Source organism: Arthrobacter sp. 05T420 (genome assembly GCF_056396305.1).
On record NZ_JBFTLG010000015.1, the window covers coordinates 57,028 to 114,698 of the forward strand.

Here is a 57,671-nt window from a genome sequence, read left to right on the forward strand (position 1 = left end):
TCAAGGGCGGCTGCTACCAGAGGTTCCAATCCGGCACCATCCATTACGCCCCGGGCGTCGGAGCRTTCGCCACGTGGGGCGGTATCCGGGCCGCTTGGGGCAAAGTGGGCWACGAAAAAGGCAAACTCGGGTACCCGGTCAGCAAGGAAATCTGCGGGCTGGTCAAGGGCGGCTGCTACCAGGGCTTCCAGGGCGGCACTATCCATTACGCCCCGGGCGTCGGAGCGTTCGCCACGTGGGGCGGTATCCGGGCCGCTTGGGGCGCTCAAGGCTACGAACACGGACGGCTGGGCTACCCCACCACCAACGAATTCCCCATCGGCGGCGGCAGCGTCGCCCAGAACTATCAGGGAGGACGGATCTCCTGGTCACCGGTCACCGGCACCAGGATCACGTAATTCACAGGCACGGGGAACACCCATGCGTTGTCCCAGACCCCGGGCCCTAGCCGTGCCCGGCCGGGGCGCCGTCACGGGAAGCGTCACGCCGGCGGCCGAATCGGGATAACGTAAGGCGTTGCAGTGCAGCATCCGGGGACTGGCCACGCCGGCCTCACAACCGGTCTCGCACCCCTTGCTCATTACCCAAGCCTGAGAAGAAACGGCGGCACAACGCGCGTGGCGGACACCAGCATCGAATCCCTCTTTGCCCGGCTGAGAAGGTTCCCGGACGTCGAGGCCGCTAACCTGCAGGCCTGGGACGCCACCGACAAACTCCTGCTGGACACTGCCCTTGAGCTGCACGCGGCCGGCCTGCTGCCGCCTGGGCACCGGCTCACGGTTATGGGGGACCGGTACGGTGCCCTGACCCTGGGGGCTCTGAGCCTCGAAGCACTGACCGGGGCCGCGCCGGCCGGGGGAGCGCCCATCATCCGGGTCCACCAGGACCTCATCACCGGTGAACGGGCACTCCGGTCCAACGCCGCGGCGCTGGGGATCCAGGCCGGCTTCGAACACCTCCCGCTGGGCGCGGAGCTCCTGGCTGACGCCTCCCTGGTATTGCTCCAATTGCCCCGGTCCCTGGCGGAACTCGAGGAAATCGCCGACGCCGTAGCCCGCTACTCGGCGCCCGACGTCGTGCTGCTGGCGGGCGGGCGCGTCAAGCACATGAGCCTGGGCATGAACGCCGTGCTAGCGCGCTACTTCGGCGACGTCCAGCCCCAACTGGCCCGGCAGAAATCACGGCTGCTGCTGGCGCGGGGCCCCAAGCCGGTCCCGGCCGCGCTGCCCTTCCCGGTCACTGAGGTGAATGACGAACTGGGCATCACCGTCTGCGCACGCGGCGCCGTCTTTGCCGGCACCGGCCTGGACATCGGGACCAGGTTCCTGCTGGACTTCCTGTCCAAGATGCCGCACGCCGCCCACGCCGTCGACCTGGGCTGCGGCACCGGAATCCTCGCGGCGATGTACGCCCGCGCCAACCCCGGCGCCCGCGTCACCGCCACCGACCGGTCCGCGGCCGCCGTCGACTCTGCCCTCGCCACCGCCCGCGCGAACGGCCTGGACGGCCGGATCGACGTGCTCCAGGACGACGCCATGAGCTCCCTGCCCGACGCCAGCGCCGACCTCGTCATGCTCAACCCGCCGTTCCATCTGGAAGCGGCCGTTCACTCCGGCGCGGGGATCAAGCTGATCGAAGCGGCCGGCCGGGTGCTCGCTCCGGACGGGGAACTCTGGACCGTGTTCAACAGCCACCTGCACTACCGGCCGGCCCTCGAACGCCTGATCGGGCCCACCCGCGAGGTCGGCAGGAATCCGAAATTCACCGTGACGGCAAGCACCCGCCGGCCGTAGCGGGAGAAACATTGTGTCTGAAAAGCGCAAGTGTGGGCGCACGCCTGCACGTAACGTACGATTCTGACAACTGCTGTGCGTGGCCAAAGACGTTTAGAGGTAACAGTGACCGAGTTCCGGCAACCCTCTCCGAGGCGAGGGACCAACCTACCGAAGATGGGCGACTTCAACCTCACGGTCATCCTGGACGCCATCCGCCGCGCCCCGGGCGGCATGAGCCGGGTGGAGCTCGCCCAGATCGTCGGACTCTCGCCGCAGACCATCTCCAACATTTCCCGCCGCCTGCTGGATCAGCACCTGATCGTCGAGGCAGGCAAGGAAGGCACCGGACCGGGCAAACCCAGGACCATGCTCCGGCTCAATCCCGCCGGAATGTATGCGGTAGGCGTCCACCTGGACCCGGCCGTACTCACGTTCGTGGTGCTTGACCTGCTCGGCGCCGTCGTCAGGCACTCACGGATCAGCACCCCGCCCGGCACCGACCCCCGGGCCGTCATCGACACCATCTCGGACGAAATCAAGCGGCTCATCCGGGACTCCGGGGTGGACCCGGAACGGATCGCCGGGCTGGGGGTTGCCTCGCCGGGCCCCATCGACCTCAACGAGGGCGCCGTCGTTGACCCGCCGCTGCTGCCGGGCTGGGACCACGTGGGACTACGGGACGCCCTGGCCGAAGCCACGGGCCTGTCCACGCTGATGGACAAGGACGTGACCGCCGCCGCCGTGGCCGAAACCTGGGCCGGCGGCCCCAGCGGCGAGGGCAGCTTTCTCTTTATGTACATGGGGACCGGGATCGGCTGCGGGATCGTCCTCAACGACGAAGTGGTCCGCGGGACCTCGGGCAACGCCGGGGAAATCGGGCACATCATCGTGGATCCGGGCGGCGCCCTCTGCGACTGCGGACAGCACGGCTGCGTGAAGTCCTCCGCCATCCCGCAGGTGCTCGTGGCGCAGGCCGAGGCGGCCGGGGTGCTGGATGGCTCGCTCCAGGACAAGAGCGCGCCGGCGGTCCAGGAACGTTTCGCGGAATTGTGCGCGATCGCCGACGCCGGCAACGAAGAGGCCAGGGAAATCATCCGCCGGTCCGCCGTGCTCGTGGCCCGTGCCGTCTCGGCGCTCACCAACGCCCTGGACGTGGACCGCGTGGTGTTCGGGGGCCCGTTCTGGACGTGCCTGTCAGCGGCTTACTTGGAGCAGATCCCTGCCCTGGTTGACGCGAACAGCGCCACCCGGAAGATCCACGGGATCGAAGTGGTGGGCACGGGAGTGGGCGAGGACGTCGGCGCCGTCGGTGCCGCCTGCCTGGTGCTGGAACACACGCTGGCCCCGCGCTCCCAGCGGCTCCTGCTTGAGGGATGATCGGGCTCGAGGGATGGACGCGCTCGAAGGATAGGCGCCGCTGGTGGGCTGACCGGGCGTCAGTCGATGTCCTCAACCACCGTGCCATAGGGGATAGTGTCGTCCAGATGCGCCTGATGGCCGTGCGGAAGCACGAGAACCCGGACGCCGTGCGACTTTTCTGCCGCCGACTGCATGAGGACGGGCCGGACCGTGTTGATGAAGCTCTCGCTCTTGCCGGCGAGGTATTCCTTGTAGCTGGCTGGAAGCTGAATCATGGCAACAGGATAGTCCTGACCACGGGCGATGGGGAGAGCCGCAGGCGCCGGCCGGAAAGGGCCTCGGCGGCGAACATTATTCTGCCCGGCCCCGCAAACGGCCGTAAAGATGCGTCTTAATTCGGACGCCGACTTGAAGGGCCCCGCGGCCGGGCCTAGAGTTCTATACAAGTTACCTCAGTAACGTGTCAGCGATCCTCCGCTGAAGGCCGTCCCCAGGGCGGTCCAGGAGGGTGTGGGTGCCCCCATGTGGGCCTGACATTTGCTCACGGACAACTTCGTTTCAGGCGTACCAGTCGCGGCTGCGCCCTGCTGAAGTTCCCTCCGTGTTCCCCAAACTCCATTCACTGACGGCGGTTCCGTTTCCGGTCATCCGGGTTACCGGTCTTCTGTCGGCAGTGTTCACAGCCAAGGACGCAAATGTCACCACCAAGCCTGATCGATACCCATCCCAATCTTGCCGGCGCGGCCCCTGTCGCGCTGTCCTACGAGCTGTTCCCGCCGCGGTCGCCCGCGGCCGCCGAATCCCTCTGGACCACCATCGGCGAATTGGAAGCCACGGACCCGGACTACGTGTCCGTGACCTACGGGTCCAACGGGTCCAACCACGGCACCGCCCTGGACCTGATCAACCGGCTCGTGCAGGAAACCACGCTGCGGCCCCTGGCCCACCTGACCTGCGTCGGTAACTCCCCGCAGGAACTGGCGGAGATCATCGGCGACCTGCTCGACGTCGGCGTCCGCGGCATCCTCGCCCTGCGCGGTGACCGGCCCAAGGACGGCGCCACCCCGCCGCCGGGATCGCTCCGCTACGCCCAGGACCTGATCGAACTGATCCGCCGGGTGGAGCAGCGCCGCTCGGCGCTGCTGTGCGCCGGCAAGGTCGCGGTCGGCGTCGCCGCCTACCCGACCCGGCACCCGGAATCCCCAAGCGAGGCGCACGACGTCGAGGTGCTGCTGGCCAAGCAACGCTCCGGCGCCGACTTCGCCATCACCCAGGTCTTCTTCCACACCGAGCAGTACGCCGACCTCCTGACCCGGGCACGCCGGGCCGGGGTGACCATCCCGATCATTCCCGGGGTCATGCCGCTGACCAGCCTCCGGCGGCTCGCCCGGCTGGGCGAACTGACCGGCGTGGAACCGGCGCCCGAACTCATCGATCGCCTCGCGGCCGCCGACACCGATGCCGAGCGGACCCGGATCGGCGTCAGCGCCACGGTTGACCTCGCCAACGCGGCCCTGGCCGCTGGTGCCCCCGGCATCCACCTGTACACGTTCAATGAACACGCCGCGGCCCTGGACGTGCTGGACAAACTCGCCCTGCCCCGGCCGCACCGCGGGAACGGGCACGGCGCCGGCCGTGCCAATGCCTCCCGGCGTGCCGCCAGCGCCCAGCTCGCCAGCTGAGCACCCCACCTTCGTCATCTGTCAACGACAACTTCAAGGACTTCCCATGACTGACCTTCCCATCACGCCCTTCCCGTCCGCCTCGATCCTCGGCTACCCCCGCATCGGCCGCCGCCGCGAGCTCAAGAAAGCCGTCGAGGCCTACTGGGCCGGCAAGATCGACGCCGCAGCCCTGGACGCCGCCGCCAAGGAAATCCAGATCGGCACCGCCAAGCGCCTCCAGGGCCTGGGCCTGACCGAAGCCGCGGCCGTCCCCGGCACCTTCTCCTACTACGACCAGGTGCTCGACGCCGCCGCCCACCTCGGCGCCGTGCCGGCCCGCTTCGGGAACCTCCTCAACGCTGAGGGACAGCTCGGCATCGACGGCTACTTCACCCTGGCCCGCGGCAACAAGGAACAGCAGCCACTGGAAATGACCAAGTGGTTCGACACCAACTACCACTACCTCGTGCCGGAAATCGGCCCGGAGACCAACTTCGCGCTGACCTCCAACCGGATAGTCGAGGAATTCGAGTACGCCCTCGCCAACGGTGTGGAAACCCGCCCGTACATCGTCGGCCCGGTCACGTTCCTCCTGCTGAGCAAGGCCTCCGACGACGCCCCGGCCGGCTTCAGCCCGCTGTCCCGCCTCGAGGACATCCTCCCCGTCTACACCGCACTGCTTCAGAAGCTCGCCGCCGCCGGCGCCAGCTGGGTCCAGCTCGACGAGCCCGCCCTCGTGGTGGACCAGGACACCCCGGCCGTGGAAGTCCAGGCCGCCGTCGCCCGCTCCTACGAGGCCCTCGCCGCCGCGGCGCAGCGCCCGCAGCTGTTCGTCTCCACCCCGTACGGCGCGCTCAACGGCCAGCTCGGCACGCTCGCCGCCACCGGCATCGACGCCCTGCACGTGGACGTCTTCAAGGGCGAGGTCCCGTCCGCCGCGGCCCTCGCCGCGCTGGGCAACAAAACCCTCGTTGCCGGCGTCGTGGACGGCCACAACATCTGGCGCAACGATCTTGCCGGCTCCGCCAAGAAGATCGCCGAACTGAAGAAGTCGGTGGCTAAGCTGGCCGTCAGCACGTCCACTTCCACCCAGCACGTCCCGCACGACGTCGACGAGGAAGTCCAGCTGTCCGAGCAGCTGCGCAGCTGGCTGGCTTTCGCCGACCAGAAAGCCGTTGAAGTTGTCACCCTGGCCGGTCTGCTGACCGACGAGGCTGCCGTCCAGCCCGCCATCGACGAGGCCACCCGCGTCATCGCCTCCCGCGCCGAGGCCGAGGGCGTCCGCCGCGGCGACGTCCGGGCCCGCACCGCCGCCCTGACCGACGCCGACTTCAGCCGCTCCGCCTACGCCGTCCGCGAGGCAGCCCAGGAGAAGGCGCTGCACCTGCCGCCGCTGCCCACCACCACCATCGGCTCCTTCCCGCAGACCTCGGAAATCCGCACCGCCCGGGCCCGCGCCAACCGCGGCGACCTCACCACGGAGCAGTACGAGCAGCTGATGAAGGAAGAGATCAAGCGCGTCGTTGAGCTGCAGGAAGAGCTCGGCTTCGACGTCCTGGTCCACGGCGAGCCTGAGCGCAATGACATGGTCCAGTACTTCGCCGAGAACCTCGAAGGCTTCGACGTCACAGTGCACGGCTGGGTCCAGTCCTACGGCTCGCGCTGCACCCGCCCGTCCATCCTGTGGGGCGATGTCACCCGCAGCGCCCCGATCACGGTGGAATGGGCCAAGTACGCGCAGTCCCTGACCAACAAGCCGATGAAGGGCATGCTCACCGGCCCGGTCACCATCCTCGCCTGGTCCTTCGTCCGCGACGACCAGCCGCTCGGCGAGACCGCCAACCAGGTGGCCCTGGCCCTTCGCGACGAGATCGCCGACCTCGAAGCCGCCGGCATCAAGGTCATCCAGGTGGACGAGCCCGCCCTCCGCGAGCTCCTGCCGCTGCGCAAGGCCGACCAGGCCGCGTACCTGGACTGGTCCGTGAAGTCCTTCCGCCTGTCCACCGCGGGCGCCGCTGACGCCACCCAGGTCCACACCCACCTGTGCTACTCCGAGTTCGGCGCCATCATCGACGCGATCGACGGCCTCGACGCCGACGTCACCTCGATCGAGGCCGCCCGTTCCCGCATGGAGGTTGTGCACGACCTCGAGTCCCACGGCTTCGGCCGCGGCGTGGGCCCGGGCGTCTACGACATCCACTCGCCCCGCGTCCCGGGCGAGCAGGAAGTCACCGAGCTCCTGAGCACCGCGGTCAAGCACGTCCCGTCCCGCCAGCTCTGGGTCAACCCGGACTGCGGCCTGAAGACCCGCGGCTACGCCGAGACCGAAGAGTCCCTGCGCAACCTGGTCACGGCCACCAAGACGGTCCGCGCCGAACTGCTTCAATCCGCCAAGTAAGCAGTCGCCAAGTAACCCGCTTTACTCACAAGCGACGCCGGCCGGTCACCTCACAAGGTGGCCGGCCGGCGTCGTACGTTCTTCGTCAGCGATTGCTGAGTAGCCGCCGTTGTGAACGCTCAAAAGGGCGCCTGCGGAGCACTCGATTCAGGATTCCCGGGTCAGGATTCCCAGAGGATTTCGTCGTCGACGACGCCGTCCTCATCCGCGGAGGCGACGAGGACCTCGTCGGTGAAGTGCTGGCCCAGCGTGAAGTCCAGGACGAAGTAGCGTTCCGGCTGGCCGGGGTAGATGCCCACGTGGCCCAGCTTGAGCGCCTTGAGGAAGACCTCGTCGGTGAGCTGGCTCTTGTTCTCGACGCCGAAGACCTTTTTGAGGTGTTCGTCCTTGATCGCGTTGCAATGGAAGTGGCGGTACTCCTGCGGGCTGGTGCCTTCCTGGTCCAGTTCCTCGGCGATCATTTCGCGGACCTGGTCCACGAGTTCGGGTAGGAAGCGCAAGCGGTAGTCAACTTTATGCATGGCCGCTTCATCGAAATGGTCATGCGCGTTGACATTCAAGTCAAGTTCCACGGTCTGGCCCGCCAGCTCATGCGTGGCGGTGAGATTATGGTCCCTTCCGTGATTGAGCTCGACCTCGCCGAAGTGCTTGCTCGCTACCTTGTTCATATGTTCAACATAGTCCTGAAAACCGGACCATTCCAGCGTTGGATGGGTTTTATCCGGTACCGGACCGGCGGACATCCGTGTGACTGTACATTGATCGGATGCAGCATGTAACCTCGCCCGTCGTCCGCGCCCGGGCCGTGTTCGACGCCGGGACCACCCGTCCGCTCACGTGGCGGCTGGAGCAGCTCCGCCAGCTTCGGCGCCTGCTGGCGGAACGGCACAGGGACTTCGCCGAGGCCCTCGCCACGGACGTGGGCAAGCACCGCACGGAGGCGCAACTGGCGGAGATCGGGTTCGTCGACGCCGAGGCGGCACATCTGGAACGGCACCTCGAAGGCTGGCTGCGGCCCCGTCGCGTGCCGGTGCCGCTCGCAGTGCAGCCGGCCCGTGCCTGGACCGAACTCACGCCGCTGGGCGTGGTGCTGGTGATCGGGCCGTGGAATTACCCGGTGCAGCTGCTGCTCGGTCCGCTCGCCGGCGCCCTGGCCGCGGGGAACACCGTGGTGCTCAAGCCGAGCGAACACGCCCCGGCCACGTCGGCCGTGCTGGCCCGGTGGATGCCCGAATACCTGGCCGGCGCCGTCGAGGTGGTTGAGGGCGGCATCCCGGAAACCACGGTGCTGCTGGCCGAACGCTTCGACCACATCTTCTTCACCGGGGGAGAGGCTGCTGCCAAGGTGGTGATGCGCGCGGCGGCCGAGCGCCTGACCCCCGTGACGCTGGAGCTCGGTGGCAAGTCCCCGGCCTATGTCGATGCGTCCACGGACCTGGCCACGGCAGCCAAGCGGATCGCCTGGGGCCGGTTCATGAATGCCGGGCAGACGTGCGTCGCCCCGGACTACGTTCTGGCCCGGGAGGAAGTCCTGGAGCCGCTTCAGGCCGAGCTGATCAGGGCCGTTGCGGCGCTCTTCGGGACGGACACTTCGGCGAGCCCGTCCTAAGGCCGGATTGTCGATAACCGCCACTTTGCACGGCTCGCTGCCCTCGCCGACGCCAGCACCGTGGTGCACGGCGGACAGCGCGACGCCGCCAGCCGCTACTTTGCGCCCACCCTGCTGCGGCCGGCGCCCGGTGACGCCGTCATGGCGGAAGAAATCTTCGGACCGCTGCTGCCGCTGGTGCCCGTGCGCGGGCTGGACGGGGCTATCGAGGAGGTCAACGGCCGGCCCAATCCGCTGGCCCTCTACGTCTTCAGCAAGGATCCGGCCACCCGCCGCGCCTTCGCCGAGCGGACCTCGTCCGGGGCGCTGTGCTTCGACGTTCCGGCGGCCCACCTGTCCGTTCCCGGGCTGCCCTTCGGCGGGGTCGGCGGCAGCGGCATGGGGGCCTACCACGGGGAACATTCGGTGCGGACGTTCTCGCATGAGCGCTCCACCCTGGACAAGCCGCTGTGGCCGGACACGCTGGAACTCATCTACCCGCCGTACACCCGGACCAGGCACCGGATCATCGACGCGCTGGTGGCGCCGGTCGGAAAGCGGATCAGGTCCTAGCCGGCTTCCACGCCGTCCCATTCGACCTCGACCCAGCGCGTCCCCTCGTCGTCCCAGGACTCCGAGTGGCCCAGCAGGGCTATGTCATCGAAGCTCACCTCGATGCCATGGCGCTTCAGGGTGTCCCGGAGTTCCTCGGTGGCGGCGCGGACGGCCGCGGCGATTACTTCGGGGTTGTCGGAGGCGACAGGCCGGGAGGCTGAATAGCTTTTGTTCATGGACCCCATCCTTCTCGATCGGGCTCCGCAGCGAAACCCTCTTTAGGCCCTTCAGCGCAGGCCTCTAAGCTGAGCCCGTTCGGCTCAGTCCTGTCGTGCGGCGCCGAGCCGGTGCATCGTCTCGGCCAGCAGTTCCACGAACAACTGGACCTGGGCGGTCCGCTTCTCGTTGAGCAGCAGGGCGAAAACGTTCCGGGCCAGCCGGATCTCCGGGACATCGAGGACCACCACGCCGGTCGGCCGGTGCCGCAGGGCGAGTTCGGGGACCAGCGCGGCGCCGAGCCCGGCGGCCGCCATCTCCAGGCTGGCGTGGAAGTCATCGCTGTAGGCCACCACGCGGGGGTGCAGGTTGCAGCTCGCGAAGAGGCGTTCGATCACCGTGGCGTCGGACGTGCCCGGGTGGTGCATGATCCACGGCATGTCCGAGAGATGCGGCGCGGCCACCTTGGAATCCGTGCCGATGCCCCAGGCCGCCGGCAGCACCACCCGGAAGTCGTCGTCGCCGATCCACTGCCGGTCCACGGTGTGCGGCCAGGCGAGGCCGGACTGTCCCACCTGGTACACCAGGGCCACGTCGAGTTCGCCGCCGGTCCGCAGCCCCTGGATGGTCTGGGCCGGTTCCGCGACCGAGACCCGCAGATCGATGCCGAGCTTCTTCCAGGCCGGGTTCTGCAGGATCGGCGGCAGCACATAGGTGGCGAGGCTCGGGAAGATGCCCAGCCGCAGCTCCTGGCTGGGGCTCTCCTGCGCCCGGGAGGCGGCGGCCATGAGCGTCTCGATGTCCGTCAGCACCTTGGCAGCGTGCCGCGTCATCACGACGGCGGCCTCCGTCGGCTGGATGCTGCGGGCCCCCCGCTGGAACAAGGTGACGCCGGTGTCGCGTTCCAGCGCCGACATCTGCTGGGAGACGGCCGAGGCCGTGTAGCCGAGCCGGGCCGCGGCGGCCGCAAACGATCCCAGCCGGATCACTTCCACGAGGGTCCGCAGATGGACGGGGTTGATCAAGGGCTGCCCTTCGCCTGGTAGCGGTCCGCGGAGCCGGGACCGGAATTCCCGCTTCATTGTGGCATATCCGGCCGTCCCCGGGCCCCAGCCAGGCTTCGGATGCCGGCGCCACAGGCACCGCACTGAAAGCCGAACCGAAAAATGCGGAATTCATACTCATCCGGCCGCCCGGCAGCAACGAATTGCCCACAAGAGAGTTCGGGGTAGACAGCATCTCGCCCTAATCAACAGGCGCTAAACAACAGGAGCAGACCAGTGTCGCAAGCAGCAGGGATTCCGGCAGGCCGGCGCGTCGCCGTCATCGGCAGCGGAGTGGCGGGGCTGACCGCCGCGTACGTGCTGAACGGGCAGGACCGGGTAACCCTCTTCGAGGCGGACGACCGGCTCGGCGGCCACGCCCACACCCACGATGTGCCGCAGCAGGGCGGGCCCACTCTGGGCGTGGACACCGGCTTCATTGTCCACAACGAGCGGACCTACCCCACGCTCCTGCGTCTGTTCGCTGAGTTGGGTGTCGAAACACAGGACTCGGAAATGAGCATGTCCGTCCGCTGCGACGGCTGCGGCCTGGAATACGCCGGCGCACGGCCGAAGGGGAGCGGCATCATTCCCCGGCCGGCCACCTTGCTGCGCGGCCGCTACCTGCTGATGCTTCTGGAAGTCACCCGGTTCCACCGCCGGGCCCGCGCCCTGCTGGCGGAACCCGCCACAGGCGCCGGCATAGGCACCGGCACGGCAGCGGGAGACGAACTCACGCTGGGCGACTTCCTGGCCCGGGAGAAATTCAGCCGCTACTTCATCTCGCATTTCATGACCCCCGTGGTCAGCGCCGTCTGGTCCTGTGACCCCACCACCGCGCTGGCCTACCCGGCCCGCTACCTCTTCACCTTCCTGGGCCACCACGGCCTGCTCGGGGTCAAGGGCTCGCCGCAATGGCGGACAGTCACCGGCGGCTCGCGCAGCTACGTCGACAAGGTGGCCGAGACCCTGTCGGACATCCGGCTCGCCAGCCCCGTCACCACGGTGCACCGGCACGCCGACGGCGTGGACGTCACGTCCGCGCTGGGTGCCGGTACCGTGCGGGAGACCTTTGACGCCGTCGTCATCGCCACGCACCCGGCACAGGCCCTGCGCATGCTCACCGGCGCCTCGGCCGCCGAGCGGGCCGCCCTGGGCGGCATGCCGTACTCGGTGAACCAGACGGTCTTCCACCGCGACCAAGCCGTGCTGCCCGCCAGCCCCAACGCCCAGGCCTCCTGGAACTACCGGCTGCCGTCCTGCGACGCCCGGCCGGACAAGGTCCTGGTCAGCTACGACATGACCCGGCTGCAGCGGCTCGAGCCGGCGGACGGCGGCCGGTACATCGTCAGCCTCGGCGAGTCCGAACTGATCGACGACGCCGCGGTCCTGGACCGGATGGTGTACGAGCACCCGCAGTACACCCCGGAGTCGCTGCAGGCGCAGCAGCGGATCCTGGGGCTCGGCGACGAGCGCCTGGCCTTCGCCGGCGCGTACCACGGCTGGGGATTCCACGAGGACGGCGCCTTGTCCGGCCTCAAGGCCGCCGCCCGGCTGGGCCGTGCCTGGGAGCCGCTCCCGGTCACTGTTCAGCCGGCCACAGCGGAGGCACCATGAGCGCGCAGGGCTCCAAGGATCAGGCGGCCATCTACCGCACCGTCATCTCGCACGTGCGGCGCACCCCGCTGCGCAACGCCTTCACCTACCGCAGCTACAGCTGGTATGTCGACGTCGACCACCTCCCGCAGCTCCCGCGCCTGCTCCGGCCGCTGGCCGGCTTCCGGGTTGAGGACCACCTGGGTGTTCCGGACGGCACCCTGCGCGGCAACGTGGAACGCTACCTTGCCACTCAGGGGATCGGGCCCGCGCAGGGGAACGGGCTCGACGGCGGACGGATCACCATGCTCGCCAGCGCCCGGGTGCTCGGGCACGTCTTCAACCCGCTGAGCGTGTTCTGGTGCCATGACGCTGCCGGTGAGCTGCGCTGCGTCGTCGTCGAGGTCCACAACACCTATGGGGAGCGGCACTGCTACCTCCTCCAAACGGACGGCGCGGGCCGTGCGAGCGTCCCGAAGGCCTTTTACGTCTCGCCGTTCAACGACGTCGACGGCGAGTACCGCATGAAGCTCCCCGAACCCGGCGAACGGCTCGCCGTATCGATAGTCCTGGAACGGGAGGGCCAGCAGCCCTTCATCGCCACCATGGACGGTGTCCGCCACAAAGCCACCCTGCGGAACATCGCGTCCGCGGCGCTCGCGGTACCCCTGGCCCCGCTGCGTGTCGCGGCGCAGATCCGCTGGCAAGGCATCAGGCTGTGGGCGCGCCGCCTGCCCATCATCAAGAAACCACACCACCCTTCACAGGAGGCAGTTCAGTGACAATGACCGAAGCGACCGGATCCGGTACGGGTCGGGCAGAGGGCACCACGCGCAGCAGCGCGGCAAACGGCAGCGCCGCAAACGGCACGGCCGTAAACGGCGGCGCCGTAAACAGTAGGGTGCCTTACACAGTTCCCCAGCCGCCCGTCACCATCGACGCCGCCATCTGGCCCAGCATCGCGGCGGTGCCCTCAAGCCTCAAGGCCCGTGTGGCCGGACGCGCTGCGGACGCAATCTTCAAGGCTGCCGTGCGCAGGCTGCCGCTTGAAGTTCGGTACCCGGACGGGACAGTCTTGGGCAAAGCCCCCTCGGACCCGGCTCCCGCTCGCGCCGCCTACCCCGTCATGACCATCAACCGGCCGGAAGCCTTCGCCACCCGGCTCGGCGACGGCGGCCTGATCGGCCTGGGCGAGTCGTTCATGGCCGGTGACTGGGACGCCGATGACCTCACCGCCGTCATGGAGGTGTTCGCCTCCCGCGTCGGCACGTTGGTGCCCGAGCCGCTGCAGAAGCTGCGCGGCCTCTACCTGCCGCACCAGCCGCGCAGGGAGCGGAACACCGAGAAGAACACCCGCTCCAACATCTCGCGGCACTACGATCTCTCCAACGAGCTCTTCGCCTCGTTCCTGGACAGCACCATGACGTACTCCAGCGCCCTCTTCCCCGAAAGCGGCGACGCCCTGCGGAACGTGCCGTGGGACGGGCTGGCTGCCGCCCAGCAGGCCAAGATCGACCGTCTGCTGGACAAGGCCGGTGTGAAGGAAGGCACCCGCGTCCTGGAAATCGGGACCGGCTGGGGCGAGCTGGCCCTCCGCGCCGCCGCCCGCGGCGCCACGGTGTACTCCGTGACCCTCTCCAGCGAACAGCAGGAACTGGCCCGCCAGCGCGTGGCCGGGGCCGGCTACGCCGACGCCGTCACGATCGAACTCAAGGACTACCGCGCGGTGGAGGGCGAGTACGACGCCGTCGTCTCGGTCGAAATGATCGAGGCCGTCGGCTTCGAATACTGGGCCACGTACTTCCAGACCATCGAGCGGGTCCTGGCCCCCGGCGGCAAGGTGGCCATCCAGGCCATCACGATCGCCCACGACCGGCTCATGGCCACCCGCACCAGTTACACCTGGGTGCACAAGTACATCTTCCCCGGCGGGGTCATTCCGTCCGTCCGCGCCATCGAAGAGATCACCGAGAAGCAGACCGGACTGCGGGTCCGCGAACGCCTCGCCATGGGCGAACACTATGCCCAGACCCTGCGGCTCTGGGAGGAGCGGTTCATGGCCCGCGCGGACGAGGTCGGGGCCATGGGCTTCGACGCCGTCTTCCAGCGGATGTGGCTGTTCTACCTGTGCTACTCCCGGGCAGGTTTTGAAACGGGCTACCTTGACGTGCAGCAGATCGTGCTCGACCACGCTTCTACGAAGAGTGCCGCCACCAAGGGCGCTATCTGACCGCGGGGTGTTAGAACAATCACGATCCGTTTGAGGCGGGCACCAGGGTGCCCGCCTCTTTCGTGTGCCCGGACACCAGATGTAGTGTCCGGCGCCACCGTGGTGCCTACTGGCGGAGGGGCGCGACACGCCGTCTGCGGTGCGACACGCGGGGGTGATTAATGTGAATAACTACTGCACAGGGTGTGGATTTCGTCCGCCAAAATGGCTGAAATCCGGACATTTGGAGGGCCCCCTCCTGTGGATTAAAGGTGGGTTAAATGACATACTTGTAATACATCATCTTGGGGTCCGCATGAGGCTCTTGCACTACATGTAGTATCGACATACAGTTCCAGCAGAGCATCAGGGCGGGACAGCCGGAGCCGGGATAGCGCTCCACAGAAGACTTCAACAAAGGGGACAGGACCATGACCGTTACGGTTTACACGAAGCCGGCCTGCGTTCAGTGCAACGCGACCTACCGCGCGCTGGACAAGAAGGGCATCGCTTACCAGAGCGTCGACATCTCCCAGGATGCTGAGGCCCTTGAGCGCCTGAAATCCCTGGGCTACATGCAGGCCCCCGTCGTCGTCACCGACCAGGATCACTGGTCCGGTTTCCGTCCGGACAAGATCGAAGAACTGGCGCAGGCCGCCGCCGTCGCTGTAGCCTGAAACGCTCCGTAGCCTGAAATTCCCAATACTCTGAAACGCTCAGGGGCGCCGCTACCAGGCAAGAATTCACGGTAGATGAGGTGACCACCATGGTTGTAACAACAGATGATCGGGTGGCTGCCGCGGCTGACAGCGGGGAAGCGGTCAGCACAGCGGCTCCCGAGCTAACGCACTGCCGCCTCATCTACTTTTCCTCCACCTCCGAAAACACGGCACGCTTCGTTGCGAAGCTGGGCGTCGACGCCGCCAGGATCCCCCTCTACCTGCGGGACGCTCCACTGGTGGCCCGGGAGCCCTACGTGCTGGTGCTGCCGACCTACGGCGGCACCGGGGGAGAGGGATCTGTTCCAAAGCAGGTCATCAGGTTTTTGAACGACCCGGGCAACCGGAAGCTGATCCGCGGAGTGATCGGCGCAGGGAACACCAACTTCGGGGACAACTACTGCATGGCCGGCGACATCATCGCCGCCAAGTGCAAGGTCCCGCACCTATATCGCTTCGAACTCATGGGGACGCCGGAAGACGTCAACCGCGTACAACAAGGATTGGAAGAGTTTTGGACACGACTGTCGCAGACACAGCAGTAACTGAGGGCGCAGGCACCGCCGTCGAAAAGCAGGAAAAGCACGAGATGCCGGCCGCCTACAAGGGCCTGGGCTACCACGAGCTCAACGCCATGCTGAACCTCTACGGCCCCAACGGAGAGATCCAGTTCGAGGCCGACCGCGAGGCCGCGCACCAGTACTTCCTGCAGCACGTGAACAACAACACCGTGTTCTTCCACGACCTCGAGGAAAAGCTCGACTACCTCGTCAAGAACGAGTACTACGAGCGCGAAACCCTCGACCAGTACACGATGAACTTCATCCGCGAGCTCTACAACCGCGCGTACAAGAAGAAGTTCCGCTTCGAGACCTTCCTCGGCGCGTTCAAGTTCTACACCTCCTACACACTGAAGACGTTCGACGGAAAGCGCTTCCTGGAGCGCTACGAGGACCGCGTCTGCATGGTGGCCCTGCACCTAGCCCGCGGCGACGAGAAGCTCGCCACCCAGATGGTAGACGAGATCATCGAGGGCCGCTTCCAGCCGGCCACCCCGACGTTCCTGAACGCCGGCAAGAAGCAGCGCGGCGAGCTGGTCTCCTGCTTCCTGCTCCGCATCGAAGACAATATGGAGTCGATCGGCCGCTCCATCAACTCCGCGCTGCAGCTCTCCAAGCGCGGCGGCGGCGTGGCCTTCGCGCTGACCAACATCCGCGAGGTCGGCGCGCCGATCAAGCAGATCGAGAACCAGTCCTCCGGCGTCATCCCCGTGATGAAGCTCCTCGAGGACAGCTTCTCCTACGCCAACCAGCTCGGTGCCCGCCAAGGGGCCGGCGCGGTGTACCTGCATGCCCACCACCCGGACATCTACCGCTTCCTGGACACCAAGCGCGAGAACGCGGACGAGAAGATCCGCATCAAGACCCTCTCGCTCGGCGTCGTCATCCCGGACATCACCTTCGAGCTGGCCAAGCGGGACGAGGACATGTACCTGTTCTCCCCGTACGACGTCGAAAAGGTCTACGGCATGCCGTTTTCCGACGTCTCGGTCACCGAGAAGTACTACGAGATGGTGGACGATTCCCGGATCAAGAAGACCAAGATCAAGGCGCGCGAGTTCTTCCAGACCCTCGCCGAGATCCAGTTCGAATCCGGCTACCCGTACATCATGTTCGAGGACACCGTGAACCGGGAAAACCCGATCGACGGCAAGATCATCATGTCCAACCTGTGCTCCGAGATCCTCCAGGTCTCCCAGCCCACCACGTACCACGATGACCTGTCCTACGACCAGACCGGCAAGGACATCTCCTGCAACCTGGGCTCGCTGAACATCGCCAAGGCCATGGACTCACCGGACTTCGGCCTGACCATCGAGACGGCCATCCGGTCTCTCTCGGCCGTCTCGGACATGTCCAACATCACCTCGGTGCCCTCGATCGCCCGCGGCAACGACCAGAGCCACGCGATCGGCCTCGGCCAGATGAACCTGCACGGCTACCTGGCCCGCGAGCGGGTGCACTACGGCTCCGAAGAGGGCCTGGACTTCACCAACATCTACTTCTACTCGGTGGTGTTCCACGCGGTCCGTGCCTCCAACCTGTTGGCCATCCAGACCGGCCAGACCTTCGGTGGCTTCGAGAAGTCCAAGTATGCCTCGGGTGAGTTCTTCGACAAGTACACCAACCAGGAATGGGTCCCGCAGACCGAAAAGGTTGCCGAGCTGTTCAAGAACATCCACATCCCCACCCAGGATGACTGGCGCGAGCTGAAGGCCTCCGTCATGGAGCACGGCATCTACAACCAGAACCTGCAGGCTGTGCCGCCCACCGGCTCGATCTCCTACATCAACAACTCCACCTCCTCGATCCACCCGGTGGCGTCCAAGATCGAGATCCGTAAGGAAGGCAAGCTGGGCCGCGTCTACTACCCGGCGCCGTACCTGACGAACGACAACCTGGAGTACTACCAGGACGCGTACGAGATCGGCTACGAGAAGGTCATCGACACGTACGCCGCAGCCACGCAGCACGTGGACCAGGGCCTGTCCCTGACACTGTTCTTCAAGGACACCGCCACCACGCGCGATATCAACAAGGCCCAGATCTACGCCTGGAAAAAGGGCATCAAAACCATCTACTACATCCGTCTCCGCCAGCTCGCGCTGGAAGGGACCGAGGTGGAGGGGTGCGTGAGCTGCGCGCTATGACAACCAAAATCGGTTGATTTAGTGAGGGTTGAAATGATGGAAACGGCGACGACGGCGACGGGCGGCTTGGTCTACGGCATCCGGCTTAGGCGGGAGGCCGAGTACCGCTACGTCGGTATCACCACCAAGACGGCCAGTCGTCGTTTCCATCAGCACTTTCGCGTTGCCGCCGAGGGGCGCAAGACGCCCTTCTACGATTGGCTCCGGAAGCATGATCGCTCTGAGGTTATAGCCGATGAACTGGACTGGATCGAAGGGCTGCCAGAGCTGGGGCAGGCCGAGATCGAGTGGATCAGCTACCTGCGGCGCGAGGGGGATCGGCTCCTGAACCTGTCAGAGGGTGGATTGGGGCCGACTGGAGTGGTGTGGACGGAAGCCATGAGAGAAGCCGCACGTATTCGTTCTACGGGCCGCAAGATTGCCAGGGAGTCCGGCGCTGGGGCTTCTTTCTACGGCAAGAACCATAGCTTGGAGCAGCGGGAGAAGTGGTCGCGGGAACGCAAGGGGAGCTACTCGGGTCCGGAGAATCCCAACTTCGGAAAGTTCGGTCCTGAGCATCCAAGCTACGGGCACACCATGAGCGAGGAATCCCGCGCGGCGTTCTCCGGGTCAAGGAAGGGTGCCGGCAACCCGAACTTTGGGAAGAAAGCCAGCGCCGAAACCCGTGCGAAAATGTCAGCAGTACGGAAAGGCGTCCCCAAGCCATCCAGCCGACGCAGTGCCCACACCAGACATCACACCAACAAAGGCATCGAGAAAGCCGACTGCAGCTTCTGCATCGAGGACTCGGCCAAACCAAGTCTCTCTTCAGAAAGCGAGTCGGAGTCATGACAGAAAAAGTAAAGCTGCTGAGCCACGTCGAGGCGATCAACTGGAACCGCATCCAGGACGAGAAGGACGTCGACGTCTGGAACCGACTGGTCAACAACTTCTGGCTGCCGGAGAAGATCCCGCTGTCCAACGACGTGCAGTCGTGGGCGACGCTGACCCCGGACGAGCAGCAGCTCACCATGCGCGTGTTCACGGGCCTGACCCTGCTGGACACCATCCAGGGCACCGTCGGCGCCGTCTCGCTGATTCCGGACGCCCTCACCCCGCATGAAGAGGCCGTCTACACGAACATCGCGTTCATGGAGTCCGTGCACGCCAAGAGCTACTCCTCCATCTTCTCCACGCTGGCCTCCACCAAGGAGATCGACGAGGCGTTCCGCTGGTCCACCGAGAACGAAAACCTTCAGAAGAAGGCCCAGATCGTCATGGACTACTACCAGGGCGACGACCCCCTGAAGCGCAAGGTGGCCTCCACGCTGCTTGAGAGCTTCCTGTTCTACTCGGGCTTCTACCTGCCGATGTACTGGTCCTCCCGGGCCAAGCTGACGAACACGGCCGACCTGATCCGCCTCATCATCCGCGACGAGGCCGTGCACGGCTACTACATCGGCTACAAGTTCCAGAAGGGCCTCGAGGGCCTGTCCGACGAGCGCAAGCAGGAGATCAAGGACTACACGTTCGAGCTGCTCTTCGAGCTGTACGAGAACGAGGTCCAGTACACGCACGACCTCTACGACTCCGTCGGCCTGGCCGAGGACGTCAAGAAGTTCCTGCACTACAACGCCAACAAGGCCCTGATGAACCTGGGCTACGAGGCCATGTTCCCGGCCTCCGTCACCGACGTGAACCCGGCGATCCTCTCGGCCCTGTCGCCGAACGCTGACGAGAACCACGACTTCTTCTCTGGCTCGGGTTCCTCTTATGTGATTGGCAAGGCTGTCAATACTGAGGATGACGACTGGGATTTCTAGGTCTGTGTAGACAGACAGGCGACTTGGTCCTTTGGACAAACCAAAAGGTCCTTGGACAAACTAAACGGTCTTTTGGTCCTTTGTGTGAGTGTGAGATGTCGACCTAATTGGAAGAATGGCGCCCCACTTGGAAGAAACGCATCGCTTAGTTGGAAGTCTTCCAAGTAGATGCCGTTAAAGCGGCCCTGCACGGTAAATCATGCAGGGCCGCTTCGCGCGCTTGCATCACCCGGATAATCTCGCACGCCACCTGCAGTTCGCAGAATCCTGGACATTCGGCCTGGTCGGCCGGCAGTGCGCGCAATGAAATTTCGTTGAGGACGACATCGACCCCGCAGAGGGTACGTTGAGCTGCCTACCGGGTTATGCGCATCATCCTGCGTGATATTCGGACGCCACTTCGAGTGGAAGCCTTGTGTATATAGTCACACTCCACCGCATAGCCATTGTGGTTCTTGCCATGAGCCCGATGATCTACCTACCGTACTTCAGCGTCGACGCCGTCGCCCTCCAGCCGAGCCACCCGCGTGTCCAGTTCGCCCGAAGATTAACAATTCCGAGTCTAGATTTTCCGATTGTTAACAATTGTTAATTTGGAAGCAGTCGCACCCAAGCTTCCCCTGGGACCTGAGTAACTTCACTGCTTGGGACTGCCCCGGGTTTACTTGACTCCTGACTTGTGACGATTCGTTCCTCGCAGCAAGGATGTTCACATACAGAAGCCTTTCCCCTCGGGACTATTTCATTAACGGTATAGCCGCGGTTTCATTAGTAGTTTTCAGCAGCCGGGAATCGGTTGCTGGAAGTGATGGCGAAGGCGTTTAAAGCGGGCTTCCAACGCAGGGCCCATCGCGTCTTGCCGGCACCGGTCGGATCGAGGGATCTGGTGACCAGATGCAAGCACCTTAGCGCGGCCTGCTCGGCGGGGAAATGACCGCGGGCCTTGACGGCGCGCCGGTACCTGGTGTTGAGGAATTCGATGGCGTTGGTGGAGCAGATCGCGCGGCGGATTTCCACGTCGTAGTCCAGGAAGGGGATGAACTCTCCACGCGTTTTCCCAGAGCCGCACGATCGGCCCGTATTTCTTGCCCCAGCGCTCCGCGAGCTTCTCAAACGCTGCCCGCGCGGCCACGGCGTTCGGCGCCGTGTAAAGGGGCTTCACATCCCGTTTGAGGGCGTCCCAGTCCTTCTTCGAGGCCAGCCGGAAGGTGTTGCGGATCAGGTGAAATAATTCAGGTGCGGTTGGAGGCCGGAGTGGACGGACATTCCTGAGTTGGCGGACGCTGACGGCGAGTGACACAACTGCGTGGTGCCGATTCCCACGACATGGGACACGTTGGCTTTTTTGCACCGTACGGGCTTGGCCATCAGGATCCTTATCCACGCCCCGCCTTAGTGGTACAAATTTGAAGTGAGGGGCCTTATAAGGCAGTGTTCAGATCATGACCACACCACCTATCAGCCAGGAAATCGGAGCAGCTCTCGCTCGGTTCTTCTTTGGCGGAAGCGGCCCCTCGCATTCCAAGCTGACTCGCATATTCATGGCTGGTGGCTACGGTGACGATGATCCCTACGTTCCTCCCCTATACGGAAAACCGGGAACACCCAACAAGGAGCAACGAGTCCTTCAAGTATTTGCAACAGCGGTGCGCAAGCCAGTGGGTGCAAAGCGGTTGGTGGAGGCCATGCTGACTGATCTTCGAGTGTTTGGCTCATTCACATCGGATCACCCAAATTACAGTGCTGAGGCTGTGAAGTCTGCACAGCGAGCTTTCTCGCGCAGTGGTTGGCTTCTGGGAGATGACGGACTTTTAACGCCCATGGCCGGGATCGACGTGTCCACAGGCGGAAGGCATGCTCTCGACGAGCAGCTAGCACGGCTTCGTCGCAGTACGGAAGATCCCGGAGCCCTTCTGGGGACTTCTAAAGATCTTCTGGAGGCTGTTGCAAAGTTTGTACTCCAGGAGATGGGTCTACCGCTGTCTGGGAAGGAGACTTTCAACCATCTCTGGTACCTCTCGCGGGAGCGTCTAAACCTGCTCCCGCAAAATGTGGATGCGAACGTCCCTGGGCATGAGTCTGTGCGTGCTGTGCTCCAATCTGCTTGGGCTATTGCAGATCAGGTCAATGAGCTTCGTAAGATCCAGGGAGCAGGCCATGGACGAACCCTGCCGACAGGGGTTACCCGGGAGTTGGCCCTTCTCGTGGTTCGTGAGTCGTGCAGCGTTGCGGAGTTTATGCTCACTTCGCTTGACCGCCAGCTCGGGCGCCGAGCGGAATAGCAAGCAGCTGGACTAACCGCGCAATCGAGAGTCACCTCCAGCTAGGAGGACGCATGCTCTCTTCTGTGCGCTGGGGTTGTATGAGAGCTGCGGGACCAGCTCGGCCCCGCAGCTTTGCCTGCCGTAGTTACTACCAGGGACAGTAGGTGTACTCATTCATCTTCCATCATCCCTATCGCCTCTGTCGGGGCCGACGCTGCGCTTCTGACCCGGATCTCTCTGACCATCCGCCAGTACGTCCTGAAACTAGGCACTCGGTGGTGGCGTAGTAGCCGACCGGACTTCTAGAAAAACGCTACTAAGTCGGAACAACAACTTCCTCAAGTGATCGAGGATTTCCCGCGCTCGGAGTCAACTAAGCGGGGGGAAAGAGATCACAATCTTACAGCAAGGCGCTTAGGCCGGGCCAAGGATCGGCGACGGCCGTCGGGCTTCCCGAATTGGACGTTTTCTACGACCCAGAGCCCGGCGAGTTGTTCTTCTGGACCTGCAAGGTCCCCGCCAGAACTGGTCGGTTGCCGGAGTTACGTTGGCCGGCTCCGGTCAGGACGAAACCGTAGTGAGCACGCAATTGAAGCGTCCTCTCTGATCCCTGCGGCGACATCCGTACCGACGATGCAGCCAAGGAGATGTGCGTGTCCGTGGGAAAGGCCTTGATGGCCGAAATTAAGCGATACGGTTTTGCACATTGTCGCGTCCATCGCCGAGACCGCAGGACCAGCGGGAGGTGTGAGAACCGGGCAGGATGAGCGCGCAGGCGGCACGTCGGCCCTAGGGCGCGTTGCTAAAGCTGGCTCGAAGCCAGTTCAGGGCCGCGGCGAGCTGGATGGCGGCCATGTAGTTCCGTGCGGACTTGTCGGCCCGCTGGGAGATGCCGCGCCAGCGCTTGAGGTTGTTAAAGCACCGCTCGACCACGTTGCGTCCCTTGTGGATCTCGGAATCGAAACATGGGGGCCGGCCGCCGGAGGAACCCTTCTTCCGGCGGTTGGCCGCCTGGTCCGCTTTGTCCGGGATGGTGGCCTTGATTCCGTGTTCGGCCAGCCAGGCCCGGTTGGCCCGGGACGGGTAGCCCTTGTCCGCCAGCAGGCGGTCCGGTCGAGTCCGAGGCCGGCCGCGGCCGGTGCGGGGCACCCGGATCTCGTCCAGGGTGTCCGCCAGCATGGTGGTGTCGTTGACGTTCCCGGCAGTCAGGACCGCGGCGAGCATCCTGCCGTTGCCGTCGGAAACCAGGTGGATTTTGCTGGTCAGGCCGCCGCGGGAGCGACCGATCGCATGGTCAGGCGGTTCCGGACCGAGTTTCTTGTAATTCGACGGAGCCCCCTGTGTGGCGCGGAAGCGTCGCGCCGTGCTGGTGGACGCGCACGATGGTCGAGTCGATCGAGGCGACCCAGTCCAGGTCGCCCAGCTCGCTGGCCCGGGACTGAACCCGTTCGAGCACCTGCACCCAGGTGCCGTCCTTGGCCCACCGGTCGAAGTTCTTGAACACCGTGTTCCAGTTCCCGAACCGCTCGGGCAGGTCCCTCCACGGCGCGCCTGTGCGGAACTTCCACACCGTGCCCTCGACAACGAGCCGACGGTCGGCGACCGGACGCCCGTTCCCCTTCCAAACGGGAAAGACGGGACCGATCACCGACCACACCACGTCCGAAACCAGATCGCGATCAGCCATACCCAAAGCCAACCAAAAATAGGTCCCAACAGGGTTTAGCAACACACCCTAGGGAGGTAGGAGATCCACGCCCGGTCATTGAGCCAGTGCAGGCGCCTTCGACCGGAGGCGTTTGGCCGTACGTGTACCATCCGGAGAGCTGTTGCTTAGGATGCGCGCGGTACTGCCTTGCCCGCGGTCCCGATCGTCGCCGCGGCGTATCGATTGTCGTGGTGGACCGGATCGGGCCCTCCGGGCGGGAAGACATTGCGGCGGCGTTCGAGGGATTCGTGGAACCTAATTAGGACCCAGGCAAGCGAGAATGGAAGAGTGCCCCCAACGGGCACCTGTCGAATTTACAAGGAGGCACATTGTCCGCGCAGGATCCCCGCTTCTGCATCGAAGTCCATCCAACGCTCGCCTTCCGGAGTGCGTATAACTCGCCATTCGAGCGCAGCGCAGACTTCAGGGAGGGCTGGTGGGACAACGTCCCGCGTGCTTACGACAATGGAGATATGGAGTTCCTGTCGTTCCGGATAGCCGACAGTGAGGTAGCTCGGGCGCGGATCTCGCTCAACAAGCAGCCGGGTTCTGACTATGGTGTTCCGTGGCTTGCTTCTGGGTATGCCGAGCTGGAGCGCCTAGAGGTCGCCAGCAGATACCGACAACCGCGGACCGGGATCGGCACGCGCGCTATCCAGGCCGTCATTGATCGCCACCGGGACGTCGGCCTCCTCGCCTACTCCGAAGGAGCTGACGGATTTTGGGACACCCTCGGATGGCATAGGTTCGAGCACCCCGACGGCATGCCAAGCGGCCGCCCGCTTTATGTGCGGCCGCCGGAGAGCTGACGAGGAGAGCGGCCGGCGTTTTCTGCCGGCGTCTGGGTCTTCTTCACGGGCGACCTACCAGCTTGCTATGAGACGGTGGAGGTAGCGCTGCGTTCGGGCCCGCTGCATAAAGCCTCTCAAGTGTCTGCCGTTCCGCCTCACGTTGAAGCCGTGAACGAACGGATGGGGTTTACCACTCGTCCGATCTGAACATAGTTGTCAGGCATCAAACCTATGTCTTCGGGTTGGGTGGCTTCGTGGCATCCGTTCTGTCACTGCCGACCGACCCGTGCCACCACTCGCGTTGGCGTTTCGGCCCCGCACGGGCTCGCCGCGGGTCAGTAGAAGTCGTCTGCTGTAAGGCGTCTGCGGCTTCGGCTCAGCGGTGCGTCTCCGGGATAGGGCAGGCCGAGTACCTGACAAAAGAAGGCGGCCTTGAGGTCGGTATTGCGGAAGTGGCTGACGATCGCCTTGTGAGTCTCAGATCCGATTCTAGGATGCCGTTTCACGGCTTCTACCGCACCCTCCAAGTAGCTTTCAGCCCTGGTGAGCCTGTGCCTGTCCTCCGAATATGCTGCATGAAGGGCCGACCATGCATCCGTCGCCGTTCTGCCGTCCGCCAGTCCGTAGTTGGCCTGCGCCTTTCGGACGCGTTCGGTGACGGAGTTGATGTAGCCCGCCACTAGGGCGTCGTCGCCTCCGTGGCGCCGGTGCCCATCCAGGATGAGACGCTTAGCGTGCGAGCCGTCTGGACGGACTGTGGCGTCGTCGCCCAGAATGAACAGCGCGACGCCAGTCTCTCCCGCCTCGGCGATCGCAGCCCGCGTAAAGCCTGAAGTTGAGTAGAAGACGTGGTTCCCGAGATGGGGCCGTGCCCCCCGCAGTTGGCGGACCTGCGGGGAACCGACAGGAGTCGCTTGCATCTTCACCTGGGCCACCGCCTCGGGGTGCTCGACATCCACTCCGCGGTCCGACACCCCACCGGTGAGCCGGGAGCCGAAGAAGCCGAGCGGCCCCGACATGTGCCAGAGAGCCACGTCCTCCGCAGTGTGCCAATCACCGAGAAGTCGGCTGGTCGAAGCGGTCTCTGGGGACGGGCTCGGCCGCCCAGTCCCGAGCTCTGGCGGGAAGGGCGTTAGCGGGTTGTCAGGGAGCCTGAGGATGGACCTCCCGGCCCCTTCGTGGAACCGGTCGAATAATCCTCCCCTCTCGGTATACGCCGTCAAGTGCCGACCGCCGGACAGGGTGAAGCTGCTCTCTGCTACAGGGTTGCTCACGCTGCCCCCCATCGAGCAGTACCATTTAGTGTCCGAAGCGGGAATGGTCTCTGCCTCCGCCGCCAGCCCCTGAGACGGCAGGATCCAGAGGTCGAATGTCCGCGCGGCGAATCTGGTTTCCCGCGGCAGGGTGTTCTTGCTTCTTTGGGGGTAGCCCTTGTATACGGCTACTGCCCCGAATATTTCGACGTGGTCGCCGGGCGGGATTGCTGCGAGGACCTGCTGCGCGTCCTCACTGCTAACCGGCAGGGACAGCGGCCGATCTACATAATCGGCCCAGGCCCACATGGTGCGGGGGTCGCCGGAGAGAAGTTGGCCAGCGTCCTCGTACGCCTTACGGAAGGCCTGCACCCAACATGCGAGCTGGTCTTCCGTGAGCAACGCGGGCCGGGAGTCCTCGCGCGCCTGGGCAACCCGAGCCTCGTGCAGCTTTACGACGTCGGTATGGAAGCGTGCGAGGACGGCGCGGTGCCTGTCGCTTTGTTCGTCATTGAGCACACCACCCAGGACATCGTCGTTCGACGAATCTGCCTTCACGGACTGGTGCTGCGCCGCACTAAAGACAACGTCCTTACCCGGCTCGAGAATCGACCCAGAACCCATAAGACTGGCCCACTCGCGATCCCAGTCCTCCATAGCCGCATCGTGCTGTCGGCGTTTACCGACGCGGAGCTGTTCGGTCACAGCGCCTAACTGGGGGTTGACGGCAATCGCCGGAGTGGCTTTTGCCTGGCGATGGGCCAGGAGACGGTTGACCCCTGCGGCTGAGAGCTTGGTGAGGTGATGCAGGGCGGTGGCGATGAACTTGACCGTGTGCCAGTACAGCAGGCGGGGTAGGACGAAGAACAGATAGTCGATTATCTTCCCGACAGCGCGCTCACGCGCATGACTCCCGGCGTATCGCCGGTTCCTCAGGTCGCTGTGGGCTCTCATGTCTATTTTTGATTCCCTCCCCATGTGGGTGTCCGGCCACTCCCAGTGTGCCCGAGTCTTTTCAAGGCGTCTTGAGTATCCGGTACTTGGAACCGTCAACGCTGGCCACGTATGCAGATGCTCGGTATGCGCTTGGTTCCATTGCTGCGCGCCGAAATGAGCTTCCAAGCCTCCTGTACTTTTGAAGTTGGGATGTTGGCCGAAGGAACGGATTTCATAGTGGAAGCCTTAGTTGCGATGCCCGCACTGCGCTCCATCTTCTTGGAGATGCTCAACCGGGGGGACGGCATAGGGAAAGGCACAGGGTTTGTTGTTGTCCATGAAGGCGACCCCTACCTGATAACCAATCGCCACAATCTGGCTGGTCGTCGCTCAGACACTGACAAAATTCTCGATGACTACGACCGCGTCCCCACCCATGTATGCCTGACTCTTATGTCCAACTTCGCTCCCCTGGAGTGGAGGCGGCTCGTCGTTCCACTAAGGGACGACGCCAGCCACCCACTATGGTTCGAGCATCCATTCTTTGGTCGGCGCGTCGACGTTGTGGCGCTCTCGCTGCGCGGGGTCAAGAGCCTTTGGTACGACTACAGGTTGTTTCCGCACCAACTTACGGATGTGTTTGAACCTCGAAAACTGCGCACCATGCCCACCGATCCGGTTAGCATCATCGGTTTTCCATACGGGAAGTTCTCATATGGGTCCCTTCCAATCTGGAGCCGCGGCTATATTGCCTCCGAAATTTCGCTCGATTACGCCGGGCTGCCGAGGTTTCTGATTGACGCCCGGACAACATCCGGTCAGTCAGGTTCTCCCGTGATCGCTTATGCCCCCAAGGGGCCGGCAACGCTAGCTGACGGTTCCGTGATTAATTCCCCCGATGAGATCACGAACCTGCTTGGCGTCTACTCGGGACGCATTAGCCATGGCACCGACATTGGGATGGTGTGGCGGTTGCCTTTGATTCAGGAAATCATAGAGGGTCGGATGACCAACCCTGAGGGCTTGGAATGGCCGGCCCCGCAAAAGACCGTGAGAAAAGCAACGGAGTTCTCGGGCCCTCCGCTTTCCCCGCCAGTTGGTGCGACCACCAACGGGATTTGAACCTATCGGGCGCTTCCGTTTCGTCCATAGCGATCACGCTAACGGGGTGGAGGTGTATCAAAATAATGAACTTTTGACAACACAAAGCCAGAGCAGATTCGATAGCGCATCAACGCTCGATGTCGCCGTAACCCGCCGGGACAGCCAGAGAAACTTGGGATAGGGCCCAGGCAACGCGGGGTCTCATTCGGCGCGTGGTGCCGGCTGCCATGCCGGCCTCATGGGAGCCGGGAGCCACCCACGGGCGGGGCAGCGCGCCTCAGCTCGGCGATCCGCAGCCGCAGGAACGTGATGACCAGGACCAGGACGTACATGGCCAGGCCGGCCAGAATGGCCATCACGACGATGTAGAGCAACGGCCAGGATGCCGGCGGCTGGTGCGACGTTCACGAAATACTCCCAGTAGTTGTGTCCTGACGAGCCTACGCGAGCTCTTAGTACTCCTGCGGCGGGCTCTATCGAGTACAGGGGACCCGGGACCTCCAATGTTTGGACCAGCAGGACGGCGATCTGTCACGCATGTACTGCTAAGTCCGGTAATAGCCAGCACTGAGGGGATTCCCTTGATACGTTCATCAGCAGTGCCCGCAGCGGGCAAGGAACAAGGAGAGCAATGACAGCAGCATGGATGGTCCGGCAAGGCACAGGTGGGGCCTTCGCCGAGGAGATGATCGAGGCCGGTTACCTAGGAGTCGACTTCATTGGCGACCAAGACCTAACACCCCACCTTGGCGGAGGAGACAAGGCTTTCCGTCAGGCCGTCAACAGCATCTATCTCGGCATGTACCCGGACAAGAACCTCATCTCTGCCGGCCTGGCCTCGGGGAATCTGTGGAACGCCTGCGCAGGCATCGCCGAGGGGGACCTGGTGCTGGCCCCGAAACCCGACCGGACGTACCAGTACGGATGCGTCACGGGCGGCTACGAGTTCCACCCGGGGACGGACCTGATGCACCGTCGCCGCGTTGAATGGAAGGGTTCCTTCAGCAGGGATGACATGAGCGCCGCCCTGGCCTCATCGGCGAACGCCATCGGCACTGTCTCCCAGCTGACCCCCCACACGGCCGAGCTGGCCGTCCTGACCAAGGCGGCGGAACAGCTGCCATCGCCCGTTGCGGACATCACCGCCGAGGTCAGGGAGCAGCTGGCCTTCCAGATGGAGAAGCAGCTGGAGGATTTCCTGGTCCACAACTGGGCCAGCACTTCGCTGGGCCGCGAGTATGACATCTACACGGAGGACGGCCAGCCTGTGGGGCAGCAGTACCTCTCCGACACCGGACCGATGGACATCCTGGCGATCAGCAAGGACCGGACCCGGCTCCTGGTCGTTGAGCTCAAGCGCGGCCGAGCCAGCGATGTTGTGGTCGGCCAGATCCAGCGGTACATGGGCTTCGTCCATGGGGAGCTGCTCGAGGCCGGACAGAGCGTTGAAGGCGTCATCATCGCCCAGGAAGACGATCCGCGGATCCGGCGCGCGCTCTCCGTGGCGCCGAACATCCGGTTCATGAAATACAGGGTTGAATTCCACTTGGAGGAGTAGTGGAGGAACCGGCGGCGGCTGGCGAAGGGTTCGCGGTCTCAGGCGGCCACCCTCGTCGCCGGCTCCGCCCACCACGTTTTCGGGCACGATCTTGCGTTCAGACGGGTTCTCCAATTTGTCGCGTGTACCCTGGCTATCGCGACGGATGGAAGTCGTAGCACGATCTCAGCACAGCCTTCGCGCGGTAGGCGCAGCCCAGGCTACGTAGCACCGACCGGTGGCGAGTGTGACGACCATGAGACCCGCAGGCTCCTTGTAGTCGCCGTGGTTCCCAAAGGGAGCCATGCACAGTGTCCGTCGACCGGTCTGACGGTGCGGATCGCTACACTTGCGCCATGACTGAACCCTCGGCTTATGAGCTCAACGCATGGCGCAGCATCCTGCAGTACAAAGGGAGCCCCGCAACGCAGGTCATACAGAGCACCCTGGGCCACGCCTCGGGCTACTTAAGCAAGGCCAATGGCCGCGCCATTGAGTATCTGGAGAGCCGACCCCAGACCCAGGCGCTGGCCGCCCGGACACAGGAGTTGGTCGCCAAGACTGCCCAGATAGCCGGCGTCACGAAACAAAAGGTCGCCGAGGCGATCCCTGCTGCGGTGAACGCATGGCAGGGCACTGCAGTCGGTTCCGTGCAAAAAGCGGCAGGCAAATTCGCCCGCGTCGGGCTTTCACCCAAGCGCGTCGTAGCCAAGCACCAAGAGGTCGGGCACGAGATCAAGCATCTGTTCGAGCTGCGCGGCCTTGACCTTGAGCGGATCGATGCTGTCCGCGGCCAGGGATCGACCTGGGGGTATCCGCTCGGGGGCGCTGCTGTCGGTGCGTTCTCCAGCTTCCTTATCTCCGGAAGCACACTCACCACCGTGGTGTCAGCAGGGGCCGCGGCCGCACCCCGTGCTCATGGTCTAGACGGCGATTACGGCTTCCACCCTTTCCAGCGCTTAGGCCTTTGAGGCTTACCAAACCCCTCGAGTTCTGTCTGGGCGCCGAACTTCTTTCATCAACCTGACAGTTTGTCGGACTGACCGACCAGCACGTGCTCAGGATCGATGAGTTCCTTGCCCGCTAGTGCTCGGCGCCACCTACCATGATCGGCTCGATCCGAAGCGGATCCCCTGGCCACACGAGGACGGCATTCCCGGTGCGGGACCCGTCCATGTCCAGAACATCCACTCGAGTTTCGTCGCCATTCGGGTGCCAGATGAGTTCTGTCTTGCGGACGTGCCAATGGCCCGAGAAGACGTTAGGGGGCCGCAACGCCTCAACGGCCTGCTGCAAGAGGTCACGACTGACTTGGGCCCGGGCGATAGTGTCATCCGGAAGCGCCAAATCGCTCAGCATAGGCACTGCAGCGGGGACGTCATGGGTTAACAACAAGTCAATAGGGCCACCGGCGACCAGTCTGGCAATGTCGTGCGGCTCTACCTCTTCGATCCCGGGCCACCAACTGACACCGCGTTTGCGCCAGTTGTAGTCGACGGAGAATGCGCCACCCAATCCGCCTAACGTCATGCCGTGGACGACGGTCCGTCCGCCCCGCGGCAGGTATTTGATGCGGGGCCGCACACGCGCCAGCCCGTCGGCCTCAATAGTTAATGCGCGCAGATCCTGATGAGAATCGTGATTACCATCTATGAAGATCAGCTCCATGTCGAAGCCATCCAGGTAGCGGTCCAGCTTCGCGTCCCAGCGGCCCTTCCCTGCGCCCGGCCAGAGAACGCCGAGATCCCCGACCTGAAGGATTGTCTTGGCGCCGGCAGCGTGGGCCACGCGTATGACCTGTCGCGCCCACTGCAGGTCTCCATGCCAGTCCCCGGCAACGGCGACTGGCCCGGCGTTGTCCTCTTCACAGTCCACGCGACCGGCCTCCAAATCGATCCCCGCTCCGGATTCGACAGGTCGTCGGGGCCAGCATAAGTCTATTTCCTTACCTCCGGGCTGCCCCTCTGACGTGCAGGAACCGCTTGGAATCCACTCAGGGCATGGCCTCGATCCGCACCACAGGCGACGTCGTTCTGAGGGTCACGACGTGATCCGCTCTTACCTGAATCCAATAGCGCGCGGACGCACCCACAGCACAGGACTCCAGCATGAGCAGTTCGAGGGGTTCCCCGTCTCGGCGCAGCCGCGAGAATCCCGTGTCCAGATAATCAATCAGTGGCGCGGTGGCGGCCATTCGCCGACTCACAGTCCGGGCAGTCATGTCGAGCACGTATTGGCTGCCAGTGGCAGTTGTCACCAGGTAGCGGCCGACGTCGTCGTTCCGAAGCTCCCGCGTCATGGTGAGAGTCTAGCGGCGGCCTCTGACCCTATTCATGGATCCCGGGCAGGACGTTGGGAATCTGTCTTTGAGTCAGCGTTAGCCAATTTCCAGACATGCTTCAAGAGCGCTTCGGTTTGTCCGCGACCGACGCCGTGCGGACTAGGCTGGGCGCCATGGCGAACCTTCTTTATGCGGGGCAGACAATCCCGCTGCAGGAAACCGTGAATGTCGAGGAACTGGCGGACCTTCTCTTGGACGCGTATGCCAAAGGGGGCTATTCATGGCTATGGGCGGATCTGAAGGGTGCTTCCCCGGAACGCGTGCGGCTGATGATAGGCCCCGGTATCCCGATCGCCATCGTGGACGGCCGGCCACGCAGACAGTCAACAGGCGAAGAAGGCGGATGACGTTCCGGGAAATCCATCCAACCGGGGCTAGACCCTTACGCCTACCGTCCGGTCTGTGCAGGCCCGCTGGTTCCCGAGCAGAACACAACCAGGCGAAGGCGAATTCTTGAGTGCTGCAGGAGCATTCAGAACGGGTGTGACCCATCGAGGTCCACCACCGGATGAGTTGGATCGGAGATGTGCGGTAGACCCTAAAATGTGTGGCGTCGCGACAGCGGCACCGCGAATTCGGGCGGCCTCGTAGCAGCGGGCCGCTCACCCCGAGCTATGCTGCCTGGACGGTCGCTTTCACGTCAGAATACTTACCCGCGACCCCAAGCCAAATAAGTCTAATCGGCCTAGAATCGTGAGAAACAGCGGACTGTTGGTTATGGACGGGCCAGAACTTGTCGTCTGGACGCAGGTGACTTGTAGCCCGATTCGAATCGCCGGAGATCTTTGACGGGGGAGTGGTAATGGCTGGTCGGCACGCCTCCGGGGACGGAGGGCTCGAGAGTCATAGCCTCGCGTGCTTTCATGACATTTGTCCCTGCGGCCGGCGGGACCCTAGAACGCTGACACTCGATGAACTGGCCAAAAAACGCAGCGGGAACTAGACCATGAAAAGAGTCAAGACCGAAACCTCAAACGGGCTGGCGCGCGATTGCAAAAAGTCCTTGATGAACGGCTCGGCCGCCCTACTCCCGAAAGCGTCCTGCGCCTGGCGGTCGAACACGACCAATAGATTCCCCAGCCCCCGCCCCTTCGTATTGGGCGCCCTTACGATTGGCCTATGACTGACGAGCCGCTCCGCCCGGTTCGCTTCCTTACTATCGAACAGGTTGCCCAGGAACTGAACGTGGGTGAACCACTGATCAGAGCAATGCTGAAGTCCGGCGAACTGCGCGGAATCCAGATCGGTGGCCGAGGCGCCTGGCGGATAGGTAATGAGGATCTCGATGCCTACGTCGAGGCGGCTTATCGGCGGACCGCCGAGAGAATCACCCGTGGTGATGTTGCCGAGTACAGCTTCCCGGGGAATGAAGGGGCCTTCAACTAATTATGATTCCCTGCTGCCGTACAGAGCTATCTAACGTCGTCCAGTCTTTTTAACGGTGGAGCAAAGGGCGGAGGCCCTTGGGCCTTGAAAGGAACAGAGAACAGAAAGTGTTTGTTCTCTAGGGGGTCTTCGTGACCTGAGCCGATTGGAGTTCCGCCAGATAGTTTCTCAGTTGCTCGGAAAGCGCCAAGTGTCGCGCGATGGTGTCAACTATTGGCTCAACTCCGACCGGCTCGGGTATTGGCAGCGCCCGGTACTCCATCAGCGGGGGCACGATGGAGCCTAGCAGTCGGTCGGCGTCCGCTACGTCCTCGAGTCGCATTAACGCTTCGCCCCGAAGAACCTTTGCCATACGGTCATAGCTGACGTTAGCAAGCTCTGCGTAGCTGCGGATGTTCTGTCCGTTGTCTCGGAGCCTTGCCATGATCTTGACTGAAATGGCATGTTGCAGGCGGGCGGTGGCGATCCGTTTTTCTTCTAGATCCGTGCCGCCTTCGAGCCACGAGATCCTGACGACTTTGCCGAAGTGACGACGGTCTGACGGAGCCGCCATTAGTCTGGGCTGAAAGCGGGGGTCGCTCATGTTTTGATTTTAGTCGACATTCACCGCACCATTCGCGATTTCAGCCTTTTAGGGGGTTGATTTCTGTCTGAAAGGCGGAGTAATTTCGGTAGAAAGGCACATGAACGACACCGATTGCCGGGTCGTAGTGCCCTGACCTTCAGGAGCCAGTGCTGTGTCGGACGTCCGCGTCGCCGGGCGTCCGAAGGTGCTAACGGAGTGGCTCCGTTGAGTGGCGTGACGGATTGCATGGCTTGCCGGCCCGTTGGGACGGCCGACCGCGAAATCGTATTGTCGACTGACACAGGTACATCTGATGGTTGTCGAACAGATAGGCCGGAACCGGGCCAGGTCCTCGCATCCTTACAAGGGCGTCCGGATCAAGGACGGTTTCGAAGAGGTCCGGTGGCACTACCCGGAGTCCACCGGGGAGGGGGAAGTGCACGTTGTTGACGGTGCACCCTTTACAGGGGACATCTCTCGGGCTGTCCCGGCACGCACCGGTTACAAATATCCCGGAAGAATCAACCATGAAGGCCTCTACATCGTGGGGCAATCCCAGCAACAGGTTTGGTACGAATCGATGGCCGAATACACGGCTCTCATGCAGATTGAACACGCCATGTGTGTCTCAGCCGTGGCATCGCAGCCCTGCTGCTTCCTGCTCCGCGGCGGCATCGCCCATTATCCCGACTTTGCGATCCGGACGGCAGAGGGTCGCTCCATCATTGTTGATGTAAGGGACATGGAATTTACCGAATTGCGTGACATCGTCTCGTTCAACCGGACCGCTCATGTCTGTGAACAGCTCGGCTGGGGTTACATCATTATCGAGCCCCTGTACGGGTACGAGAAGCATAATCTGGAGTGGCTTGCCGGATACCGCCACCCAGTCGCGGCTCCAAGTGATGAACTTCGGGCCCGAATCCTGGACGCGGTCAGCGAACCGATCGGACTAATGAAACTGGCCCGCCGGCTCGACCCGCACCTTGAATGGCGGCACTTGCCGGCCATTTATCACCTGATGTTCACGCGCATCCTCGCCTATGACCCCGCATCACCGCTGGACGATGACACCACTGTCTGGAAAGCCGAAGACCATGAGCACGAACCCGCTTGAACGGGACTCAACGCAGCCGATCACCATGGACGGCATCGACTACCTCGTCGAGGGACGCAAAGGCTCCGAACTGGCTCTGTTCAACACGCTGACCGGAGAAACACTGACCATGACGTACGCGGCGGTCATGAGACGGGCCGAACTGCCCGACATCCCGTTGGAAAACGTTGCGGACATCCGCGCTGCGGCAACTGAGCTGTCCCCACTTCAGAAAAACCGAATGGACTTCCTGCTCCGCCATGTGGAAGAGGTTGCCTACGGGAAAGCACATGATGCGGCGGGATACCGGCCAGGCTATGACCCTGCGACGACGACGCAGGCGCAGCGCCTCGAGAGGAAGGCAACGGAATTGGCTTCCCTCAAGACCCGCGGACTGTCTCGCTCCAATCTCAAAAAGCTGGTCCTCAAGCTGAAGAGACAGGACTCGACCGGTCTCGTCGATGGCCGCTCCATCAGAGTCGTCGATCCCTTCGCCAACATCGACGAACGGCTACACAGAATGATGGTATCCCGCGTGAATGCGGCACGTGACGAGTCAACCCCCAATGTTCAGCAGCTTGTCACAGACGTACGGGGGGACTGGATGGCGAAGTACCCGGACGAGATCGAGGTGCTGCCTTCTGAAAAAACCCTCCGCCGGAAATTCGCCCTCCTCACCAGGGGCCGCTACACGACTGGGAGCGCAATCAACCGCAGATCCAACGAGAGCTCACCGAAGCGGTACATGGCGCATCGGCCGGCAAGCGCGCCGGGGGAGGAGGTTCAAGTCGACTGCACCGTACTCGACGATGAGGTCCGTGGCGACAATGGCGATCTGTTTCGTCCCACGCTGACGACGTTCATCGACAAAGCCACACACTGCATCCTCGCCATCATGGTCACCATAAGCGTCAAAGGTGTCGACCTTGCCTACCTGCTGGGGAAGGCTCTGTCCATCCCGGATCTGCGACCGGGACCGAACCTTCCTTTCAGCCTTAACGAGGTGCGGAGGCTGCCTTGGGCGGAAGCGCTGCTCGAGGCGGAACTCGACGGCAAGGACACCGGCCGGCCCATAATTATGCCCCGGCGCATCATGATGGATCTGGGGAAGGACTTCCAGTCCAACGCCTTTCTGGCGGCATGCAGGCTCTTCTGCATCGACGTCACCAATGCCGCACCTGGCACCGGCTCGGACAAGCCAATCGTCGAACGGTTCCACCGCACGATTAAGGACTCGTTCTGCCGGTACCTCCCCGGTTTCACCGGTGGCGATCCAGGCAACCGCGGCCGGGACGCCAAGCCGCGAAAAAAGAACAAAACGGGTGCAAGGACGGAGGATCCCTACCGGATCAGCATTCATACGCTGGCCTATGTTCTTGACCTGTGGGTCCGACACGTGTGGCAGAACCTGGAGACGGACGCCCTGCAGCACCCGGCACACCCAGGCAGACATTACAGCCCGAACACCATGTACGAGGCCTTGACGTACCGGAGCGGGTGCCTGTTCACTCCAATCACGCCGGCGACCTATGTCGGTTTGCTGCCGGTTGAAACGCGCGTGATCAGCCGGACGGGGCTTCGAGTCGGATACAGGCGTTACGACACGAAGGCTTTGGACTACTACAGGGGTAAGCCATCCGGAGAAAAGCTCATTGGGGATTTGTGGAGGGTCCATGTCGATCCCAACAATCCCGGCGCGGTCTGGCTACACGTTCCCGACGTTCAGGACTTTCCGGACGGCGGCAGCTACATCGAGTGCCCCTGGGTCAATTCCGAGGCGTTCGAGGCGCCGTTCTCGAGGGCAATTTTCGAGGCAGCAGATAACGTCGCCGGATTGGGTCATCAGCTATCGGCAAAGGACCGTAACGTCCTGTCCCGGCAGCTGGTAAAGGGTGCTTTCGCGGCAGCGGAAAAAGAGCAACGCGCCGCTGAGGAACGGGACGCAAAAGAGAGGCTGGTCGCCGAACAGGGCATGCCCCGCCCCCGTCCGGTAAGCGTAGTGACGCCCGAAGATCCGCACCAGATGTGGGCCTCCGTCGGTGACACCGGCCTTTACGAATTGTTTGATCCGACTTCCGCTGTCGAAGGGACGCATGGCAGGCGCCACGAAAGGGCCCGGCCCGGCCGCGACGCCACAACTTCCGGCCACAGCAGCAGGGATGACCCCGTAGCCTCCCACGGACACAGCATCAAGAGCCCGACTGGGCACGAAGGGGTCGAGGATGACCGATAGCAATTTTCAGCAGCTGCCGAAACCAATTGAACGTGACACATCGCTCATGAAGTGGGAGTCCCTGAATCGCGTCCTCGGAGCCGGGCGAAACCACTTCACGTTCATGGACCGGGCAGCTTACGACGCCTTGAACGACGGTCAGAGAACGGCGTACAACTCCGAACGTATCAGATTCATGGCGGGCGGTATGACGGTCACCACGGGCACCATCACCGGCCTCATTGCCCAGTTTCTGAAGGCCGACATGATGAACGACGGATCGCTGGCGGGGCGGCGGGGTGTCATGCTCTCCGCCCCGGCTTCCTCCGGCAAATCCACCGCCTGCCTGGCTTTGATCGAGTACTACCTGAGCCTGTACGAAAGGGAAAATCCCGGCGCCATCTCCGACGGGGCTGTTCCGGTCATTTACACTTCCGTCCCGGCCACCCGAACCATCAAGGGCATGCTTCAAAGGCTGGCGCGGTTTCTGGCGCTGCCCTTCCAAAAGTCAGATACCGAAACTGATTTGGCCGCGATGCTGCAAGAGGCCCTGCCTGCCGTCGGAACCAGACTCATTGTCCTGGACGAAGTTCAGATGCTCAACGGTGCCGAATCCACCTCACGTCCGGCGGTGAACAACCTCAAAGACCTCACCAACTACTTCGAAGGCACCATCGTGTACTCCGGCCTGAACCTCACGGACTCCGGACTGCTCTTCGGGGACGCTGGACTGCAACTGAAACGGCGCGTCTTCAACGTCAACGTCATCGACTTCACCGCAAGTCAAACCGAGCAAACGCTGGCGGAATGGTCGAAGATCGTGGGTTCATTCGCTAAAGCCCTGCCCCTCTACGCCACAAACCCCGCCGAAGTACAGGCCGATGCCGAATGGCTCCATACATTCACCGGCGGAACCATCGGCACCCTCAAAGCAGTCCTGTTCGACGCAGCAGCAAAGCTAATCTTCGAAGATGACCCGTCCCGCGAGAACCTCACGCGCGAGCTGCTCCAGGAATCAGTCCGCGACTACGCCGCGGAGTCCGGAGCGCAGTTCGCACCTCCTGCACCGCTGCAAGGCGCTAGGAGCCGGGAAAGGATCGTCCGTGCAACTCACCATTGAGCTAGTCAGAGTGTTGCCGGCCCCGCTGCGCATCAAGGCGTGGCCGGCTGAGACCGTCTACAGTTTCGCGAGCCGCCTGGAACGCCGGCTCAAAGCTCACCCTCGAGTCATCAGCCACCTCGCCTATGCCGACATCACACGCACCATTGGACGGCGGGCGACACCGGGGAAGACAACGCAACGGATGGTCACGCTCTGCGAGATCATGTGCGGCGTGCCGGCCGGGACACTGACTACGCCGAGCAGCATCCTTCCGTTCTCGTCGCATCATTGCAGCGATTGCGTCGGCGGCTGTGCTGTCGAATACGAGTGGACTCGGGGAAGATACACTTGCGAGCTCCACCGGCGGTGGATCGCACCCTGCCCCTCACAACCAAGACCATCGACGTATGAGCCACACCCGGTAGGGCCCGCCGCGCAGGAAAGGGTCGGACTGGACGTCGTCGACGCGGATCTCCGCATCGAGGCCTTGTTGGCCGAAGGCCGGGGCACTACCAGGCTACTCGACGAGATCACGCGGCGCATCGACTCCATGCGAGGCCAGGAACACCATGCCGTGCCCCGCCCCGGAGATCTCCCATTACTCGCCACGGTCCTGTCGGTCGTCACGGATCCAGCCGTGCAGGCTGCAGTGCTGGATGAGACTGTATCCTTCGCTGAGCGGTACGCCCGCCTAGCCACGGTGTTGGAGGACGGGCTGACTGATGACAGCCCGGAACTCTGTGACCAGGTTTGGCTTCTCCTGAGGCCGACCGCTGTCTGGGTCCGCACTACCTTTCTTCGGCAGGCCCAGGTTGACGCGTTCGAACCGTTCGTTATGCCTGACTCGACGGTTGATTTTTCTACAGCGCGGTACCCGCTGGATCCATTCCAGCGCTCGATGGACTGCCTCCGGACGGTTGGGAGGCAGGATCACCTTTGGTGGAACGACCGGTATATGCTCGCCCCACCGCTTAAGGGCAGTGCGCCTCTCCTGATATGCGATAACGGGCACGTCCAGAGCAAACCTAAGGGGAAAGCGCGCAACTCCGCCTCCGAGGAATTTCACTGCGCAGTCTGCTGCGGCAAGCGAGTCGTTGCCGGTCTTAATTCGCTCGGCGATCTTATGCCAATTCTCGTTCCCGAGTGGAACCGGGCTGTTAACGGCGCCCTGACACCGTTCATGGTATTGCCGGGGTCCAATCAGCGAGTGGCATGGACCTGCAGCAACGGACACAATTACCCGGCGACAGTCATAGCCCGTGCGCTTCGTGGTACCCAATGCAAGTATTGTGCCGGGGCGTTACTCCCCGGCAGAAATGACTTCGCCACCACCCACCCCGAGCTGGCCGCTTTGTGGGACTGTGAAGAAAACGGGAACCTGAAGCCCGCGGAGATTACCGCCGGCAACACCAGAATCATGGTTCACCTGCGCTGCCGCAACGGGCATTCAATGGTCCATACCCCCGCCTACTTCGTAACCTCGGCTGGCCGCTGCCAGACCTGTCTGGGGACCACCCTTGTCGCCGGTACCAATGACCTGGCCACGCGCCGGCCCGACGTCGCGGTCTGGTGGCACCCCGCCAAAAACGGCGACCTCACCCCGGACATGGTAAAGCCAGGCAGCGATGTCGTCGTGTGGTGGCTCTGTGCCGACGGACACGCCTTCCCGGCCCCCGTCAGCCACCGCTGCAGATACACGAAGAGGACCTGCCTCTACGACACGGGCCGGGTTCTGCGTACAGGAGTGAACGACGTGGCCACCAAGGAGCCGGACCTGGTCAAAGACTGGGACAGCACCCTGAATCCGAAAAAACCGACCGAGACAGTCCCAACTGATAACGAGTGGTGGTGGACGTGTCGGTTCGGGCACACCCAGCACACCACCGTCGCCAACCGCCACAAATCCGGTGGTTGCACACAATGTCCACCCGAAGACCGGGTGGGGCAGCCGCGCGGGAAGTTCAATCGGGGCCGAAATGGCTGGGATAATGGCAGACTGAATCCGACGTCGCCCGAACTGGAGTCCTGCCTGCGAAAGGCACGAGGAGCGCAGCTTCCGAGGCGGTAGGGGAGTTAGAGGAAAAGTCACGAACTGGAGAGACTATCGATGATGGCTTCGGACTGCCGGGCCCGATGACAGTGGTCTCCAGCACAGTTGCCCGGGACGCGAAGATTCACCCCTAGGAACAGGAGAACCGCATAGGCTCAGGCCGGCGCCATTTCCGACGTGGAGCGGGTTCGACCTCTCTGTTACACGTCCGGACCTGCCCAAAGTTTGTGCGCGTGGTTCCCGAGAAGTTCAAACTGCCATATTCAGCTCGCCAGGCGTCTCGAAAACTGCAGAACGCTGACAAATGACCCGCAGTTGAGCCCTTAGGGTGCCTCAACCCGATCCGCCGCCGACTAGGTTCGCGGACAACGCCGCGATGGAATCGTTCTTCCTGCTTTTCCAGAAGTACGTCGTCGACCGTCAGCGGGGCGCGGGCAGGATCTCCGACGGGCCATCACGACTTGGAGCGAATGGACCTGCCAGCCGGCGAAGGCAAAGACATCTGGGAAAACTCATCCCAATCGAATGCGAACAATGAACCGGACCGCACTCTGCTCGGACACGATTCCAGGGGCGCAACACGAGCCGCGAAGGCGCGGAAGGCTAGCTAGTGGCCGGAGCGCCGATGCAATTCAAATTTGCAGGCCTTGCTGCGCCGCTATCACTCGCCCGCTCGTGCGTGGCCCTTGCGTGCGCTGGCCCCGGCCGGACTCGGTGAACCGCTCAGACGGCCTTGACTGTCAGGACAGCGTTTCCTTCCGTCTGCAGCAAACGTAGCTGGTACCGACTCTGAAGCGGACCGAAAAACTCCGATGCTTGGACGCCGCGGAGCCTTTCCTCGTATAGGAAGGGCGACACGAAACGTGGCAATACGGTCTCCCGGAAGTCAATTGGGTTTTGTCTAACCCAATTAACCATTGCTGACTTTGTTGCCTCCGTGACACGTCCACCGTCGGCCGGCTCAACATGCAGTTGGAGAATATCGTCAACGCTGAACCGTATGCTCACGACGCAAACGGCGTTCCCGCTTTGGTGCTTGATCGTGACAGTGGCATTTCTGCCATGTTCTGGATTTGAAGACCAGTCAGCGGTGAATGTGAGCACGCAACGCTGCCCGGCCAGCCATACTGTGTCGGTTCGGGTGACGTTCTTGCCAACGTACGTTATCCTCGTCTTTCCCACCCTGGCCCAGCCGAGCTTTCTGGCGTTCTGATGTACGCAAAGGTAGCGGTTCCGCGGGACCAAATCGACTCGTTTGCCGTCTATCCACCAAGTCGTTAGGTCGTCGTCCTGTCCGACGACGAGGCTCCTAGTTTTTGAAAAAGAGTAATTGCCGGTCTCCCGGGAGTCCTTTTCCGACTCCATGGTCTTCACTGTGCCTACGCTTACCTGACGTGACTTCGGTGCTCGGTCCACGGCATTTTCAACGAGAAGTCGCCGCCTAGCTTGTTTCATAAGCACTTGCATCCGGCGGGCATGCTCGCCGCTGCGTTCGGCTCGGCGCCGAGACATTTCAGCGTCTGCGGCTTCGGCCGCGGTTTGGGCGGCGAGGTAGAGCCGACGTACCGGGGGAAGTAGTTCTTCCATATCGGCAATCATCTTGCGGGTGATCGGCAGTCGTTCTTCCAGCCAGGGCCCAATGCTCGCTTCGACTTCTCGCAGGTGGCCTGCATCGTCGATCGCGATCGTGGCCTCTTTGTTTCGGGTCCCGCGGCTTGTGAGGTTTTGGCTGCCTATGCTTGCGAATTGGCTGGGAACGTATACGAGCTTGGCGTGGAGGTTCGGGAGATGGAAGAGCCGGTGACCCTGATCCATGAGCTTGGTCAGTGTGGACAAAGATGATGCGCCGGCGGCAAATACGTCCATTTCGAACAACGTGGTTACCTCGCACTGGCCACCACTCATGTTGCCCAAAACTGAATCGGCAGTTTTGGAAGTGATGTAGGGCGAGAATACTTGAACGCCGGCAACAGGTGCATGAAGTTCTTTGCGCCATCGGCGGTCAATACTTCTCAGGTAGATCTCCATAGAGCGGCCGTCACCACCGAAAACGTGCTGTGGGGCGACGACTAAACCGGGACGGTGACCCAGACAACATGGTTAAGTTCCTTGTCTCATCGGGGGGCCGGCTCCAGACGATCGTCGCTGACGTAGTCGTTTGGGTCCTCGAACCGTTCTTCGGCGGGTGCGAAAGCTGTACGGGGTTTTCCGAAGGCACGCCTGCTAGCCTCGATGATGGTACGTCCAACGAGGAAGTTCGCCCCGCCGCCGATGACGGCACCAAAACCGAACGGAACGACTTTTCCAAGAACGATGATGCCCTGTTTTGTGCCGTACTTTGTAACAAAGTTGCGACCGATGTACTTATTGATCTGTCTAAGTGAAGCGGCCGGGATGGCATCCAGCGTGTGCCGTGCCCAATGTTGTCCGGTGCGCTCTGCGACCTTGTGAATTGCTTTTTCGGCGCCGTTTCCCAGTAGGACAGCGAGCACAAGCGTGCGACGGCGCTCGACCTCGGCTAGACGCACCTGATGGACCTCGGCTACGGCCAAGATGTAGAAGACCGAAGCTTGCAGGGACACTGCGGTCTCTCCCAGCGTCAGGGCCAAGGCTGCAGCGGTCCCGACCCCAGGCGCCGCTGCAGCTCCTCCGACAGCAGCCCCACTGCTAGTTGTCGCAGCGAGTAGCTGCCGCTCTAATTGCTTCAAAACGTGTGCCGGAGATAAATCTTTGGCTCCAGCACGTAACTTAGCAACATAACTGACCGCGAGTGGGGCCTGCGCGGTTAATGCTGCATCCACCATTCGGATCAGGAAGTGATCAGAAGCTACAGGCTCCACCGGTTCATTTATTGCGTGAGAAAACGGATCCGCATCCTTTTCGTTCAATCAATTCTCCTGAGTATAATAATCGGATTTTGGTGCAACGGGTATCGTCTGTCCCACTGTAAGAGAAACCCTAGAACATGGCAGTGCTCGAGCGCCGAGGTATGTGGTACAGAAAGCGCGTGTCTTGTCTAATGCCTAGATCCGGCACTGTGCTCAAGATTGAGGGCGATGCCTCGGGCAAAATGTTCTACGGCCGGGCGATCGCGGAAACACGGACGGAACTGGCCCGTGCAAACCTTCGGCTCTGCTCGAGAAGTTGCACAAAGGATAATTTGTTTTGTCCGCTGCGAAGTCGGTGCCGTTTGCTCGACAATCGGCTGTTCGTAGGCTCAGAATTGGTCCTTGGGACAAACCACTCTGCCCATCTACACTTTCAGGATCAGGACTGGTTAAACCGTCGCGATCATAGGAAAGTGGCTTGTATTTCCAGGGAGCTGAACATGCCAGTCATGGTCCTAGTATTTTCGGCAGCCTGTTCCCGTAGCCTTGATTCCTCGGCGGCAGAGGCCAGCTTTGTTTCGGCGAGTTTGAAAAACTGCGCCTGCTGAGGCGCCTCCATAGCGTCGGCGATCCGGTCTAAGACGCCGCGGTCCTGGCTGAACACATAGGATCGATCGTGGTCCAAGTTCGGCTTATCCAGCAGTGGCTCGGGCAACTGCGCAGCCACCGACTTCCCATCGGCGGACAGGGTAAGGTCATTGTCCGCGAAGCCAGATAGATCGACATAGGCGTTGACCGTGCCAGCGGCGACAAACAGGGTTCGTCGTCCTGTAATGAGGGCAGGGATTCCTGCGACGTTGTCCTCGATGTCCAGCACTGTTTCAAAGTTGCCGACCGCGGCATGGTACTGGCTGGTGTCTTTGATCGACTTCAGCAGAGAAGGCTGGCTCCGATCGGTCCGTTGCGACTGGAACGGGCTGAACCCCGCCATATTCAATACGCCAACGACGGCCAGTGCCAAGACGATCGTGCCGACCAGCACCATCGCGATGCGCTTGATCACCGGGATTCGCCGAGCGTCTGTGACGGCCTGTGCTGCTTTTTCGTCCGCTCGATTCCTTCAAGGCCGCGGATGACCAGCTCGCCAGCAATACCAAGACCAATAAGCATTAACAAAGTTCCATTCCGGGCGGAACTGGCGGCCATATACGTGTTTTGTGATGCTGTGACAGCCGCAATGTCATTGGCGTACCAGCCGTTGACGACGGTCTGCTGCGGGGCACCCTTGGTTTCGCCGTTGTTCATCGTGTTCTTGAGGCTCGCTGCGTTGAGCTCTGACTTCCAGTCGGAAGGGCTGCCGGCGTCGACAACGCCCGGCCCGGAGCCGATCCAGGCGCCGATGAACAACAGCCCAAGGATTGCGCCCAGAACGACGCGCGACAGCTTGGCTGGTCCCGCTGATGCAGCTAAGCCCTTTAGACGCCCCTTCTTCTTTTTGCCCACATTCACTTGCGGGGATGCCTGCGGAACCGGCGGAATAACCGGCCCGTTGAGCTCGGCGGGTGAATCGTAAGACGACATAGTTTTCCCATTTTCGTGATTTGTTGCTTACTGCCTGATGGCAGAAGATTTAGTGGCTAAAGACGCGCTTCAGCAAACCGGGCCGCCATGGATTCCATCTGCTCCATGACCAGCTTGATGGCCTCGGGCTGCTTGTCCGGCGGGTAGCCAAAACGGACTAGGAGCCGTTTGATCGAGGATCGCAGCTTGGCGCGGACGTCGTCGCGGACGGTCCAGTCAGTGCGTACGTCACGGCGCATCACGGACACCAGCTCGCGCGCGATGTCAGCCAGGACGCCTTCGCCTTGGACCTCAACCGCCGATTCGTTCTGCGCCACGGCATCGTAGAATGCCAGCTCGTCTGTATTTAGTGGAGGAGTGAACTGCGCACCGCGGTTTCCCTCGGCGGCCACCTCCCGTGCCAGCTCCACCAGCTCGGCGATGACCTCAGCCGATGTGAGCTGCTGGTTGGTGTACTTCTTCATCAGCTCCGTGATCCGCCCGGAGAACGCGCGCTGGCGGATGACGTTGTTGCGGGTGGTCTTTGCTGACTCGTCGGCGATGAGCTTCCGCAGCGCCTCGATGGCCAGCTGCGGGTTCCGTGCCTGCTGGGTCTTGGCGATGAACTCCGGCGTCAGGTCATCCAGCGACGGCTTGGGCATGCCGGCGGCCTCGTAAATGTCGAGCACTTCACCGGTGGACGTTGCGGTAGCGATCAGATTGCCCAGCAGCCGCTGGATCTCTTCCGGCACGGGCTCGCCGATCGCCTGCCGGTCAGCGGCGTCGAACTTGGCCATGTACACGCGGGTCTCTTCGTAGACCTGGATCTCCGGCCGTAGCTCCGCAAGGGTCTCGGAACCCGAGCAGAGTGCCCAGGCCCGGGAGAGCTGGCTGGAGAACCGCCGGTACTTCGAGGCCAGTGTCTCATCGCCTTCGGCAGGCTGGTTTCCGGGCGTCTCCGGGCTGCGAAGGTAGTTGGCCGCCCCCGTCGCCGCGGACACAAATGCCTTAGGGCCGCCCTTCATCAGCACGGCCTTCCAGTCATATCCGGCGAGCAGCCCCCGCAAGGTCTCTACCAGCGCAAGGGCTGCGCCTACCGCTTCGTCGATGTTCTTGCCCACCGGCTTGTTCGCTTGGTCGGACTGCGTGTACTCGCCCAGCGCCTTGGCCAGGTTCTCCGCCAGCGGCGCGTAAGCCACGAGCAGCCCGTCCTCCTTGCCGCGGAAGGTGCGGTTCACCCGGGCCAAAGTCTGCATCAGCAGCGCGCCCTTGAGCGGGCGGTCCAGGTACAGGGTGTGCAGCGGCGGGGCGTCGAAGCCGGTGAGCATCATGTCCTTGACGATTACCAGTTCCAGCTCGTCGTCCACGTCCTTGAGCCGTTCCTTCACGGTCGCGTTCAGCGAATCGCGGCGGACGTGGTCGGACACCGGCGGCACATCTGACGCCGTGCCGGAATAGACCACCTTGATCTTGCCCTTGGCCAAGTCATCGGAATGCCAGTCCGGCCGTAGGTCCACGATCGCCGCGTACAGCTTCGCGCAGATTTCCCGCGTTCCACCCACGATCATCGCCTTGCCCGGCGCCTCGATGAACATGCCCATCCGGGCGCTGCGGTTCTCCCAGTGCGCCACCAGGTCGGCGGCCAGCGCCGCGAGCCGCTGCGGCGCACCGTAGACGGCATTCACGACTGCGACGCTCGCCTCGATGCGCGCCCGCTCGGTGTCGTCCAGCCCCAGGGTGGCCTCGTCGGCCGCCTGGTCCAGGATCTCCTCCGTGACGTCCGAGGCCAGACTCACCTTGATGAGCCGCGGCTCGAAGTACACCGGAACAGTGGCGCCGTCGTCCACCGCCCGGGAGAGGTCGTAAATGTCGATGTATTCGCCGAACACGTCCTGGGTGTTGCGGTCATCGAAGGAGATCGGTGTGCCGGTGAATGCGATCAGCGTGGCGTGCGGCAAGGCGTCACGCAGGTGCCGGGCGTAACCGTCCAGATCGTCGTAGTGCGAGCGGTGGGCCTCGTCCACCACCACTATGATGTTGCGCCGGTCGGAAAGCAGCGGGTGCTCGGCGCCGGCGTCCTTCTCCGACTTGCTGCGGCCAAACTTCTGCAGGGTGGTGAAGTAAATGCCGCCGGTGGTGCGGTTGCTGAGTTCATCCCGGAGTTCGGTGCGCTTTTTGATCTGCTTGGGGGACTCCGTGAGCAGCAGGCTCCGGCTGAAGCCCTCGAACAGCTGGCCGTCGAGTTCGTTGCGGTCTGTGATAACGACGACGGTCGGGTTTTTCAGCTTGGGGTGCCGTGCCGCCAGGTTGGCGTAGAGCTCCATTTCCATGGACTTGCCCGAACCTTGGGTGTGCCAGACGACGCCGGCCTTGCCGTTGCTTTCCACGGCCTGGACGGTGCTGCCCACCGCTTTGGTCACGGCAAAATACTGGTGCGGCTTTGCGATCCTCTTGGTCAGCCCGTCCGATCCTTCATCAAACGCTGTGAAGTTTCGCGCAAGTTGCAGGAAGCGCTCTTGGTTGTAGAGACCCTGCAGGGCTGTCTCCAGTGCGGTCACGGCCTCGCCATCTTCCATGTACCCTGGCGCGACGGGCACTCCGTCGTCGTCGACGTTCCACGGTGAGAAGTGGTTAAGGGGAGTGAATGGCGTGCCGTACTTGGCCTGGATCCCGTCCGAGGCGACTGTGAAGACGCAGAAGCGGAACGCCAGGGGGAATTCGCGGAGGTAGGTCTGCAGTTGGGCGTGCGCGGATGCGACGTCGGCGGTGGCGCTGCCGGCCTTCTTCAGTTCGATGACGCTCACCGGCATGCCGTTGCAATAGAGCACAACGTCGAAGCGGCGTTTGAAGTCACCCTGCACCAGAGTGACCTGATTGACGGCGAGCCAGTCGTTCTGGTCCGGATCCGAGCTGAGCAGGTGAATGGTGGGATTGGCCTCGTTGCCGTCCGAGTCGATGTAGCTGAGCCGGTAGCCGTCCACGAGGTAGTTGTGGATGCGGTGGTTCTCGGTGACGGCGTCGTTTGACTTGGGCGAGGCGAGTTCGGCGAGGGCCTGTTGCAGGTACTGGGCCGGAACCGTCGGGTTGAACCGCTGCAGGGCCGCGAGGAGCCGGGACCGGATCAGCAGCTCATCCCAGGAATCCCGCTCCCCGGTTCCCGGCGCGATGTCCTGCCCGGAAACCGGCCGCCAGCCGAGTGGCTCGGCCAAAAGCTCCAGGGCCATGCCCTCCCAATCGGCTTCGGAAAAGGCTATTGCGGGTGCTGCCGTCATGTTGGTTCCCCCTGGTTGACCTAATGTCTTTCTGAAATCTTTGTGCAATCCTGCTTCGCGGTCGGAGACGCTGATTCAGACCCGCCCGTCCGACCTCATACTCCCGCGTCCTCCAGGACCTTTTCGGCATCCTGGACCCGCAGCTTGCCAGACATGAGCTGGGGGAGAAGGGCGTCGCGTGTGGCGGCGAGATTGGCATTCTCGGTCACCGCTGCGGATACTGATTCGAGCAAAGGGCCGATCTTAGATTCCGTTTCGGATATCGAACCTGAATCGAATCTCGGGAACGCCAAATGATCAAAGGTTTTCATCGTGATGGTGTCGAATACCGAACCATGAGCGATTTCCTTGGCTCTCTCCGTGGCTCTAGCGATTGCGAAGAACAGCACTCCCGGCGGAACGGCTCCGGGGACGAATCCATAGCACGACTGATTGAACGAAGCTGGAGCGGCCAAGCGCGCTACAGCCCCCACAGTTCCCCTGGCCGTCAGGATGACGCTTCCTTTGGGTAGTGGTTTGGCTTTGGTACTGGCCACGGCGAGATCCGTGATCTTTTCAGCCGTGTCAGTCACGACTCCAAACTCGGCCCCGGTAATGTCTTTCGCTGAAGCCCAGGGTTGGTCGCCATCCCAGAAATCCGGGCGAGATCGTGACGGGGTTCCCCCAAGCACTGGGTCCAATATTTCGCTCATAGGACGAGTATCTAAACGGTCCGCCGAGCGGTCGTAGATCAGGCCGGCAAGGTCGCCGGCCGTAGCCGCAAGCCTCAGGTTGGCAGCGATCTTGTCGTCGAGCGCCCCCAATACCTCCGCAGTAGCCGTCTGCTGGTCGATGCTCGGAAGGATCGGTAGGTGGAAAGCCCGAACGTCCGCGACGTTCAGATGGGCGACAGTGGAACCGGTCGCCATGCTGAGTAGCCGTTCTTGTTGCAGAGGCGAAGTCAGCAAGTAGTAGAGGAAGTCGGAGTTCACGAGGGCGGGATTGGGTCGGAGTAACACTGTGCGTTGACCTGGTGCGACATTCCCCTCTCCTGGGATCCTGACTATTGGACCTACAGGTGCCTCACGAGCAAAAAGGAGATCACCTCCTTGCGGAGCCAGCCGCCTTGTCCATTTTTCGAAGGTACCCTTCGAAATCCGTCTCGACTCGGCGTAGTTGATTGAATTTCCCCGCATAGCGGGAGTCCCCACGGCGAAGTAGTCGCCAGCCGGGTCAACCGGTGCTGTTTTGTGTTCACAGTCCACGATCTGCAGACATACGTCGTCAATAGTCAGTGTTGGAGAAATCACGAGAGCCTCCCCAACTGCTCGCGCACAACCTGCGCCAGCCGCTCTGACTCATCCAACTGTTCGAACAGCTCCTTCGACAGCCGTGCGAGCTTCTCTTCGATCGGCTCGCCATCGTCTTCGACATCGGCTGCTCCGACGTACCGGCCCGGCGTCAGAGCGTAGTCCGCTGCCTTGACCTCCGCGAGGCTGGCCGAGTAGCAGAAGCCGGCTTCGTCGTCGTACGTCAGGCCTGACTCGACTGCCGAAGCAGTCCCTCGCCAGGCGTGGTAGGTGTTGGCGATCTTAGCGATGTCCTCATCGGAGAGCGCGCGTTCGGCGCGGTCCACCATGAAACCAAGGTTGCGGGCGTCGATGAAGAGCACCTGGCCGGTGCGGTCGACGGAGCCGTTCTTACCGACGGTCTTGTCCTTGGCGAAGAACCAGGTGCAGACCGGGATGCCTGTGCTGCGGAACAACTGGGTGGGCAGCGCCACCATGCACGAGACCAAGTCCGCCTCCACCAGTTGGGCGCGGATCTCGCCTTCGCCGCCGGAGTTGGAGGACATGGAGCCGTTGGCCATGACCACGCCGGCGCTGCCGCCGGGGGCCAGCTTGGAGATGATGTGCTGGATCCAGGCGTAGTTGGCGTTGCCGGCCGGGGGAACGCCGTACTTCCAGCGCGGATCGGATTCGGAGCGGGCCCAGTCCTTGATGTTGAAGGGCGGGTTGGCCATGATGAAGTCCGCGCCGTTGTTGCCACTCAGTTCCGGGTGCTGGTCCCGGGCGAAGGTGTCGCCCCAGCGGGAGGCCAGGTTGGCGTTGAGGCCGTGGATGGCGAGGTTCATCTTGGCCATCCGCCAAGTGCGCTCGTTGAGCTCCTGGCCATAGACGGAGATGTCCGAGCCCTCCATGTTGTGGGCCGCGAGGAACTTCTCGGCCTGGACGAACATGCCGCCCGAGCCGCAGCAGGGGTCATAGACCCGGCCTTGGTGCGGTTCGAGGACCTCCACCAGGACGCGGACGACTCCGGCGGGCGTGTAGAACTCGCCGCCGCGCTTGCCCTCGGCCTTGGCAAACTTCTCCAGGAAGTACTCGTACACCTCGCCGAGCAGGTCGCGGGCCTTGCTGGCACCCTGGCCGGTAAATCGGGCCGAGTTGAACAGATCCAGCAGCTCGCCGAGGCGGCGCTGGTCCACGTTGTCCCGGTTGTAGATGCGGGGGAGCGTGGCGGCCAGGCTATTGTTGTCGGCCATGATGAGGTCCATGGCTTCGTCGATGAGCTTGCCGATCGACTTAGGCTCGCCGCCGTCCATTGCCGGAAGGCCCTTGGCGTTCTCGGCCAAGTATCCCCAGCGGGCCCGTTCGGAGACCCAGAACACGCCGCGGCCCGTGTACTCGTCCACGTCGTCGATCAGCTGGGCGATCTGCTCCTCGTTGAGCCCGTCCGCCTCCAGCTCGGCCTGGATCTGCCCGCGGCGCTCCTCGAACGCGTCCGACACGTACTTCAGGAACACGAGGCCCAGGATCACGTCCTTGTACTGGGACGCGTCCATGGAGCCGCGCAGTTTGTCTGCGGCCTTCCAGAGGGTGTCCTTGAGTTCCTTCATGGTGGACGGGGCGAGGTCCACCTTCAATTTCGGGGGCATTAACGGGTTCCTTCGGTCTGTGGTTCGGCGAGCTTAGTGCGGGGGTTTGTCAGGGTGAGGCTTCCGCCCGCTACGCCGTCCGTAATCAGGGTAGCGAGTTCTTCGAGCCGCTCGAGGCGTTCGCGGGCTTGTTGCTGTTCGTGTTGCAGCCGGGCGAGCGTTTCGCCCAGTTTCTTGCGGTGGGCGTCCGGGATGCGGCGCAGACGCCACTGGCGCCAGGTCTTGTCCGCGGTGGAGAGGTTGTTGATGTCCGCAGCGACTACGTCGGCCACCAGTCCGCCGGGGTCACCGGCGTCGATCCGTAGCACCCGGGCGGGAAACACGACAGCGGAACCGCCTTTCACGTCCACCATCGCGGCGGGCTTGGGGGTGGTGCAAAAGACGACGTCGCCGGGCTCGGTGAGCCGGCCGGAAGGATTGCTGGCGGCGAAGTCCAGAAGGCTGACGTGCCTCCTCTTCCTGCCGTGCGGGTCGAACAGTTCGGCCGGCCCCAGAACGCGGGTCCCGCCGCTTGGCGCCAGGTCCGCATCGTCGAGTCGGTTCCCTTTGATGTATTTGAGGTTGCCGGCAGCGATGAGTTCCTGGACGGAGGTGGGCCGGGCATTCGTGCCCGGATCGCTTGGGAGCACTGCGACTTCCCGGGATTGTTGAGGCCGTTTGGCCTGCAGCATGCGCACGAGTTCCTCTACCCGAAGTGCTGCCTCGGCGCCGGAGGGACTCTGAGCTGAGCCATGGGATGACGCTGTCGCCAAGGACTTCCTGCTGGCCAGCAGGAGTCTGGTCTGTACAAGCCGGGCGAAGCGGAAGGAGTGGGCGCGCATGGTGGCGCGGTCGCCCATCGACGCGACGATGTCGCTGATGAGGTCCTGGCTGACGTCTTCTGCGAGGACGCGGGTGCTGAGATCCGCCACCATGGTCCAGCGCTCGGCGATGGGAACTTCAGCGAACGATGGCCCCAGCACCCAGAGTGCCTGGGCTTCGCGTGGCTTGGAGCGCAGCAGTCCCTGCGGCAGCCGGACGATGGCACGTACTCGGCCGGTTCGCAGCAGCCCGGAGCGGCGGCCGGCAGCCGGGGCGGCCAGTGGCGCATCGCAGAGAACGCGTGCCGGAGCGATGATGACGGCCCGCTGCTGATCGTCCATCTGCAGAACTACCTGTTCTACCGCCGAGAGGATCTCGGCGTCATCCATACCCGGTTGGCCGGGGGAGGGGTACTGTGCCACGTGGACTGCAGGTCCATGGACTGCGAACTCGCCACTTGCATCGACGCGGATCTGGCCGCCGTCCACACCGTGGACGCGCAGGCGGCGACGCACCAGGCGGCCTGCACCGCCGTCGTCGTCCGCTGTCAGAAAGGTGACGGGGGCACTCTCGCCGGCAGCGCGCGTGACGCCCATCAAGAGGTCGCTGCCGCCGCGGGTGGAATCGGCAAACACGGAGTTTCCGCCGAGTGTCGCGGCCAGTTCGACGGCCGCAGCGGCAACCAGCCCCACGGCGGAATCGGTGAGGGCAGTCTCCGAGTGCTCCCGCAGCCCCGCCCGGAACCGGGCGGCAAGCAGTTGCTCGAAGGCGGCGGCGGCGTTGTAGGCACTGTCCACCAGCCGGTCCGCGAAATTTGCCGTAGAGGTGAGCGACGTGCTCTGGGCCTCAAGTTCCGAATACAGGAACGTGTCATCGGGATCGCACTCGTCCGCGATGTCCAGCAGTTCATCCCTGCTCAGTGTCCCTAGCGCTGGGCCGGACATTGCCTTGAGCGTCAGCAGAGCAGTGAGGGCGTCGAATGTTTTTCCCCGTGAGGCGCCGGCAGCGGTGCCGGGCATCCGGGCGAAGGCGGCGACGTCGTTGCTGGCTTCCGGGTTGTTGCCCCGTCCGGTGGCGGCCAGCCAGGCGGCGATGTGGTCGGCGTCGAAGAGTTCCCGCCCGCCGTCGAGCCCTGCGGGCTCCGGAAACGGGTGGGCAGACGCGGCGCTGCGTTTGCGCCACATGGAAACGACGGGGCGCTGGACCTTTGCCAGGGCGGCAACGTCCGAAAGGTTCATGCGCAGGGCTTCTGCTTCGTTCACTTGCGCCTCCTTACGACGTCGACCCTCAGCCTAACTGGGCCCGACGGCTTTTCAGGTGAGGTGCTGATAACGGGGGTTATCAGTGTTATCTGACCATTGATAGGCCGGACCGCCATACCTTCGTTCTGCAGCTACGAAGGAATCCTCCGGAGCTGCGACGGCGGCGGGGAACCACGCATTGGGGGACTGGTATCCCGCCGCCGCTCAGCAGCCATCCCTGAACAGAGGAAGACACGATGTTGAACACCGAGACCAACGAGCCGGCGGGAACGCAGACCAAAGACGTACCGGAGGAGGCGAAGCCGGCCACGGAGAAGGCAAAACCGGGACGGAAGCGGCGGATCTTCGCTGCCGTGGCCGTCCTAACCCTGCTGGCCGGTGCGACCGCCGTCGGCACAACGCTGCCGGACCCGAAGTCCAGCGACGCTTATGCGGCGCTGGCGGGGGAGAAGGCGTCCGTGGAGTCCGAGCGTGACTCGGCCAAGTCCAGCTACGAGTCAATGAAATCAAGGTACGACACGTTGGAGAACGGCATGGCGGCCCGGGAAGCCAAGGTTACTGCCCGCGAGACCGAGGTCGGAAAGGCCGAAGGCTCTGTGAAGACTGCCGAAGCCGACGTCAAGAAGCGCGAAGAGGCGGTAACCGGCGCCGAGAAGACGAAGGCGGCCAACACCATCGATGACGGCACCTGGACCGTCGGTACGGACATCGAACCGGGAACGTACCGGGCGGCGGCCGACGTGGGCTCCTCCTGCTACTGGGGCATCTACGCCACCGGGAGCAACGGCAGCAACATCATCGACAACGATCTCCCCGGCGGGGGCCGGCCCTCCGTTGCCCTGTCCGGCGGCCAGGACTTCAAGTCCAGCCGATGCGGCATGTGGGAAAAGCAGTAGCAGCCCCACGCACTCACACCATTAATTCACCTGTAGAAAGGCACCACATGACACCCCAGATCTCCGATCAGCCCTTGACCCCTGCGATTGAAGCGCCTCACCCGCGACCATTCTTCAAGAAGAAGCGCTTCCTCATCCCCGCCGGTGTCCTGGTGCTGGGCATCGCCTTGGGCTCTTGCTCTGGCGGGACCAAGCACGCCAGTGACGTTAGCTCCGCGGCGGCGCCGTCGTCAGCTGCGGCTGTTGCAGCCGCTCCGGCTGCTACTGCCGCTCCGGCAGTGCCCGCTCCGGCGCCGGCACCAACGGTTGCTGCCGGACCCGTCGTCGGGACACCGTTCAGCGTCAAGATGGGCAACGGCGACGTCGCGAAGATCACGATCGTCTCAGCCGTGCGAACGGACGCTGTAACCACGACGGCATTCGCCACCGCGGCGAAGAACGGCAGCTACTTGCTGTTGGACGTCCTCTGGGAAACAGAGGCAGGTAAGACCAGCTCCAACCCGTTCTACTTCTCGGCCAAGGACGCCAATGGGCGCAAAGCCGATCTGAACCTCTTCGCGGACAACCAGCTTGGTTCCGGCGACGTTCTGCCGGGTGACAAGACTCGAGGATTCATCGCTTTCGACATCGCGCCCGGTGCTTCGACCGTAATGATCTCCACCCCGCTCATGCAGGAAGCCGCGCGGATCCAGATCCCTGGGTAGTGCGGGGGAGCCGTGTCCGTGGTGTCCGGTTCCTTAGCAAGCCTTACAGTTCAACTGTTCACTTTCGCATTGTCTATTGGGGGAATTCTTGAGTATGAGTAATGAGCATGTGTCGGCTTATGGGCGGGTGCCCGCAGCGGGCACCGGAACCATGGTGGCCGCCGGCGCCGGAACCGTGCCCGGGGTGCAGATATACCAGTTCCGCGGTGGGGCCGCTTCCTGGTTCGGCACCCAGATCCTTGGCGTCCTGATTACGATCTGCACAATTGGGATCTGCTACCCGTTCGCCGTCGTCCTGGTCGAACGGTGGCGGGCCAAGAACACGTATCTCCATGGCCGGCAGCTTCAGTTCATCGGCACCGGTTGGGGCATCTTCGGGCTGTGGATTAAGTGGTTGCTCCTGAGCATCATCACGCTGGGCATCTACACATTCTGGGTCTACCCGCGACTGATGCAGTGGAAGGTCGAAAAGACCATCTATGCATAGGCGGGAAGGCCCTGCATCCTTGGGGGTGCAGGGCCTTTTCTGCAGGCCGCCCGACTGTCAGTGGCCCGCCACGCACCACCACCTGAACACCACACCCCGTAGACAAGGCCTCCACGCATGGACCAGCAAGCAATCTTTATCGACGCCGGATTTCTCCTCGCCGTCGGGGGCATGCAAACCGCAGGCACCTCCCTCCGGTCGGCTACCAACGTCAACTTCGAACCCCTAATCGAAGGCATCCTCAAGTGCACCGAAGAATTCAGCGGCCTCCCCACCCTCCGCACTTACTGGTACGACGCATCCCGTGACGCCCTGTTCACGGACCAGCACAAACGCATCGGCATGATCTCCGGAGTGAAGGTACGCCTGGGACGCATGTCGGTCGATGGGACCCAGAAGGGCGTGGACCTGAAACTGGGCCTGGACCTCGTCGGCGTCGCCCGCAATAGGGCCGTCAGCACCGTTTTCCTCCTCTCCGGGGATGATGACCTGGCCGAAGCTGTCGAAGCCGCGCAGGACTTTGGCGTGAAGGTCGTCCTGGTGGGTCTGCAGAACACAAGTCACCGCCTCGGGGTGACCTCGGTCGCGGAGCACTTGGCATTGCGGGTGGACAGCATCATCACTTTGCCGGTGGAATTGGTGGAGAAGTGCTTTACGAAGCAGGTGAAGGCGGCTCCGTTGGCGCCGGTCACTTCGTCTGTCCCGGTCGTGGCGCCCGCGCAGGTTCTGCAGCCAGGGTCGCCTGCCGCGGCGATCGCGGCCACCGTCTTGGCTGAGCACGGTGGTGCCGTCCGCCCGAAGCCTTCCGCTACGCCCCGCCCGGGCCTCCCGGCACCCGTGTACCGGGTCCAGCGCTACGAAACCGCTGACCTGGTTTATAGCTCCGCTACGGGCGGCGCTGGCGGCGCACACGAGGAGTCCGCCGTGGGCGCTGCGTGCGAGGTTGGATACGCCGTCGCTGAGTCCTGGTACAACAACACCACCCAGGGCCTCTTGCGTGAACTGGTCGCCGACCGGCCCTTCCTGCCGCAGGAAATCGACCGCGTCCTCCTAAAGGACTGCGCTCAGCGGATCGGGGAGCAGAAAACCGACTATCAGGGCATCCGCCGGGAACTGCGCCGGGCCTTCTGGGAACGGCTCGACCAGCTCAACTAGAGTTCAAGACACCGTCAGATCATCCGCACATTGAGGCCATAGGGGGCCCGCATTGGATCTTCCATACATTCTGTCCGAAGAATACGTCACTTAGACCGCGAAGCTCTTACGCCGCTACTACGTGGGGAAGGACGACAAGACGGGGCTGCTGAGTCCCGAAGTCACCGACGAGGTCGCCAAGCTCCTGACCGGCATCCCCGCGGACATCAAGATGAGCGACCTGACCCCGGAGAAAGCCCAGGCGACCTTCGGCCAAGGCTCTCCCGCCTACGACCCGTGGTACATCCTCCGCGCCGCCGACGCACCCCGCTGGGGCGTCGGTCCAACAACCGCCAGCAAAATCCTGCACCGCAAGCGACCGCACCTCATACCCATCTGGGAAGTCGTCATCGGTAAACGCAGCCCCGGAACCAGTGGCTGAACTGGCACACACTCCTCCAGCCCGGCAGCCCAAGGACGACGTCGTAGAGCGCTACCTCGCGTCGGTAAGCTGACGTTTCAAGCTGAACTGGTCATTGATTGGAGGCCGTTTATCTGTCCTTGATTGCTGAGCGTCTTCGAGCATCTCTGTGACCCCGGCCTTCCCGCCACGCAGGCAGGAGCTCGTTCAGTTGCTTCTACTTGCGCAATTACAGTGTTTCCGCGCGGTAGCCGATCCGCTGCCCTTGAAGCCATACGCCCAGGGTTCGCTCATGCGGGGACTTCGCACGGCGCGCAGGCAGCCGGCCTTCTCCCGGGAAGAAGGCGACAACTTCGGCCATTCTGCCCGGCTTCCGGTGCCGCGCCGAGGCAAGGGCTTCCTCATGCTCCCCGCAGATGCCAGGGTCCTATCGGACGGCGATCTGCATGTGGTACCGGCACCACGGTGACGAGAGCCGAGTCCGGCGCCGCGATCCTGAAAGGCAGAAGGCCCCGCCGGTACATGTTGAGCCGCCCGGGGGTGGAAGCCGCGTGGTCCGGCCCCAGGGCCGGGAGGAACCGGACAAGCCCCACCGTTTCGCGTACGACTACTGAGACAGCGTCTTGGGAGTCACGGGCTGCGAAGACAGGGACACCGTCGATCGTGTGAGACGTGGACCTAAGTGGAAGAACCGCTTCGTATTTGGAAGTTTCGTTGCGCCTATTGAGAGTTCTGCCAACTACACCGTGCATCCATATTCTTCGGGCTTGGGCGCGTCTTGTTCCTGTGCCCTTACTGGGCAGCCATTCCGATTGGTCCTTCAACGCGCGGCCTTTTTTCGCCCCTACGAGGAAGGCCTCCCATCCCAAGTATCACCTTCTGCGGCGCGTACTCTTGGCGTTCGCGGCCCGCACGTAGTCCTCCAGCTCGGAGATGCTAATTATAGGAGTTTCAGACGTGGACATCCGGGCGGAGAGCAGCCGCTCATCCACCACCACGAGGGGAAGGACGGTCCAACTTCCCCTGTGCGCGTCGATGCGGAGTTCATTTAGTGTGGGAGCAACATGTCTCCGAACCCAGTCCGCTCTGAGTGCAAGTCGTTTCACTGCCGCCTTGTCGGACGTGAGCAGGTTGTCGATCTCGTTGGCCAGCTCGGCAGGGGTCCTAGCGACTTCAAAGTCCTTGGCCTCGACGACGTAGATGCGCCGGTTGCGTTCGTCGACCCCGATGGCATCGATGTCGCCCAGATTGACTCCGTCAATGTTCCTGAAGTCATGACGGCCTATACGGCTAAGACGACACCTCACCCCAGTCAATCCAGCTGCCTTGAGGCCGTTTGCGACGGCTAGTTCGAAGGAGTCGCCTTTGGCGCTTCGAATCTTGTTCAAGGCGGCCTTCATAGGTTTCGTCTTG

General features: G+C 63.1%; 46 protein-coding genes and 4 pseudogenes (2 of these 50 only partly in view). 31 read left to right on the forward strand and 19 right to left on the reverse strand.

All coding sequences use genetic code 11. The annotated features are described in order from the left end of the window. From AC1DEM_RS15240 to AC1DEM_RS15250, 3 genes are all read left to right on the forward strand, one after another. A protein-coding gene (locus AC1DEM_RS15240; protein ID WP_476885148.1) for an LGFP repeat-containing protein crosses the window boundary here: on the forward strand, positions 1-398 show its end. The gene continues 889 nt to the left of window position 1, outside the view; 398 of the gene's 1,287 nt are visible here — the last part of the coding sequence; its start codon lies off the left edge, out of view; its stop codon occupies positions 396-398. A 219-nt stretch (positions 399-617) separates the two neighbouring features. Then, positions 618-1,793, forward strand: a complete 1,176-nt coding sequence (locus AC1DEM_RS15245; protein ID WP_476885149.1) for a class I SAM-dependent methyltransferase — start codon at positions 618-620, stop codon at positions 1,791-1,793. Between the two features lie 156 nt (positions 1,794-1,949). Beyond that, positions 1,950-3,152, forward strand: coding sequence for an ROK family transcriptional regulator (locus AC1DEM_RS15250; RefSeq protein WP_476885150.1), 1,203 nt, complete (start codon positions 1,950-1,952; stop codon positions 3,150-3,152). Positions 3,153-3,211: 59 nt separating this feature from the next. Here the strand turns inward: AC1DEM_RS15250 and AC1DEM_RS15255 are convergent, their stop codons facing one another. Beyond that, complete coding sequence (locus AC1DEM_RS15255; protein ID WP_377984923.1) at positions 3,212-3,409, reverse strand: hypothetical protein; 198 nt, start codon at positions 3,407-3,409, stop codon at positions 3,212-3,214. 420 nt (positions 3,410-3,829) lie between these two features. Here AC1DEM_RS15255 and AC1DEM_RS15260 point away from each other — a divergent pair, with 420 nt between their 5' ends. Beyond that, positions 3,830-4,816: a methylenetetrahydrofolate reductase gene (locus AC1DEM_RS15260; protein ID WP_476885151.1), complete on the forward strand. Its 987-nt coding sequence runs from the start codon at positions 3,830-3,832 to the stop codon at positions 4,814-4,816. A 46-nt stretch (positions 4,817-4,862) separates the two neighbouring features. Further along, entirely contained in the window at positions 4,863-7,196 is a 2,334-nt protein-coding gene (metE, locus tag AC1DEM_RS15265) for a 5-methyltetrahydropteroyltriglutamate--homocysteine S-methyltransferase (RefSeq protein WP_476885152.1), read from the forward strand. A 161-nt stretch (positions 7,197-7,357) separates the two neighbouring features. Here metE and AC1DEM_RS15270 read toward each other — a convergent pair whose 3' ends face one another. After that, a complete protein-coding gene (locus AC1DEM_RS15270) occupies positions 7,358-7,864 on the reverse strand; it encodes a DUF2004 domain-containing protein (RefSeq protein ID WP_476885153.1) in 507 nt (168 codons plus the stop codon). A gap of 98 nt (positions 7,865-7,962) precedes the next feature. Between AC1DEM_RS15270 and AC1DEM_RS15275 the strand changes: the two are divergent. Continuing rightward, a pseudogene (locus tag AC1DEM_RS15275) lies at positions 7,963-9,357 on the forward strand (aldehyde dehydrogenase family protein). On the opposite strand, the gene AC1DEM_RS15280 reads toward AC1DEM_RS15275, so the two are convergent. Continuing rightward, complete coding sequence (locus tag AC1DEM_RS15280) at positions 9,354-9,575, reverse strand: hypothetical protein (protein WP_476885154.1); 222 nt, start codon at positions 9,573-9,575, stop codon at positions 9,354-9,356. The pseudogene AC1DEM_RS15275 and the gene AC1DEM_RS15280 sit on opposite strands and share 4 nt — an antisense overlap. Before the next feature lie 84 nt (positions 9,576-9,659). Further along, on the reverse strand, positions 9,660-10,580 hold the full coding sequence (locus tag AC1DEM_RS15285) for a LysR family transcriptional regulator (protein ID WP_476885155.1): 921 nt from the start codon (positions 10,578-10,580) through the stop codon (positions 9,660-9,662). A 255-nt stretch (positions 10,581-10,835) separates the two neighbouring features. Here AC1DEM_RS15285 and AC1DEM_RS15290 point away from each other — a divergent pair, with 255 nt between their 5' ends. From AC1DEM_RS15290 to nrdF, 8 genes are all read left to right on the forward strand, one after another. Next, on the forward strand, positions 10,836-12,215 hold the full coding sequence (locus tag AC1DEM_RS15290; protein WP_476885156.1) for an NAD(P)/FAD-dependent oxidoreductase: 1,380 nt from the start codon (positions 10,836-10,838) through the stop codon (positions 12,213-12,215). After that, positions 12,212-12,976, forward strand: coding sequence for a DUF1365 domain-containing protein (locus AC1DEM_RS15295; protein WP_476885157.1), 765 nt, complete (start codon positions 12,212-12,214; stop codon positions 12,974-12,976). The genes AC1DEM_RS15290 and AC1DEM_RS15295 overlap by 4 nt, the downstream gene beginning before the upstream one ends. Before the next feature lie 2 nt (positions 12,977-12,978). After that, on the forward strand, positions 12,979-14,424 hold the full coding sequence (locus AC1DEM_RS15300) for a class I SAM-dependent methyltransferase (RefSeq protein WP_476885217.1): 1,446 nt from the start codon (positions 12,979-12,981) through the stop codon (positions 14,422-14,424). Between the two features lie 410 nt (positions 14,425-14,834). After that, the gene (gene nrdH / locus AC1DEM_RS15305) at positions 14,835-15,080 is read left to right on the forward strand and encodes a glutaredoxin-like protein NrdH (RefSeq protein WP_018773329.1); all 246 of its coding nucleotides are present in this window, start codon (positions 14,835-14,837) and stop codon (positions 15,078-15,080) included. A gap of 89 nt (positions 15,081-15,169) precedes the next feature. Next, complete coding sequence (gene nrdI, locus AC1DEM_RS15310) at positions 15,170-15,667, forward strand: class Ib ribonucleoside-diphosphate reductase assembly flavoprotein NrdI (protein WP_476885158.1); 498 nt, start codon at positions 15,170-15,172, stop codon at positions 15,665-15,667. Positions 15,668-15,711: 44 nt separating this feature from the next. Continuing rightward, positions 15,712-17,832, forward strand: coding sequence for a class 1b ribonucleoside-diphosphate reductase subunit alpha (nrdE, locus tag AC1DEM_RS15315; protein WP_476885218.1), 2,121 nt, complete (start codon positions 15,712-15,714; stop codon positions 17,830-17,832). A 33-nt stretch (positions 17,833-17,865) separates the two neighbouring features. Beyond that, the gene (locus AC1DEM_RS15320; RefSeq protein ID WP_476885159.1) at positions 17,866-18,663 is read left to right on the forward strand and encodes an NUMOD3 domain-containing DNA-binding protein; all 798 of its coding nucleotides are present in this window, start codon (positions 17,866-17,868) and stop codon (positions 18,661-18,663) included. Then, positions 18,660-19,634, forward strand: coding sequence for a class 1b ribonucleoside-diphosphate reductase subunit beta (gene nrdF, locus AC1DEM_RS15325; protein WP_476885160.1), 975 nt, complete (start codon positions 18,660-18,662; stop codon positions 19,632-19,634). Before AC1DEM_RS15320 ends, nrdF begins: the two co-directional genes overlap by 4 nt. Before the next feature lie 768 nt (positions 19,635-20,402). Here nrdF and AC1DEM_RS15330 read toward each other — a convergent pair. After that, positions 20,403-20,865 (reverse strand): annotated as a pseudogene (locus AC1DEM_RS15330) (transposase); the annotation flags it as partial. Between the two features lie 211 nt (positions 20,866-21,076). Between AC1DEM_RS15330 and AC1DEM_RS15335 the strand changes: the two are divergent. Further along, on the forward strand, positions 21,077-21,916 hold the full coding sequence (locus tag AC1DEM_RS15335) for an abortive infection family protein (protein WP_476885161.1): 840 nt from the start codon (positions 21,077-21,079) through the stop codon (positions 21,914-21,916). 771 nt (positions 21,917-22,687) lie between these two features. Here the strand turns inward: AC1DEM_RS15335 and AC1DEM_RS15340 are convergent. Beyond that, positions 22,688-23,585, reverse strand: a pseudogene (locus AC1DEM_RS15340) (IS5 family transposase). 350 nt (positions 23,586-23,935) lie between these two features. Here AC1DEM_RS15340 and AC1DEM_RS15345 point away from each other — a divergent pair. Then, a complete protein-coding gene (locus AC1DEM_RS15345) occupies positions 23,936-24,415 on the forward strand; it encodes a GNAT family N-acetyltransferase (RefSeq protein ID WP_476885162.1) in 480 nt (159 codons plus the stop codon). Positions 24,416-24,732: 317 nt separating this feature from the next. On the opposite strand, the gene AC1DEM_RS15350 is transcribed toward AC1DEM_RS15345, so the two are convergent. Next, the gene (locus tag AC1DEM_RS15350; RefSeq protein WP_476885163.1) at positions 24,733-26,604 is read right to left on the reverse strand and encodes a restriction endonuclease; all 1,872 of its coding nucleotides are present in this window, start codon (positions 26,602-26,604) and stop codon (positions 24,733-24,735) included. 111 nt (positions 26,605-26,715) lie between these two features. Between AC1DEM_RS15350 and AC1DEM_RS15355 the strand changes: the two genes are divergently transcribed. The 3 genes from AC1DEM_RS15355 (at position 26,716) to AC1DEM_RS15365 (ending at position 30,198) form a co-directional block, all read left to right on the forward strand. After that, positions 26,716-27,708 carry a trypsin-like peptidase domain-containing protein gene (locus AC1DEM_RS15355; protein WP_476885164.1) on the forward strand — a complete coding sequence of 331 codons (993 nt, stop codon included), beginning with the start codon at positions 26,716-26,718 and terminating at the stop codon, positions 27,706-27,708. Between the two features lie 613 nt (positions 27,709-28,321). Beyond that, positions 28,322-29,248, forward strand: a complete 927-nt coding sequence (locus AC1DEM_RS15360) for an endonuclease NucS domain-containing protein (protein ID WP_476885165.1) — start codon at positions 28,322-28,324, stop codon at positions 29,246-29,248. 335 nt (positions 29,249-29,583) lie between these two features. Further along, positions 29,584-30,198 carry a hypothetical protein gene (locus tag AC1DEM_RS15365; RefSeq protein WP_476885166.1) on the forward strand — a complete coding sequence of 205 codons (615 nt, stop codon included), beginning with the start codon at positions 29,584-29,586 and terminating at the stop codon, positions 30,196-30,198. Between the two features lie 112 nt (positions 30,199-30,310). Here AC1DEM_RS15365 and AC1DEM_RS15370 read toward each other — a convergent pair whose 3' ends face one another. Continuing rightward, positions 30,311-31,102 (reverse strand): metallophosphoesterase family protein, encoded by a 792-nt coding sequence (locus AC1DEM_RS15370; protein ID WP_476885167.1) that lies wholly within the window; start codon positions 31,100-31,102, stop codon positions 30,311-30,313. A 118-nt stretch (positions 31,103-31,220) separates the two neighbouring features. Beyond that, positions 31,221-31,526: a hypothetical protein gene (locus tag AC1DEM_RS15375; protein ID WP_476885168.1), complete on the reverse strand. Its 306-nt coding sequence runs from the start codon at positions 31,524-31,526 to the stop codon at positions 31,221-31,223. Between the two features lie 155 nt (positions 31,527-31,681). Between AC1DEM_RS15375 and AC1DEM_RS15380 the strand changes: the two genes are divergently transcribed. Together AC1DEM_RS15380 and AC1DEM_RS15385 are read left to right on the forward strand one after the other, a co-directional pair. After that, positions 31,682-31,915, forward strand: coding sequence for a hypothetical protein (locus AC1DEM_RS15380; RefSeq protein WP_476885169.1), 234 nt, complete (start codon positions 31,682-31,684; stop codon positions 31,913-31,915). Between the two features lie 772 nt (positions 31,916-32,687). Then, on the forward strand, positions 32,688-32,954 hold the full coding sequence (locus tag AC1DEM_RS15385; protein WP_476885170.1) for an excisionase family DNA-binding protein: 267 nt from the start codon (positions 32,688-32,690) through the stop codon (positions 32,952-32,954). A 118-nt stretch (positions 32,955-33,072) separates the two neighbouring features. Here the strand turns inward: AC1DEM_RS15385 and AC1DEM_RS15390 are convergent, their stop codons facing one another. Continuing rightward, positions 33,073-33,537: a hypothetical protein gene (locus AC1DEM_RS15390; RefSeq protein ID WP_476885171.1), complete on the reverse strand. Its 465-nt coding sequence runs from the start codon at positions 33,535-33,537 to the stop codon at positions 33,073-33,075. Between the two features lie 295 nt (positions 33,538-33,832). Here AC1DEM_RS15390 and AC1DEM_RS15395 point away from each other — a divergent pair, with 295 nt between their 5' ends. From AC1DEM_RS15395 to AC1DEM_RS15415, 5 genes and pseudogenes are all read left to right on the forward strand, one after another. After that, positions 33,833-34,636: a TnsA-like heteromeric transposase endonuclease subunit gene (locus AC1DEM_RS15395; RefSeq protein WP_476885172.1), complete on the forward strand. Its 804-nt coding sequence runs from the start codon at positions 33,833-33,835 to the stop codon at positions 34,634-34,636. Next, positions 34,617-36,848 (forward strand): Mu transposase C-terminal domain-containing protein, encoded by a 2,232-nt coding sequence (locus AC1DEM_RS15400; protein ID WP_476885173.1) that lies wholly within the window; start codon positions 34,617-34,619, stop codon positions 36,846-36,848. Before AC1DEM_RS15395 ends, AC1DEM_RS15400 begins: the two co-directional genes overlap by 20 nt. Before the next feature lie 46 nt (positions 36,849-36,894). After that, the gene (locus tag AC1DEM_RS15405) at positions 36,895-37,947 is read left to right on the forward strand and encodes a TniB family NTP-binding protein (RefSeq protein WP_476885174.1); all 1,053 of its coding nucleotides are present in this window, start codon (positions 36,895-36,897) and stop codon (positions 37,945-37,947) included. Further along, positions 37,931-39,997 (forward strand): zinc-ribbon domain-containing protein, encoded by a 2,067-nt coding sequence (locus AC1DEM_RS15410; protein WP_476885175.1) that lies wholly within the window; start codon positions 37,931-37,933, stop codon positions 39,995-39,997. The genes AC1DEM_RS15405 and AC1DEM_RS15410 overlap by 17 nt, the downstream gene beginning before the upstream one ends. Positions 39,998-40,340: 343 nt before the next feature. Beyond that, positions 40,341-40,531: pseudogene (locus AC1DEM_RS15415) on the forward strand (IS3 family transposase); the annotation flags it as partial. Positions 40,532-40,702: 171 nt separating this feature from the next. Here AC1DEM_RS15415 and AC1DEM_RS15420 read toward each other — a convergent pair. The 8 genes from AC1DEM_RS15420 to AC1DEM_RS15455 form a co-directional block, all read right to left on the reverse strand. Beyond that, positions 40,703-42,007 carry a phospholipase D-like domain-containing protein gene (locus AC1DEM_RS15420; RefSeq protein WP_476885176.1) on the reverse strand — a complete coding sequence of 435 codons (1,305 nt, stop codon included), beginning with the start codon at positions 42,005-42,007 and terminating at the stop codon, positions 40,703-40,705. Between the two features lie 86 nt (positions 42,008-42,093). Further along, positions 42,094-42,867 (reverse strand): hypothetical protein, encoded by a 774-nt coding sequence (locus AC1DEM_RS15425; protein WP_476885177.1) that lies wholly within the window; start codon positions 42,865-42,867, stop codon positions 42,094-42,096. Between the two features lie 403 nt (positions 42,868-43,270). Further along, entirely contained in the window at positions 43,271-43,870 is a 600-nt protein-coding gene (locus AC1DEM_RS15430; protein ID WP_476885178.1) for a DUF4230 domain-containing protein, read from the reverse strand. Further along, positions 43,867-44,388, reverse strand: coding sequence for a hypothetical protein (locus AC1DEM_RS15435; RefSeq protein WP_476885179.1), 522 nt, complete (start codon positions 44,386-44,388; stop codon positions 43,867-43,869). The genes AC1DEM_RS15430 and AC1DEM_RS15435 overlap by 4 nt, the downstream gene beginning before the upstream one ends. A gap of 56 nt (positions 44,389-44,444) precedes the next feature. Then, entirely contained in the window at positions 44,445-47,639 is a 3,195-nt protein-coding gene (locus AC1DEM_RS15440; protein WP_476885180.1) for a type I restriction endonuclease subunit R, read from the reverse strand. 95 nt (positions 47,640-47,734) lie between these two features. Then, entirely contained in the window at positions 47,735-48,814 is a 1,080-nt protein-coding gene (locus AC1DEM_RS15445) for a restriction endonuclease subunit S (RefSeq protein WP_476885219.1), read from the reverse strand. Positions 48,815-48,924: 110 nt separating this feature from the next. Next, positions 48,925-50,553, reverse strand: coding sequence for a class I SAM-dependent DNA methyltransferase (locus AC1DEM_RS15450; protein ID WP_476885181.1), 1,629 nt, complete (start codon positions 50,551-50,553; stop codon positions 48,925-48,927). Beyond that, the gene (locus tag AC1DEM_RS15455; protein ID WP_476885182.1) at positions 50,553-52,616 is read right to left on the reverse strand and encodes a hypothetical protein; all 2,064 of its coding nucleotides are present in this window, start codon (positions 52,614-52,616) and stop codon (positions 50,553-50,555) included. Before AC1DEM_RS15455 ends, AC1DEM_RS15450 begins: the two co-directional genes overlap by 1 nt. Before the next feature lie 236 nt (positions 52,617-52,852). Here AC1DEM_RS15455 and AC1DEM_RS15460 point away from each other — a divergent pair, with 236 nt between their 5' ends. The 5 genes from AC1DEM_RS15460 to AC1DEM_RS15480 all read left to right on the forward strand — a co-directional run bounded on the left by AC1DEM_RS15460 (position 52,853) and on the right by AC1DEM_RS15480 (position 56,279). Next, positions 52,853-53,512 (forward strand): hypothetical protein, encoded by a 660-nt coding sequence (locus AC1DEM_RS15460; protein WP_476885183.1) that lies wholly within the window; start codon positions 52,853-52,855, stop codon positions 53,510-53,512. A 47-nt stretch (positions 53,513-53,559) separates the two neighbouring features. Next, a complete protein-coding gene (locus AC1DEM_RS15465; RefSeq protein WP_476885184.1) occupies positions 53,560-54,216 on the forward strand; it encodes a DUF4352 domain-containing protein in 657 nt (218 codons plus the stop codon). A 94-nt stretch (positions 54,217-54,310) separates the two neighbouring features. Further along, a complete protein-coding gene (locus AC1DEM_RS15470; RefSeq protein WP_476885185.1) occupies positions 54,311-54,703 on the forward strand; it encodes a DUF898 family protein in 393 nt (130 codons plus the stop codon). Positions 54,704-54,820: 117 nt separating this feature from the next. Continuing rightward, positions 54,821-55,858 carry an NYN domain-containing protein gene (locus AC1DEM_RS15475; protein WP_476885186.1) on the forward strand — a complete coding sequence of 346 codons (1,038 nt, stop codon included), beginning with the start codon at positions 54,821-54,823 and terminating at the stop codon, positions 55,856-55,858. A 121-nt stretch (positions 55,859-55,979) separates the two neighbouring features. Beyond that, positions 55,980-56,279 carry a DUF6308 family protein gene (locus AC1DEM_RS15480; RefSeq protein WP_476885187.1) on the forward strand — a complete coding sequence of 100 codons (300 nt, stop codon included), beginning with the start codon at positions 55,980-55,982 and terminating at the stop codon, positions 56,277-56,279. Positions 56,280-57,130: 851 nt separating this feature from the next. On the opposite strand, the gene AC1DEM_RS15485 is transcribed toward AC1DEM_RS15480, so the two are convergent. After that, a protein-coding gene (locus AC1DEM_RS15485; protein WP_476885188.1) for a hypothetical protein crosses the window boundary here: on the reverse strand, positions 57,131-57,671 show its end. Its footprint extends 3,146 nt past the window's final position; 541 of the gene's 3,687 nt are visible here — the last part of the coding sequence; the start codon falls outside the window, past its right edge; its stop codon occupies positions 57,131-57,133.

What these genes read in the sequence shown, in the direction of transcription:
- AC1DEM_RS15250 (WP_476885150.1), top strand. Translation starts at nt 1,950, where the DNA reads ATGGGCGACTTCAACCTCACGGTCATCCTGGACGCCATCCGCCGCGCC.
- AC1DEM_RS15255 (WP_377984923.1), bottom strand. Translation starts at nt 3,409, where the DNA reads ATGATTCAGCTTCCAGCCAGCTACAAGGAATACCTCGCCGGCAAGAGC.
- AC1DEM_RS15260 (WP_476885151.1), top strand. Translation starts at nt 3,830, where the DNA reads ATGTCACCACCAAGCCTGATCGATACCCATCCCAATCTTGCCGGCGCG.
- metE (WP_476885152.1), top strand. Translation starts at nt 4,863, where the DNA reads ATGACTGACCTTCCCATCACGCCCTTCCCGTCCGCCTCGATCCTCGGC.
- AC1DEM_RS15270 (WP_476885153.1), bottom strand. Translation starts at nt 7,864, where the DNA reads ATGAACAAGGTAGCGAGCAAGCACTTCGGCGAGGTCGAGCTCAATCAC.
- AC1DEM_RS15280 (WP_476885154.1), bottom strand. Translation starts at nt 9,575, where the DNA reads ATGAACAAAAGCTATTCAGCCTCCCGGCCTGTCGCCTCCGACAACCCC.
- AC1DEM_RS15295 (WP_476885157.1), top strand. Translation starts at nt 12,212, where the DNA reads ATGAGCGCGCAGGGCTCCAAGGATCAGGCGGCCATCTACCGCACCGTC.
- AC1DEM_RS15300 (WP_476885217.1), top strand. Translation starts at nt 12,979, where the DNA reads ATGACCGAAGCGACCGGATCCGGTACGGGTCGGGCAGAGGGCACCACG.
- nrdH (WP_018773329.1), top strand. Translation starts at nt 14,835, where the DNA reads ATGACCGTTACGGTTTACACGAAGCCGGCCTGCGTTCAGTGCAACGCG.
- nrdI (WP_476885158.1), top strand. Translation starts at nt 15,170, where the DNA reads ATGGTTGTAACAACAGATGATCGGGTGGCTGCCGCGGCTGACAGCGGG.
- nrdE (WP_476885218.1), top strand. Translation starts at nt 15,712, where the DNA reads ATGCCGGCCGCCTACAAGGGCCTGGGCTACCACGAGCTCAACGCCATG.
- AC1DEM_RS15320 (WP_476885159.1), top strand. Translation starts at nt 17,866, where the DNA reads ATGATGGAAACGGCGACGACGGCGACGGGCGGCTTGGTCTACGGCATC.
- nrdF (WP_476885160.1), top strand. Translation starts at nt 18,660, where the DNA reads ATGACAGAAAAAGTAAAGCTGCTGAGCCACGTCGAGGCGATCAACTGG.
- AC1DEM_RS15335 (WP_476885161.1), top strand. Translation starts at nt 21,077, where the DNA reads ATGACCACACCACCTATCAGCCAGGAAATCGGAGCAGCTCTCGCTCGG.
- AC1DEM_RS15350 (WP_476885163.1), bottom strand. Translation starts at nt 26,604, where the DNA reads ATGAGAGCCCACAGCGACCTGAGGAACCGGCGATACGCCGGGAGTCAT.
- AC1DEM_RS15355 (WP_476885164.1), top strand. Translation starts at nt 26,716, where the DNA reads ATGCAGATGCTCGGTATGCGCTTGGTTCCATTGCTGCGCGCCGAAATG.
- AC1DEM_RS15360 (WP_476885165.1), top strand. Translation starts at nt 28,322, where the DNA reads ATGACAGCAGCATGGATGGTCCGGCAAGGCACAGGTGGGGCCTTCGCC.
- AC1DEM_RS15365 (WP_476885166.1), top strand. Translation starts at nt 29,584, where the DNA reads ATGACTGAACCCTCGGCTTATGAGCTCAACGCATGGCGCAGCATCCTG.
- AC1DEM_RS15375 (WP_476885168.1), bottom strand. Translation starts at nt 31,526, where the DNA reads ATGACGCGGGAGCTTCGGAACGACGACGTCGGCCGCTACCTGGTGACA.
- AC1DEM_RS15380 (WP_476885169.1), top strand. Translation starts at nt 31,682, where the DNA reads ATGGCGAACCTTCTTTATGCGGGGCAGACAATCCCGCTGCAGGAAACC.
- AC1DEM_RS15385 (WP_476885170.1), top strand. Translation starts at nt 32,688, where the DNA reads ATGACTGACGAGCCGCTCCGCCCGGTTCGCTTCCTTACTATCGAACAG.
- AC1DEM_RS15390 (WP_476885171.1), bottom strand. Translation starts at nt 33,537, where the DNA reads ATGAGCGACCCCCGCTTTCAGCCCAGACTAATGGCGGCTCCGTCAGAC.
- AC1DEM_RS15395 (WP_476885172.1), top strand. Translation starts at nt 33,833, where the DNA reads ATGGTTGTCGAACAGATAGGCCGGAACCGGGCCAGGTCCTCGCATCCT.
- AC1DEM_RS15400 (WP_476885173.1), top strand. Translation starts at nt 34,617, where the DNA reads ATGAGCACGAACCCGCTTGAACGGGACTCAACGCAGCCGATCACCATG.
- AC1DEM_RS15405 (WP_476885174.1), top strand. Translation starts at nt 36,895, where the DNA reads ATGAAGTGGGAGTCCCTGAATCGCGTCCTCGGAGCCGGGCGAAACCAC.
- AC1DEM_RS15420 (WP_476885176.1), bottom strand. Translation starts at nt 42,007, where the DNA reads ATGGAGATCTACCTGAGAAGTATTGACCGCCGATGGCGCAAAGAACTT.
- AC1DEM_RS15435 (WP_476885179.1), bottom strand. Translation starts at nt 44,388, where the DNA reads ATGTCGTCTTACGATTCACCCGCCGAGCTCAACGGGCCGGTTATTCCG.
- AC1DEM_RS15440 (WP_476885180.1), bottom strand. Translation starts at nt 47,639, where the DNA reads ATGACGGCAGCACCCGCAATAGCCTTTTCCGAAGCCGATTGGGAGGGC.
- AC1DEM_RS15445 (WP_476885219.1), bottom strand. Translation starts at nt 48,814, where the DNA reads ATGCGGGGAAATTCAATCAACTACGCCGAGTCGAGACGGATTTCGAAG.
- AC1DEM_RS15450 (WP_476885181.1), bottom strand. Translation starts at nt 50,553, where the DNA reads ATGCCCCCGAAATTGAAGGTGGACCTCGCCCCGTCCACCATGAAGGAA.
- AC1DEM_RS15460 (WP_476885183.1), top strand. Translation starts at nt 52,853, where the DNA reads ATGTTGAACACCGAGACCAACGAGCCGGCGGGAACGCAGACCAAAGAC.
- AC1DEM_RS15465 (WP_476885184.1), top strand. Translation starts at nt 53,560, where the DNA reads ATGACACCCCAGATCTCCGATCAGCCCTTGACCCCTGCGATTGAAGCG.
- AC1DEM_RS15470 (WP_476885185.1), top strand. Translation starts at nt 54,311, where the DNA reads ATGAGTAATGAGCATGTGTCGGCTTATGGGCGGGTGCCCGCAGCGGGC.
- AC1DEM_RS15475 (WP_476885186.1), top strand. Translation starts at nt 54,821, where the DNA reads ATGGACCAGCAAGCAATCTTTATCGACGCCGGATTTCTCCTCGCCGTC.